The 54,619-nt window shown below is 71.8% G+C and carries 48 protein-coding genes and 2 pseudogenes (1 of these 50 running past the window's edge); 27 read left to right on the forward strand and 23 right to left on the reverse strand.

The features are described 5' to 3' along the window. Positions 1–283, forward strand: the 3' portion of a protein-coding gene (locus ACWD5Q_RS16105) for a hypothetical protein (RefSeq protein WP_451427612.1). The gene continues 185 nt to the left of window position 1, outside the view; only the last 283 of its 468 coding nucleotides appear in the window; its start codon lies beyond the left edge, outside the window; its stop codon occupies positions 281–283. Between the two features lie 101 nt (positions 284–384). On the opposite strand, the gene ACWD5Q_RS16110 is transcribed toward ACWD5Q_RS16105, so the two are convergent. Both ACWD5Q_RS16110 and ACWD5Q_RS16115 read right to left on the reverse strand, forming a co-directional pair. Next, positions 385–600, reverse strand: a complete 216-nt coding sequence (locus ACWD5Q_RS16110; RefSeq protein WP_361664537.1) for a hypothetical protein — start codon at positions 598–600, stop codon at positions 385–387. Between the two features lie 114 nt (positions 601–714). Beyond that, entirely contained in the window at positions 715–1,011 is a 297-nt protein-coding gene (locus tag ACWD5Q_RS16115) for a WhiB family transcriptional regulator (protein ID WP_451427613.1), read from the reverse strand. 284 nt (positions 1,012–1,295) lie between these two features. Here ACWD5Q_RS16115 and ACWD5Q_RS16120 point away from each other — a divergent pair, with 284 nt between their 5' ends. Continuing rightward, positions 1,296–2,090, forward strand: coding sequence for a VOC family protein (locus ACWD5Q_RS16120; RefSeq protein ID WP_451427614.1), 795 nt, complete (start codon positions 1,296–1,298; stop codon positions 2,088–2,090). Positions 2,091–2,137: 47 nt separating this feature from the next. On the opposite strand, the gene ACWD5Q_RS16125 is transcribed toward ACWD5Q_RS16120, so the two are convergent. Further along, positions 2,138–3,076, reverse strand: coding sequence for a multicopper oxidase domain-containing protein (locus tag ACWD5Q_RS16125; protein WP_451427615.1), 939 nt, complete (start codon positions 3,074–3,076; stop codon positions 2,138–2,140). A 132-nt stretch (positions 3,077–3,208) separates the two neighbouring features. Next, entirely contained in the window at positions 3,209–4,234 is a 1,026-nt protein-coding gene (ligD, locus tag ACWD5Q_RS16130) for a non-homologous end-joining DNA ligase (protein ID WP_451427616.1), read from the reverse strand. A gap of 159 nt (positions 4,235–4,393) precedes the next feature. Here ligD and ACWD5Q_RS16135 point away from each other — a divergent pair, with 159 nt between their 5' ends. Continuing rightward, entirely contained in the window at positions 4,394–5,464 is a 1,071-nt protein-coding gene (locus ACWD5Q_RS16135; RefSeq protein ID WP_451427617.1) for an ATP-dependent DNA ligase, read from the forward strand. A gap of 41 nt (positions 5,465–5,505) precedes the next feature. On the opposite strand, the gene ACWD5Q_RS16140 is transcribed toward ACWD5Q_RS16135, so the two are convergent. After that, entirely contained in the window at positions 5,506–5,973 is a 468-nt protein-coding gene (locus ACWD5Q_RS16140) for a MarR family winged helix-turn-helix transcriptional regulator (protein ID WP_451427661.1), read from the reverse strand. Positions 5,974–6,182: 209 nt separating this feature from the next. Here ACWD5Q_RS16140 and ACWD5Q_RS16145 point away from each other — a divergent pair, with 209 nt between their 5' ends. From ACWD5Q_RS16145 to pcaDC, 5 genes are read left to right on the forward strand one after another with little or no spacing between them, the layout of a single operon-like run. Continuing rightward, positions 6,183–6,740 (forward strand): CoA transferase subunit A, encoded by a 558-nt coding sequence (locus tag ACWD5Q_RS16145; protein WP_451427618.1) that lies wholly within the window; start codon positions 6,183–6,185, stop codon positions 6,738–6,740. Positions 6,741–6,748: 8 nt separating this feature from the next. Then, positions 6,749–7,522 (forward strand): protocatechuate 3,4-dioxygenase subunit beta, encoded by a 774-nt coding sequence (pcaH, locus tag ACWD5Q_RS16150; RefSeq protein WP_451427619.1) that lies wholly within the window; start codon positions 6,749–6,751, stop codon positions 7,520–7,522. A 6-nt stretch (positions 7,523–7,528) separates the two neighbouring features. Beyond that, the gene (gene pcaG, locus ACWD5Q_RS16155) at positions 7,529–8,134 is read left to right on the forward strand and encodes a protocatechuate 3,4-dioxygenase subunit alpha (RefSeq protein WP_451427620.1); all 606 of its coding nucleotides are present in this window, start codon (positions 7,529–7,531) and stop codon (positions 8,132–8,134) included. Then, positions 8,131–9,462: a 3-carboxy-cis,cis-muconate cycloisomerase gene (pcaB, locus tag ACWD5Q_RS16160; protein ID WP_451427621.1), complete on the forward strand. Its 1,332-nt coding sequence runs from the start codon at positions 8,131–8,133 to the stop codon at positions 9,460–9,462. The genes pcaG and pcaB overlap by 4 nt, the downstream gene beginning before the upstream one ends. Continuing rightward, positions 9,459–10,586, forward strand: coding sequence for a bifunctional 3-oxoadipate enol-lactonase/4-carboxymuconolactone decarboxylase PcaDC (pcaDC, locus tag ACWD5Q_RS16165; protein WP_451427622.1), 1,128 nt, complete (start codon positions 9,459–9,461; stop codon positions 10,584–10,586). Before pcaB ends, pcaDC begins: the two co-directional genes overlap by 4 nt. A gap of 80 nt (positions 10,587–10,666) precedes the next feature. Here pcaDC and ACWD5Q_RS16170 read toward each other — a convergent pair whose 3' ends face one another. Then, a complete protein-coding gene (locus tag ACWD5Q_RS16170) occupies positions 10,667–13,354 on the reverse strand; it encodes an ATP-binding protein (RefSeq protein WP_451427623.1) in 2,688 nt (895 codons plus the stop codon). Between the two features lie 401 nt (positions 13,355–13,755). Between ACWD5Q_RS16170 and ACWD5Q_RS16175 the strand changes: the two genes are divergently transcribed. Then, positions 13,756–14,796: a DUF2510 domain-containing protein gene (locus ACWD5Q_RS16175; RefSeq protein WP_451427624.1), complete on the forward strand. Its 1,041-nt coding sequence runs from the start codon at positions 13,756–13,758 to the stop codon at positions 14,794–14,796. 155 nt (positions 14,797–14,951) lie between these two features. On the opposite strand, the gene ACWD5Q_RS16180 is transcribed toward ACWD5Q_RS16175, so the two are convergent. After that, positions 14,952–15,566, reverse strand: coding sequence for a TetR/AcrR family transcriptional regulator (locus ACWD5Q_RS16180; protein ID WP_451427625.1), 615 nt, complete (start codon positions 15,564–15,566; stop codon positions 14,952–14,954). A 204-nt stretch (positions 15,567–15,770) separates the two neighbouring features. Between ACWD5Q_RS16180 and ACWD5Q_RS16185 the strand changes: the two genes are divergently transcribed. Then, positions 15,771–16,649: a phosphatase PAP2 family protein gene (locus ACWD5Q_RS16185; protein ID WP_451427626.1), complete on the forward strand. Its 879-nt coding sequence runs from the start codon at positions 15,771–15,773 to the stop codon at positions 16,647–16,649. Continuing rightward, entirely contained in the window at positions 16,646–17,686 is a 1,041-nt protein-coding gene (locus ACWD5Q_RS16190; RefSeq protein ID WP_451427627.1) for a hypothetical protein, read from the forward strand. Before ACWD5Q_RS16185 ends, ACWD5Q_RS16190 begins: the two co-directional genes overlap by 4 nt. Positions 17,687–17,798: 112 nt before the next feature. Here ACWD5Q_RS16190 and ACWD5Q_RS16195 read toward each other — a convergent pair whose 3' ends face one another. The 7 genes from ACWD5Q_RS16195 to ACWD5Q_RS16225 all read right to left on the reverse strand — a co-directional run bounded on the left by ACWD5Q_RS16195 (position 17,799) and on the right by ACWD5Q_RS16225 (position 26,373). Beyond that, complete coding sequence (locus ACWD5Q_RS16195) at positions 17,799–18,665, reverse strand: phospholipid scramblase-related protein (protein ID WP_451427628.1); 867 nt, start codon at positions 18,663–18,665, stop codon at positions 17,799–17,801. 193 nt (positions 18,666–18,858) lie between these two features. Beyond that, positions 18,859–21,003, reverse strand: coding sequence for a discoidin domain-containing protein (locus ACWD5Q_RS16200; protein WP_451427629.1), 2,145 nt, complete (start codon positions 21,001–21,003; stop codon positions 18,859–18,861). A gap of 251 nt (positions 21,004–21,254) precedes the next feature. Further along, entirely contained in the window at positions 21,255–22,253 is a 999-nt protein-coding gene (locus ACWD5Q_RS16205; RefSeq protein WP_451427630.1) for a LacI family DNA-binding transcriptional regulator, read from the reverse strand. 90 nt (positions 22,254–22,343) lie between these two features. Continuing rightward, the gene (locus ACWD5Q_RS16210) at positions 22,344–23,159 is read right to left on the reverse strand and encodes an ABC transporter permease (protein ID WP_451427631.1); all 816 of its coding nucleotides are present in this window, start codon (positions 23,157–23,159) and stop codon (positions 22,344–22,346) included. Between the two features lie 32 nt (positions 23,160–23,191). Then, the gene (locus ACWD5Q_RS16215) at positions 23,192–24,082 is read right to left on the reverse strand and encodes an ABC transporter permease (RefSeq protein WP_451427632.1); all 891 of its coding nucleotides are present in this window, start codon (positions 24,080–24,082) and stop codon (positions 23,192–23,194) included. A 10-nt stretch (positions 24,083–24,092) separates the two neighbouring features. Further along, positions 24,093–25,307, reverse strand: coding sequence for an ABC transporter substrate-binding protein (locus ACWD5Q_RS16220; RefSeq protein ID WP_451427633.1), 1,215 nt, complete (start codon positions 25,305–25,307; stop codon positions 24,093–24,095). A 28-nt stretch (positions 25,308–25,335) separates the two neighbouring features. Beyond that, a complete protein-coding gene (locus tag ACWD5Q_RS16225) occupies positions 25,336–26,373 on the reverse strand; it encodes an ABC transporter ATP-binding protein (protein ID WP_451427634.1) in 1,038 nt (345 codons plus the stop codon). A 123-nt stretch (positions 26,374–26,496) separates the two neighbouring features. On the opposite strand from ACWD5Q_RS16225, the gene ACWD5Q_RS16230 reads away from it, so the two are divergent. Then, the gene (locus ACWD5Q_RS16230) at positions 26,497–27,234 is read left to right on the forward strand and encodes a FadR/GntR family transcriptional regulator (RefSeq protein WP_451427635.1); all 738 of its coding nucleotides are present in this window, start codon (positions 26,497–26,499) and stop codon (positions 27,232–27,234) included. Positions 27,235–27,252: 18 nt separating this feature from the next. Here the strand turns inward: ACWD5Q_RS16230 and ACWD5Q_RS16235 are convergent, their stop codons facing one another. Next, positions 27,253–27,447 carry a hypothetical protein gene (locus ACWD5Q_RS16235; protein ID WP_451427636.1) on the reverse strand — a complete coding sequence of 65 codons (195 nt, stop codon included), beginning with the start codon at positions 27,445–27,447 and terminating at the stop codon, positions 27,253–27,255. A gap of 100 nt (positions 27,448–27,547) precedes the next feature. Continuing rightward, on the reverse strand, positions 27,548–28,213 hold the full coding sequence (locus tag ACWD5Q_RS16240; protein WP_451427637.1) for an MmyB family transcriptional regulator: 666 nt from the start codon (positions 28,211–28,213) through the stop codon (positions 27,548–27,550). Between the two features lie 222 nt (positions 28,214–28,435). Between ACWD5Q_RS16240 and ACWD5Q_RS16245 the strand changes: the two genes are divergently transcribed. From ACWD5Q_RS16245 to ACWD5Q_RS16260, 4 genes are all read left to right on the forward strand, one after another. Continuing rightward, on the forward strand, positions 28,436–29,092 hold the full coding sequence (locus tag ACWD5Q_RS16245) for a helix-turn-helix domain-containing protein (protein WP_451427638.1): 657 nt from the start codon (positions 28,436–28,438) through the stop codon (positions 29,090–29,092). A 32-nt stretch (positions 29,093–29,124) separates the two neighbouring features. After that, a complete protein-coding gene (locus ACWD5Q_RS16250; RefSeq protein ID WP_451427662.1) occupies positions 29,125–29,658 on the forward strand; it encodes a toxin-antitoxin system, toxin component in 534 nt (177 codons plus the stop codon). Between the two features lie 21 nt (positions 29,659–29,679). Beyond that, positions 29,680–30,855, forward strand: a complete 1,176-nt coding sequence (locus ACWD5Q_RS16255; RefSeq protein ID WP_451427639.1) for an MAB_1171c family putative transporter — start codon at positions 29,680–29,682, stop codon at positions 30,853–30,855. Between the two features lie 109 nt (positions 30,856–30,964). Beyond that, the gene (locus ACWD5Q_RS16260) at positions 30,965–31,927 is read left to right on the forward strand and encodes a polyprenyl synthetase family protein (RefSeq protein ID WP_451427640.1); all 963 of its coding nucleotides are present in this window, start codon (positions 30,965–30,967) and stop codon (positions 31,925–31,927) included. 13 nt (positions 31,928–31,940) lie between these two features. On the opposite strand, the gene ACWD5Q_RS16265 is transcribed toward ACWD5Q_RS16260, so the two are convergent. The 3 genes from ACWD5Q_RS16265 to ACWD5Q_RS16275 are packed head-to-tail and all read right to left on the reverse strand — an operon-like array spanning position 31,941 to position 34,986. After that, positions 31,941–33,161 (reverse strand): DUF6545 domain-containing protein, encoded by a 1,221-nt coding sequence (locus tag ACWD5Q_RS16265; RefSeq protein ID WP_451427641.1) that lies wholly within the window; start codon positions 33,159–33,161, stop codon positions 31,941–31,943. A 55-nt stretch (positions 33,162–33,216) separates the two neighbouring features. Next, positions 33,217–34,380, reverse strand: a complete 1,164-nt coding sequence (locus ACWD5Q_RS16270; RefSeq protein WP_451427642.1) for an MAB_1171c family putative transporter — start codon at positions 34,378–34,380, stop codon at positions 33,217–33,219. 3 nt (positions 34,381–34,383) lie between these two features. Then, entirely contained in the window at positions 34,384–34,986 is a 603-nt protein-coding gene (locus tag ACWD5Q_RS16275) for a toxin-antitoxin system, toxin component (protein WP_451427643.1), read from the reverse strand. Between the two features lie 552 nt (positions 34,987–35,538). Here ACWD5Q_RS16275 and ACWD5Q_RS16280 point away from each other — a divergent pair. Next, on the forward strand, positions 35,539–35,760 hold the full coding sequence (locus ACWD5Q_RS16280; protein WP_451427644.1) for a hypothetical protein: 222 nt from the start codon (positions 35,539–35,541) through the stop codon (positions 35,758–35,760). A 79-nt stretch (positions 35,761–35,839) separates the two neighbouring features. Here ACWD5Q_RS16280 and ACWD5Q_RS16285 read toward each other — a convergent pair whose 3' ends face one another. Together ACWD5Q_RS16285 and ACWD5Q_RS16290 are read right to left on the reverse strand one after the other, a co-directional pair. Continuing rightward, a complete protein-coding gene (locus tag ACWD5Q_RS16285; RefSeq protein WP_451427645.1) occupies positions 35,840–36,541 on the reverse strand; it encodes a 4'-phosphopantetheinyl transferase family protein in 702 nt (233 codons plus the stop codon). Then, positions 36,486–37,394: a metallophosphoesterase family protein gene (locus tag ACWD5Q_RS16290; protein WP_451427646.1), complete on the reverse strand. Its 909-nt coding sequence runs from the start codon at positions 37,392–37,394 to the stop codon at positions 36,486–36,488. The genes ACWD5Q_RS16285 and ACWD5Q_RS16290 overlap by 56 nt, the downstream gene beginning before the upstream one ends. A gap of 388 nt (positions 37,395–37,782) precedes the next feature. Here ACWD5Q_RS16290 and ACWD5Q_RS16295 point away from each other — a divergent pair, with 388 nt between their 5' ends. Continuing rightward, a complete protein-coding gene (locus ACWD5Q_RS16295) occupies positions 37,783–38,913 on the forward strand; it encodes an ATP-grasp domain-containing protein (protein ID WP_451427647.1) in 1,131 nt (376 codons plus the stop codon). 188 nt (positions 38,914–39,101) lie between these two features. Beyond that, complete coding sequence (locus tag ACWD5Q_RS16300) at positions 39,102–40,787, forward strand: carbohydrate binding domain-containing protein (protein WP_451427648.1); 1,686 nt, start codon at positions 39,102–39,104, stop codon at positions 40,785–40,787. A 63-nt stretch (positions 40,788–40,850) separates the two neighbouring features. On the opposite strand, the gene ACWD5Q_RS16305 is transcribed toward ACWD5Q_RS16300, so the two are convergent. Further along, positions 40,851–42,191: a 6-phospho-beta-glucosidase gene (locus tag ACWD5Q_RS16305; protein WP_451427649.1), complete on the reverse strand. Its 1,341-nt coding sequence runs from the start codon at positions 42,189–42,191 to the stop codon at positions 40,851–40,853. A gap of 188 nt (positions 42,192–42,379) precedes the next feature. On the opposite strand from ACWD5Q_RS16305, the pseudogene ACWD5Q_RS16310 reads away from it, so the two are divergent. From ACWD5Q_RS16310 to ACWD5Q_RS16320, 3 genes and pseudogenes are all read left to right on the forward strand, one after another. Continuing rightward, positions 42,380–42,964: pseudogene (locus ACWD5Q_RS16310) on the forward strand (beta-galactosidase domain 4-containing protein); the annotation flags it as partial. Positions 42,965–43,129: 165 nt separating this feature from the next. Further along, entirely contained in the window at positions 43,130–44,986 is a 1,857-nt protein-coding gene (locus ACWD5Q_RS16315; RefSeq protein ID WP_451427650.1) for a LamG-like jellyroll fold domain-containing protein, read from the forward strand. 22 nt (positions 44,987–45,008) lie between these two features. After that, positions 45,009–46,679 (forward strand): histidinol-phosphatase, encoded by a 1,671-nt coding sequence (locus ACWD5Q_RS16320; protein WP_451427651.1) that lies wholly within the window; start codon positions 45,009–45,011, stop codon positions 46,677–46,679. A 226-nt stretch (positions 46,680–46,905) separates the two neighbouring features. Here ACWD5Q_RS16320 and ACWD5Q_RS16325 read toward each other — a convergent pair whose 3' ends face one another. Then, positions 46,906–47,793: a helix-turn-helix domain-containing protein gene (locus tag ACWD5Q_RS16325; RefSeq protein WP_451427652.1), complete on the reverse strand. Its 888-nt coding sequence runs from the start codon at positions 47,791–47,793 to the stop codon at positions 46,906–46,908. Positions 47,794–47,939: 146 nt separating this feature from the next. Between ACWD5Q_RS16325 and tkt the strand changes: the two genes are divergently transcribed. The 5 genes and pseudogenes from tkt to ACWD5Q_RS16350 all read left to right on the forward strand — a co-directional run. Continuing rightward, on the forward strand, positions 47,940–50,015 hold the full coding sequence (gene tkt, locus ACWD5Q_RS16330) for a transketolase (protein ID WP_451427653.1): 2,076 nt from the start codon (positions 47,940–47,942) through the stop codon (positions 50,013–50,015). A 19-nt stretch (positions 50,016–50,034) separates the two neighbouring features. Continuing rightward, positions 50,035–51,180, forward strand: a complete 1,146-nt coding sequence (tal, locus tag ACWD5Q_RS16335) for a transaldolase (RefSeq protein WP_451427654.1) — start codon at positions 50,035–50,037, stop codon at positions 51,178–51,180. After that, the gene (gene zwf / locus ACWD5Q_RS16340) at positions 51,177–52,865 is read left to right on the forward strand and encodes a glucose-6-phosphate dehydrogenase (protein ID WP_451427655.1); all 1,689 of its coding nucleotides are present in this window, start codon (positions 51,177–51,179) and stop codon (positions 52,863–52,865) included. The genes tal and zwf overlap by 4 nt, the downstream gene beginning before the upstream one ends. Next, positions 52,862–53,797: a glucose-6-phosphate dehydrogenase assembly protein OpcA gene (opcA, locus tag ACWD5Q_RS16345; RefSeq protein WP_451427656.1), complete on the forward strand. Its 936-nt coding sequence runs from the start codon at positions 52,862–52,864 to the stop codon at positions 53,795–53,797. The genes zwf and opcA overlap by 4 nt, the downstream gene beginning before the upstream one ends. After that, positions 53,790–54,619: pseudogene (locus ACWD5Q_RS16350) on the forward strand (glucose-6-phosphate isomerase); the annotation flags it as partial. The gene opcA and the pseudogene ACWD5Q_RS16350, both read left to right, overlap by 8 nt.

Here is a 54,619-nt window from a genome sequence, read left to right on the forward strand (position 1 = left end):
CCCCGTCCGCGTCCCCGGACCGACGCTGGTGGACTGCGTGGCGCACCGGGTGGGCTTCCTCGTGCCACCGGACCCGGCCGGCCACTGGTCCGGGGACGGGGTCCGTCACGCGAGCACGGGGGCGTGGGTCGCGGTGCCCCCGCCGCACCGGCCGGCCCGCTCTCTGGAGTGGATCGTTCCCCCCGATGCGTGCGGAGCGCTGCATCCGCCGCTCGTGCTGCGGCTGGCGCTGCGCGAGGCCTATGAGACGCTCGCGGTACTGGCGCCGGTCAGCGAGGACTGACGACCGTGGTCCGCGCGGATGTGCGGAGCCGGTCCGCGTACCGCGCGATCGGCGCACGCGGTGCCGCCGCGAGGTCTTCCGCGCGGCCTCGTGGAGGTCTCCTACGCGGCCTCGTAGTGGTGTGCTTCCGCTCCGCGCCACTTCACCCATGCGGGATCGTCGAGCAGGTCCTCGGCGTCGGGCAGGCCCGCCCGGCCCAGAAACTCGATCACGTCCTCATCGGAGAACGCCAGCCCCAGACTCTCCCCGCGCGCGGTCACCCGTCGACCGCCGGTGCCCGACGGTGGATGAACGATGACAGGAGCCCGTCCGGACATGTCTCCAGCATCGTCCCGCGCGCCCGGACGCGCATCCGGACGGACCCCGGACCACGACCCGCGCTCGTATCCCCCGACGCCCCGGCCGTCACACGCCACGGCGCCCGCGGCCGCTCAGCGGGCCGGTCCGGCGTATCCCCCGACGGGACCGGCCGGACCTCGACCGTTCTCCGGTCCCCGCCGCAGATGCAGCCGCTCCTTCTCGGAGAGCCCGCCCCAGACGCCGAACCGTTCGTCGTGGGCGAGCGCGTACTCGAGACAGGCGGAGCGGATCGCGCACAGTTCGCAGATACGCTTCGCCTCCCGTACCGAACTGCCCGGCTCCGGGAAGAAGAAATCGGCCCCCGTCTGCGCGCACAGAGCCTGCTCCTGCCAGGCGATGTCGGGCGCAGTGTTCGCTTCGATGTGCATGGCCGAGAGCGTGCCGCGCCGCGAAAAACGTCCGATCAACGCGGGATCAACGCCTCATCCCGGGGTCTGGCCCACGGCTTTTCATGGTGGCCGCGCCGAGGGGGCGACGCACGGCGGCGCGCGGATCGCGCGCCACGAAGGCCCGCCACACAAACCCACTCCACCGGTCACCGAACGTCACAGGAGCCGAAATCACGACTCCGGCGGCAATTGTCGGTGGCCGGTGGAAGACTCGGCAGTGCAGGCAACGGGAATCCTTGAAGAACCCTCGAAGGAGGGCAGTCATGCTCACCACCCGCTTCGTCGACGGCGCCCCGAACTGGCTGGATGTCGGCACCCCGGACACCGACGGCGCGGTCTCCTTCTACGGCGGCCTCTTCGGCTGGCAGTTCGAGTCGGCGGGCCCCGAGGCCGGGGAGTACGGCTTCTTCCAGCTCTCCGGCAAGACGGCGGCCGGCGGCATGGAGATCACCGAGGAGCAGGGGCCGCCCTCCTGGACCATCTACTTCCAGAGCTCCGACGCGGAGGCCACGGTGAAGGCGGCCGAGCAGGCCGGAGGCAGCGTGCGGGTCCAGCCCATGGACGTCATGGGCGAGGGCCACATGGCGATCCTCGCCGACCCCGCGGGCGTGCCCTTCGGCATCTGGCAGCCGGGCCGGACCAAGGGCATCGAGGTGGCGGGTTCCGCGGGGGCGCTGTGCTGGGTCGAGTTGTACACCCCGGACATCGCCCGCGCCGCCGCGTTCTACCACCGGGTGCTCGGCTGGGAGACCGAGGGTGTGCCCTTCCCCGGCGGCACCTACACCTGCATCAACCCCGAGGGCGCGGGTCAGGACGCCATGTTCGGCGGCCTGGTACCGCTGGCTGACGATCCCCTCGAAGCGCAGTCCGACGCGCACTGGCTGCCGTACTTCGCCGTCACGGACACGGATGTGACGGTGAGCCAGGTCCAGGAGCGCGGCGGCACGGTCCGGATGCCGGCGACGGACCTCGAAGGGGTGGGCCGTGTCGCCAGGCTCGCCGATCCGTACGGAGCACGTTTCGCGGTGCTCAAGAGCGCCCCGCGGCAGCAGGGCTGACCCCCGAGGGGCGGTGGTCGGGCCAACGATGCCTATCGGGGAACCGGCTAGTGCCGATGCGCCTCATAGGCCGGAATCGTTCCGTTCGGGTTCTTCACCAGGAACAGCCCGGCCATGCCCTTGTCCGCATGGTGCTGCACATGGCAGTGGTACATCCACGCCCCCGGCCCGACCCCCTCCCCCGCGATCACCTGGAAGCCGAACGAGTCTCCGGGGCCCACGATCCTGTTGTCGATGATCGGGCTCGGATCATTCGGCCCGCTCAGCAGGCCCGTGCGGTTGTGCGCCCAACGATGGCCGTGCATATGGAAGGTGTGGTAGTCGTCGCCGTGCGTGATCATCACGAATTCGACGCGGTCCCCGAGCGTCGCCGTGAAGTCCGGGCCGGAGTGCGACCTGCGGTTGTTGATCATCGTCTCGTTGAACACGATCGTGTGCGTCCTGACGGGGAGGATGTCGCCCGCGCGGCGCACGATCACCGGCCCGTACAGGCCCCTGCGGATACCGCCGGTGCCGTGGTCCGTGCCGACGATGTGGTCGTGGTAGTGCCAGTAGCCCGCGCTGCCCTCCCGCCAGGTGCCGTCCGCGCGGCGGCCGGGGGCGTGGGTGTGCCAGACGTAGGTGCGGGTGCCGCCCGGCCGTACCGCGCTCCGGCTCCAGCGGGTTCCGTCCTGGGAGATCTGGTAGTCCAGGCCGTGCACATGCAGGCTCGCCGTGACGTCCATCGTGTTCACGAACTGGATGTACAGCGTGTCGCCCTCGGTCAGGTCGATCATCGGACCGGGGATGGTCGCCTTCCCCTGCTGCAGGCCGTAGCCCATCTGCCCGTTGCGGAGTCTCTCGGCGTACAGCTTGATGTGCTTGACCTTGCCCCCGGGAGGCGCCGTGCGCAGTGACGTGCCGGCGGCCTCCGGGGCCACGGACAGCGACGTCGCGACGGCCGCACCACCCAGCATCATCCGGCGGTTGAAGGTGCGTCTGTCCATGCCGGACTCCCCATACTGTACCGAGTTCACAGAGAAGAGCCGCTGGGACGAACCGGTAGCGGTAGCGGCATGGCGTGATCTTATCCTCATTGAGGACAAACACCCCGTATTTACTCCATATCGGAATTTCCCCTATGCCGGCGGGGTGCCGTCCCGACGGGCCCGGCTCGGCTGGACCCGCTTCGGCTCGCCCGGCATCTTCGGATACTCCGGCGGATAGGGCAGGTCACCGAGGCCGTGGTCGCGTTCGTCCCGGCGGGCCAGGTCGAGCAGCGCCTCCAGGGAGAAGGCGTGGTCGTCCATGTCCGCGTGGACGTCGCCGAGCCGGGCGAACCGCCCCGGCATGGTCGCCAGGTCGAAGTCACCGGGCACCGCGTCACCGACCTCCGCCCAGCGCAGCGGCGCGGACACCGGGGCGTGCGGCCGGGGACGTACGGAATAGGCGGAGGCGATGGTGCGGTCGCGTGCCGTCTGGTTGTAGTCGACGAAGATCTTCTCGCCGCGCTCCTCCTTCCACCAGGCGATGGTCACGTGCCGCGGCATCCGGCGCTCCAGCTCGCGCCCGACAGCGATGGCGGCGCGGCGCACCTCGGTGAAGGTCCAGCGCGGCTCGATGGGCACGAAGACGTGCAGTCCCCGGCCGCCGGAGGTCTTGGGCCAGCCGCGCAGCCCGCCGAACTCGTCCAGGACGGCACGCAGTTCACGGGCGGCGCGCACCGCGTCGGCGTAGTCGGTGCCGGGCTGCGGGTCGAGGTCGATGCGGAGTTCGTCGGGGTGGTCGACATCGTCGCGGCGCACCGGCCACGGATGGAAGGTGAGGGTGCCGTACTGCGCGGCCCACACCGCGGCGGCGGCTTCGGTGGGGCACATCTCGTCGGCGCTGCGGCCGCTGGGAAAGGTGATGTGGGCGGTGGGGATCCAGTCGGGCATGTTCTTGGGCGCCCGCTTCTGGAAGAAGAACTCGCCGGTCACGCCGTCCGGGTAGCGCTCCAGGGTGGTGGGCCGGTCGCGCAGGGCGCGCAGGATGCCGGGGCCGACGGCCATGTAGTACTGCGCGATGTCCAGCTTGGTGAAGCCGCGCTCCGGAAAGAAGACCTTGCCCGGGCTGGACAGCCGTACCGTCCGGCCGCCCACCTCCAGCTCCACCGCATCGCCCATGCGAGCCACGGTAGGCGCACGGGACACACCACGCATACCGGGCACTCCGCTCGGCGCGGCGGGCTCGGGGCCGTCGGGAACACGCGCGCCACTCCGGCCCGGCCTGACGGGTGCGTACCCGACAGGCGGGCGCCCGGATCCACTCATAGAGTCAAAGCCATGGATCTGCCGGTGATGCCACCCGTCAAGCCCATGCTCGCCAGACTCGTGGCGAAGATCCCGCCCGGCATGCAGTACGAGGCGAAGTGGGACGGGTTCCGGGCGATCGTCTTCCGCGACGGCCCCGAGGTGGAGCTGGGCAGCCGCACGGGAAAGCCACTGACGAGGTACTTCCCGGAGCTGGTGGAGGCACTGCGGGAGCGATTGCCGGAGCGGTGCGTGCTGGACGGGGAGATCGTGATCGCCCGGGAGGGGCACCTCGACTTCGACGCGCTGACGGAGCGGATCCATCCGGCGGACTCCCGGGTGCGCACCCTGGCGGCGCGGACCCCGGCCTCGTTCGTGGCGTTCGACCTGCTGGCGCTGGAGCACCGGTCGCTGCTCGCCGTCCCGTTGAGCGACCGGCGCCACCTGCTGGAGGAGGCGCTGTCGTCGGTGACGCCACCGGTCCATCTCGCGCCCGCGACCACGGACCGCGCGGTGGCGGAGGACTGGTTCCGGCAGTACGAGGGCGCGGGCCTGGACGGTGTGATCGCCAAGCCGCTCTCCCTGTCCTACCGTCCCGACGAGCGGGCGATGTACAAGATCAAGCACGAACGCACGGCGGACGTGGTGGTCGCGGGCTACCGCTTCCACAAGAGCGGCCCGGTCGTGGGCTCCCTGCTGCTCGGGCTCTACGACGACCGGGGCACCCTCCAGCACGTGGGGGTGTCCGCCGCGTTCTCCATGAAACGGCGCGCGGAACTCGCGCAGGAGCTGGAACCACTGCGGATGGAGGATGTTCGGGGCCATCCGTGGGCGGCCTGGTCGCAGGAGGCGGCGCACGAGACGGCCCGGCTGCCCGGTGCGCCCAGCCGCTGGTCGGGGAAGAAGGACCTGTCCTGGGTGCCGCTGCGGCCCGAGCGGGTGGCGGAGGTGGCGTACGACCACATGGAGAACGGGGTGCGCTTCCGGCACACCGCGCACTTCCGCCGCTGGCGCCCGGACCGCACCCCCGAGAGCTGCACCTACGCCCAGCTCGAGGAGCCTGTGCGGTACGACCTCGCGGAGATCCTCGGCACACCCGGCTGACTCCTGGCCCTCCGGGCTCCGGCCGGCCGCGTCCCTTGGGGTCAGCCCCCGGTCGCCGCGACGGGAGCGGCCGGGTTGCGCAGCCCTTCCGCCGCCGCGGACACGCGCTGGATGAGGTCGAAGAAGAGGGCCTGCTCGTCGGCGGAGAGCGGGGCGAGGAAGACCTGGTTCATCCGGGCCGTGCGCACCGTGAGCTTCCGGTGGGTCCGCAGTCCCTCGTCCGTGAGGTGCAGCAGGAAGCGGCGGCCGTCGTGCGGGTCGCGGACCTTGTCGAGCAGTCCCCGACGGGTGAGCCGGCTGATCACCTCGGCGATGGTGGAGCGGTCCAGGCCCACCCGCTCCCCCACGGTGCGCTGGTCGAGTCCGGGCTCGGCGACGAGCGCGTTGAGCACCGCGAACTGCGGCGAGGTGATCTCCTCGGAGACCATCGTGTTCCAGAGCAGGTAGTGCGCCTGCTGCAGTCGGCGGGCCAGGTGCCCGGGGTGGGTGGAGAGGTCCACCGCGGCCATGAGCGCTCCCGTGGTCATTTTCGTAGGTGTACTGAACGATATCCCTAGTCGGCCGGTCCGTCAGCCAAGCGATGAACCCGAAGAAGCCGCCATCGCCTCGGGTATTGACGCTTTCACACCGGCAGTGACAGCGTGAGGTCATCTCGCGAATTACTCAGTGCCCTGACTAATTCGTTGTCGGGGCGCTTGCCAGAGATGAGGCTTCACGGATGGACAAGGTGGTCGCCACGGCCCTGGAGGCGGTGGCCGATGTGCCCGACGGCGCGTCGCTCGCGGTGGGCGGCTTCGGGCTCAGTGGTGTACCGGACGTGCTGATCCGGGCACTGCACGAGCGCGGGGTCCTCGGCCTCGGCGTGGTGTCGAACAACTGCGGGGCCATGGAGTCGGGTCTCGCGGTGCTGCTGGTGGCCGGGCGGATCGCACGGGTGACCAGCTCCTGCATCGGGGGGAACAAGGAGTTCGCCCGCCAGTATCCGGCCGGCGAACTGGAGGTGGAGCTGATCCCGCAGGGCACGTCGGCCGAACGCCTGCGGGCCAGCGGCGCCCGGTGTGAGCGCCGCGGAGGTCGCGGCCAGGACCGGCGCCGCACGGACCGTCGCGCAGGGCGTCGCGTGAAGGACGCCCCCACCGCCGACGCGGTCCGTCCCCCGCTCGGCCGCCTCGCCCCCGCCCCCGCTCTCGTCCTCACCCTCGCCCCCGCCCCCGCTCTCGTCCTCACCCTCGTCCTCGTCCTCGTCCTCGTCCTCGTCCTCGTCCTCGAACGCTAGGAACCCGCATGGCTCTCACCCAGCACGACATCGACCGGGAGATCGCGGCCGAGCACGCCGCCTACGAGAAGCGGATCGCCGACGGCGCGCCCGTCGAGCACCACCCGCGCCGCGACTACGCCCCCTACCGCTCCTCCGCGCTGCGCCACCCCCGGCAGCCGCCGGTCACCATCGACGTCACCCAGGACCCGGAGCTGGTGGAGCTGTCCTCCCCCGCCTTCGGGGAACGGGACATCACCGAGGTCGACAACGACCTCACCCGGCACCACCGGGGCGAGCCGATCGGCGAGCGGATCACCGTGTCGGGCCGCCTGCTCGACCGCGCCGGCCGCCCGGTGCGCGGCCAGCTCATCGAGATCTGGCAGGCGAACGCGGCCGGCCGCTACGCCCACCAGCGCGAGCAGCACGACGCCCCGCTGGACCCGAACTTCACGGGCGTCGGCCGCACACTCACCGACGGCGACGGCCGCTACCACTTCACCACCGTCCGGCCGGGCCCCTACCCCTGGCGCAACCACGTGGGCGCCTGGCGCCCGGCGCACATCCACTTCTCGGTCTTCGGTGCGGCGTTCACGCAGCGGCTCGTGACCCAGATGTACTTCCCGAACGACCCGCTCTTCCCCTACGACCCGATCCTGCAGTCCGTGACGGACGACGCCGCCCGGCAGCGGCTGGTCGCGACGTACGACCACGGTCTGTCGGTGCCGGAGTTCTCACTCGGCTACCACTGGGACATCGTGCTCGACGGCCCGGGCGCCACCTGGCGCGAGGAAGGACACTGACCCGCCATGACGAAGATCGACACCAGCAGGCCCGAGAGCGTGCTGCCCACCCCGTCACACACCGTGGGCCCCTTCTACGGGTATGCGCTGCCGTTCCCGGGAGGCGGGGACATCGCGCCGCTCGGCCACCCGGACACGATCACCCTCCAGGGATATGTGTACGACGGCGAGGGCGCCCCGTTGCCGGACGCGTTCGTGGAACTGTGGGGGCCCGGCCCGGACGGCAGGATGCCCACCACCGACGGTTCGATCCGGCGCGACCCGGCGACCGGCGGCTATCTCGGCCGCAACGGAGTGGAGTTCACCGGCTGGGGCCGGATCCAGACGGACGCGAACGGCCACTGGTACGCCCGGACACTGCGGCCCGGAGCCCGCGGCCGCAACGCCCCGTACCTCAGCGTCTGTGTCTTCGCCCGGGGCCTGCTCGCCCATCTGTTCACCCGAATCTACCTGCCCGGCGACGAGGCGGCGCTCGCCGCCGACCCGCTGCTCTCCGGGCTGGCCGAGTCGCGCCGGGACACGCTGGTCGGCGTGGCCGAGGACGACGGCACCTACCGTTTCGACATCCGGCTCCAGGGCGAAGGCGAGACGGTCTTCCTGGAGTTCCCGTGACATCGCACCCCCGCGACACCGGGCTGCTCGCCCCCGGGTGGGCCGCCTCGCCGGCCGCGTCCGCGACGAGCGACACCGCGTATCTGCGGGCGCTGCTGGACGCGGAGGCGGCGCTGACCCGGGCCCAGGCCGCGCTCGGCCTCGCTCCCGAGGCGGCGGCGACGGCGGTGACCTCGGCCGCCGGGTCCGGGGACTTCGACGCCGAGGACATCGCCGTACGGGCCCGCGCGGGTGGCAATCCGGTGATCCCGCTGGTCGTGGACCTGACGCGGGCGGTCGGCGACGCGTACGGCCCGTATGTGCACCGGGGCGCGACCAGCCAGGACGTCCTGGACACTGCCTCGATGCTGGTCGCCGTCCGCACACTGGCCCTGGTCCTGGCCGACCTGGACCGCACGCAGCAGGCGCTGGCACGGCTCGCGTCGCACCACCGGGACACGGTCATGCCGGGGCGCACGCTCACCCAGCACGCCGTGCCGACGACCTTCGGGCTGAAGTCGGCGGGCTGGCGGTCGCTGGTGCTGGACGCCCGGGACCGGGTGCGGACGGTGCGGGACGGTCTGCCCGCCCAACTGGGCGGCGCGGCGGGCACGCTGGCCGCGTTCACCGCGTACGGCGCTGTGGACCCGCGGGACCTGGTGACCGCGTACGCCCGTGAACTCGGGCTCATCGCGCCGGAGTTGCCCTGGCACACCCTGCGCACCCCGATCGCCGACCTGGCGGGCTGCCTGGCCTTCACCGCCGGGGCCCTGGGCAAGATCGCCGCGGATGTCCTGACCCTGTCGCGCACCGAGATCGCCGAGGTCACCGAGGGCGCGGGCGGTGGCTCGTCCGCGATGCCGCACAAGGCGAACCCGGTACGGGCGACGCTGATCGCAGCGGCCGCGCGGCGGGCGCCGCAGCTCGCGGCCACGCTGTACGGATCACTGGCCGCCGAGGACGAACGGCCCGCCGGGGCCTGGCACGCCGAATGGGAGCCGTTGCGCGACCTGTTGCGGCTGGTCGGCGGCGCCGCACGCGACGCCGTGGAACTGGCCGAGGGGCTGCGGGTGCACACAGAGGCCATGCGCGAACACCTCGCGGCCACCCATGGGTTGATCGTCTCCGAGCGGCTGGCGGCGGAGCTGGCGCCCGTGCTGGGCCGCGACCGCGTGAAAAGACTCCTCACCGAGGCCGCCCGGCGTACTCTCTCCGAAGGCCGCTCTCTCGCCGAAATCCTCGGCGAGGAAGACGAGTTGAAGGACTTCGACCTCGAAGCCGTCAGCGACCCGGCCCGTTACACCGGCTCCGCCGGGACCCTCACCGACCGTGCTCTGGAGCGTTCGTGACCCACAAGCTGCTGTACCACCGCGCCGAAGGCCCCGCCACCGCTCCCCCGCTGCTCCTCGGCCCCTCGCTGGGCACCTCCCTCGCCCTGTGGGACGAGATCGCGCCCGAACTGTCCGCCACCCACCGGGTCATCCGCTGGGATCTGCCCGGTCACGGCGGTTCGGCGCCGGACCTCATCGGACCGGGCGCGACGGTCGCCGACCTGGCCCGGCTGGTGCTGGCGCTCGCGGACTCACTGGGCGCCGAGCGCTTCGCCTATGCCGGGGTCTCGCTCGGCGGCGCGGTGGGGCTGCACCTCGCCGTGCACCACCCCGAGCGGGTCTCGTCGCTGGCCGTCATCTGCTCGTCCGCGCACTTCAACGGCGCACAGCCGTGGCTGGAACGGGCCGCGCTGGTGCGCCGGGAGGGGCTGGCGCCGGTCGCGGCGACCGCGGAAGAGCGCTGGTTCACGGCTGGGTTCACCGTGCCGCGGCTTGTCCAGGACCACCGGGAGGCGGATCCGGCCGCGTACGCCGCCTGCTGCGACGCTCTCGCCGCGTTCGACATCCGCGACCGGCTGCCGTCGATCACCGTGCCGACGCTGCTGATCGCGGGCCGCGAGGACCGGGCGACCCCGCCGGCGCATCTGCGGGAGATCGCGGACGCGGTGCCCGGCTCCGCGCTGGTCGAGATCCCCGGTGCCTCCCATCTGGCGCCCGCGCAGTGCCCCGAGGCCGTCCTGACGGCGCTGCGGGCGCACTTCTCGGGAACGGCGGGGCGGGGCATGGCGGTGCGCCGCGCAGTCCTCGGCGATGCGTACGTGGACCGGGCGCAGGCGCGGCAGACCCCGTTCACGGCCCGCTTCCAGGACTTCATCTCCCGCTACGCATGGGGCGAGATCTGGACCGATCCGACCCTGTCCCGCCGCGAGCGCAGTCTGGTCACGGTGACGGCACTGGTCGCGCACGGCCACCACGACGAGCTGGCCCTGCACATCCGGGCGGCGCGGCGCAACGGCCTCACCCCGCAGGAGATCGGCGCCCTGCTGGTGCAGACGGCGGTCTACTGCGGGGTGCCTGCGGCGAACGCGGCGTTCGCGGTGGCCCAGCGGGTGCTCGCGGAGGAGGACGCCACCGGAGGGTGACCCCGCCGACCCCGGCTCCGGGGCCGGTCACGGGTCATCTGCGCGCACCGCGGGGGGAGCGTCACGCAAGTCCCAGAGCGTCACGCAAGTCCCAGGCCGCCCTCCAGCGCCTCCTGTGCCCGGTCCGCCAGCCCGTCCGCCCCGCACGACCGCGCCAGCGTCAGCCCCCTGTTCAGCTCGGCCGCCGAGCGGGTGGCCACGCCGTACTCGACGCGGGCCACCGCGTGCTCGTAGGCACAGGGCGACGCCTCCAGACAGGTCACCGCCCGGGCGTGCAGCGCGGCGGCACGCCGGCCCGTCTCCAGGTCGGCGGCCACGCGAAGCGCCTCGCCGATCGCGGTGTCCGTGCCGAACAGCTCGGCCTGCCGGCGGGCGGTCACGGCCAGTTCGGCGGCACGGCGCGGATCGTCGAAGGCCAGCGCGCGGGCGAGGTCGCCGGCCCAGGGAGCCGACACGGTGTTGTGACCGCGCCCGGCGACCGCTTTCTCGGCGGCCTCCAGTTCGGCCACGCCCTCCTCGGTCCGGCCGACGGCGAGCAGCAGCCGGCCGCGGACGCACCGGGTGTCCGGCAGCACGATGGTGGAGGGGTACGGCGGCGCGAAACCGTACCGGTCGGCGATCGACCAGGCCTCCTCGACATGCCCGCGGGCGAGGAGGGTGTCGACGAGTCCGCAGGTCGCGGACCAGTACAGGGGCAGTCCGCGGCCGACGCGCTCCGCGAGACGCAGGGATTCGCGCAGGGAGGCCTCCGCCTCTCTGAGGCGGCCCCGTCTGCGGTGGGCCAGTCCGACGTAGGCGTGGGCCAGGGCGAGATGGCCGCCGCTCCACCGGGCTCTCTCGTAGGCGTGCAGGGCCTCCGTGAACAGGCTCTCGGCCCGGTCGAGACGGTCGGTGTAGGCATAGGTGCTGCCCAGCATCAGCAGCAGTTCGACACCCCACTCGGTGTCGGTCCAGCCGAGTCCGGGGGCGAGTCGGCCGTTGACGAGGGCGCGGTCGCACAGCTCCACGACCTCCTCCGCGTTCTCGCCGTGGGTCATCGCGTCGAAGCCGCGCAGGATGAGCAGGGCGCGCTCGGAGTTGTCCTTCCCGGGGCAGGTGCGGGCGAGTTCGGCCAGCTCCCGCGAGCGGTCCGGGGAGCCCTCCTCGGCCGCGTGGATGCCCTCCCACATGTAGTGCACGGCATGGAGGCGCATCCGGGAGGGCCCGGGTGCGAGGCGGGCGGCCTCCGCGTCGACGGTGCGGACCGCCTCGTCCAGCTGGTCGTTGTGCAACAGGGCCTGGGAGAGGCGGCAGACGGCGTCGACCCGCACCTCGCCCTCCAGTCCGGGCAGGGCCAGGGCCGCCTGGAGGTAGTCGATGGTGGTGGCGGGCGAGGTCAGCAGGGTGGCGCAGCCCAGTTCGTAGAGCACATGCGGGTGGACCTCGGGCAGCGGCGGCTCCAGCAGGGCCCGCTCCAGACAGCGGCGGGCCGCTTCGGGGGCGCCGACGGCTAGGTGTTCGCGTGCCGCCTCGCGCATCTGCTCGACAAGTTCCTCGTCGTCGTCCGGATGGACCTCCAGGAGGTGGCGCGAGGCGGCCGCGGCACCGAGTCCGGAGTCGGTGACGACCTGGGCGGCGATGCCGTGCATCGCGGTGCGCAGCCCGTCGGGGATGGAGCGGTAGACGGCGCTGGCGATCAGCGGGTGGACGAACTCCAGCTCGCCGGAGACCGCCTGACGGTCCGCCGGATCGGGCGCGGCCAGGATGCGGGCGGCGCCGAGGAGTTCGGCGCACCGCACCGCCTCCGCACAGCGCAGGGTGGCGAGCCGGGCCACCAGCTCCACGGTGATGCCGGTGCCGAGGATGGCCGCGGCCCAGGCGAACCGGGTGGCATCGATGCCGAGGCCCTCCAGGCGGGCGACGAGGCCGTGTCCGCGGGCAGAGCGGTTCAGGGCGCGCAGTTCGGCGGCCGACGCCTCGACCGGTTCGAGCTGGCTGTCCTGCACCTTGGCGAGGAGTTCGACGGTCTCGTACGGATTGCCGCCGGTCACGGCCCACACCTCGCGGCAGAACGGGGCGTCGGCGTGCGCGCCGAGGGTGGCACGGGTGAGTCCGGCGGTCGCGTCGGAGGTGAGTTCGCTCAGCGTGCTCACCGGGCGGCGGGAGGCCACGGCGACGGTGTCGAGGTGACGGGCGCTGTCCCCGGTGACCTCGCCGGTGCGCAGGGCCACCACGACCAGGACGCGCAGTTCGTCCAGACGCTCGCTGAAGGCGGCGAGCCAGTGGAGGGTCTCCTGGTCGGCCCACTGCGCGTCGTCGATGAGCAGGACCAGGGGCCACTCCCGTTTGGCGAGCCGGGAGACGGCGACGACCAGACCGTCGCACACACTGCGCGGGTCGGCGTGTCGTTCGCCCGGTTCCGCTATCCCGAGGGCGGGGCCCGCGACGTCGTACCAGTCGCCCAGGTACTCCCGCGCCTCCTGCGGCATCAGGGAGAACAGCGCGGGCTGGAGCAGTTGCCGTACGACGTTGAAGGGGACGGACGTGACGGTCTCGCCCCCGCGCGCCGACCACACCGTGCAGCCGCGCCGCTCGGCGATGCGGCGTGTCTCGGCCAGAAGCGCGGTCTTGCCGAGGCCGGCCTCCCCGCCGATCACCAGCAGGCTCCCCGCAGCGGAGGGCGAGGCGTCGTCGCGTAAGGCGTCCACCGCCTCGGTGACGACGGCGAGTTCCGCGTCGCGTTCCCAGAGGGAAGCCGAAGCGGCCGGTCCGGGCCGTGTCTGCGTCATCCCGGTACCTCCCCAAGTCGCCCATACGACGTACAGATATCGAGCCTAGCCGTCCCCCGGCTCCGGGGGAGGTGGGTCGGGGCACCTGGTGCCGTGATAGGTGACTCGCGATGTGCGGGGACGACGCGACGGGCCACGAACCAGTCAGGGAAAGGTTTCGCCGGTCAATTTCTCGCAAAAACCGCCCCTTGGCGGTCACTGACGGCCCGCCGGAGAACGACGGCGGACCGGGCCGGTACCGTCCCCGGGGTGCGGCCGGCCGTCTGTCCGCCACTTTCCGGCCGGACACCGCCCGCTGGTCACCACGCGGTCCGTCACCCCCGGCCGGATTCCGCCCTGTCGGTCACGGGCCGGCCGGGGGCTCTCATCCCGCTTTCACGCATGCCTCCTACGGTGGTCCCATGACGCAGGTGACTCCTCCCGGGTGGTACCCCGACCCGGGACAGACAAGTGACGCGCCCGCCACCGAGCGCTGGTGGGACGGCAAGGCGTGGACGGACCGGACCCGCCCTGCGGATCAGGCCGCCGCATGGGGTCCGCCGGCCCAGCCGCCGGGCGTCGGCGCTTATCCGGGCGGGCCGTTCGCCGCCGTGCCGTATCCGGCCGTTCCGCCCGCCCCGGCGCGGCGCCGGCTGCGGACCGGGATAGCCGTCACGGCGGCGGTCGCCGTGCTCGCGGGCATAGGCGGCGGTGTCTACGCGCTCACCGCGCACGGCGGCGGCGGGAACTCGGCGCGCTCCCAGGGGCCGGGGGGCCAGGGCGGTTTCGGCGGTCCGGGGGGCCAGGGAGGCCAAGGCGGGCAAGGCGGCCAGGGCGGCCCCTTCGGCGGACCGGGCGGCTCCGGTGGGTCAGGCGGACCGGGCAGCCCCGGTGGGTCAGGCGGACCGGGCGGCTCCGGGGGGACCGAGGACGGGTACGCCACCGACCCGTTCAACGGCATCAGCATCCCCGTACCGGACGGCTGGAGCGGCAACCTCATCGAGGGCGGGGCGGCGATCCAGTCGAAGGACGCGTACAAGTGCCCTGGTGACACATCGAAGACGTGCAACACCGGCGGGGCGTACTCGGCGTCCGCGAAGGCGCAGGGACTGACGGCCACCACGGCTCAGGCCGCGGCCGAGCAGGACATCGCCAAGAACGCCGAGGAGTCCTACGGCGGCGCGAGCTACGGCGGTATCACCTCGCACCAGGTGCTGGCCTCGAAGGCGGTGACGGTGGCCGGGCAGAAGGGCTACCTGGTCCGCTGGAAGGCGGTCACCGGCAAGGGCGCGGACGGCTATGTCGAGTCGCTCGTGTTCCCCTCGCCCGCCGGCTCCGGGCAGCTCGTCGTCGTCCGCTTCGGTATCGACGTCGGCGCGAACGCGCCCAAGCCGTCCGTCCTCGACCAGGTCGCCGCGGGCATCAAGGCCGCGTCCGCGGGCGGCGCCGGACAGAACGCCTGAACCACCGCCCGCCCCGGCCGGACATGATGCGGCCGGGTGGGGCTCCCCTCCGCTCAAGAGGAACCCCACCCGGCCGGGGCGCGCGCCGCCCCCGTCCCCACGGTGCGGCGCGCTGGGGCCGACGTCCGGTCATCCCGCGGACGGCGGCCCGGTCTCTAGATCAGGCCCAGCAACGGAAGCACCGTCGCCTCGACGAAACGCGCGAGGTACTCCTCGTCCGCGTACTGCCCCTCCAGCATGGGCCGGGCGCGGAGCACGCCCAGCAGTTGGGCGGGGATGTATTCGAGGGCCGGGTGGTCGGCGGGCACCTCGCCACGCTCCACCCCACGCCGGAGGATCTCCTGCAGCGCCTTGATCTCGGGTTCGACGAGCGCTTCGCGCAGCGCCTGGGCGAGTTCCTGGTCCTGCATGATGGCCGGCCCGAGGGCCTGGAGCAGCTTGGTGTCACGCCTGGACCACGCGGCCGCGGCCCGCGCGGCGGCGCGCAGGTCCCCGGCGAGGGAACCGGTGTCGACGCCCGCGATCCGTACGCAGCGGTGGGACCTGAGGGCGGCGGCCACGAACTGGGGCTTGGTCTTCCACTGCCGGTACAGCGTCGACTTGCTGCACCGCGTGCTGGCGGCGATGCCCTCCATGGTGACCGCCTCGTAGCCGCATTCGCGAATCTGTTCGAGCACGGCGTCGAAGAACTCCTGTTCACGCTGGGGCGTGAGTTTGGAGCGGCGCGAAGCGGCAACCGTCTCCGGTGCGTCCGCTGCCTGCGACGTCATGGCCGGCTCCTCCTCCGTCGTGATCTCGGCCCGCGGGCCGCTTCACACCAGTGTAGCGATACGCCAGTGTACCGATACGGGAGCGTATCGGTACACTGGCGTGTCGATGAGCCTTGGACAGGGTCCACTCGTGTGTCGAGTGGACCCTGTCCTGGGCTCACCACGCACCACCACACGCAAGACCATCAGCAAAGGGGCCGGGGGATGGATTCCCGAACCGAGCCTGAGAACGACGGGGCGGCCGCGATACGCCGGCCGCCCCTTGTCCGTGAGCTTCTGCTGGTAGCCGGGCTCTTCCTCGTCTACAAGCTCGGCCGGCAACTGGCGAACGGCCACACCGTCGAGGCCTACCGCAACGCGCACCGCGTATGGCACTGGGAGCGCTCCCTCCATCTGCCGGGCGAGGGCGCCGTGCAGTCCGCACTGCTGCACGGCGACACCCTCGTCCGCGCCGCGAACCTCTACTACGTGGCCGTCCACTTCACGGCCACCGCCGCCTTCCTGGTCTGGCTGTACCTACGGCGCCCCGGCCACTACCTGTGGGCCCGGCGGGTCCTCGCCCTGGTCACCGGCGCCGCGCTGGCGCTGCACCTGACGTTTCCGCTCGCCCCGCCGCGCATGCTGGACGTGGCTCATCTGATGGACACCGGGCAGGTCTACGGCCCCACGGTGTACGAGGCCCAGCCGGAGACCGACTCGATGGCGAACCAGTTCGCCGCCATGCCCTCGCTGCACTTCGGCTGGGCCCTGATGGTCGCGATCGGCCTGATCGCGGCCACCCGGTCCCGGCTGCGGTGGCTGTGGCTGCTGCATCCGCTGCTGACCCTGGTCGTGATCGTCGGCACGGCGAACCACTACTGGCTGGACGCGATCGCGGCGAGCGCCCTGCTCGGACTCGCACTGGCGGTGGTCCGCGCGCCGTCGGCGGCGGCGGACGGGTCGCCCACGGCACCCCTCACCGTGCCCGCGCCACGGCCCACCGAGCCCGCACCGGCCGCCCGGCGCTCGGCGTCCTCGCCCGACGCCGCGACCGCCGGGTTCCCGGCGGTCGGGGGCCCCGGCCTGGTGGGAGCGAGCCGATGAACGCCATGCTCCTCGCCGTCGTCCTGTCGCTGTTCTCCGCCGTCGCCTACGCGGCCGCCGCCGTGGCCCAGGAACGACTGGCCGCCCGGTCCTCAGGCACCGGCACGCTGCGCCTGTTCGCCTGCGGCGCCTGGTGGTGGTCGGTGATCCTCAACGCCTCCGCCGCCCTGCTGCATGTCGCCGCCCTCAACTTCGGCCCGCTGACACTGGTCCAGCCGCTCGGCGCGCTCACCCTGGTCGCCGCGGTGCCGCTCGGCGCACGGGCGGCGGGACGCCGGGTCAGCGCGGTGGAGTGGCGGGGCACCGCGCTCACCCTGGTCGGTCTGGCCGCGCTGCTGGTGACGGCGTCCGGGCCCGAACCCGACAACGTACTCAGCCTGCCGGAGGCACTGGCCGTGGCGGGCGCGACCGCCACCCTGATCGGCACGCTGGCCCGCCCCCACGCGCGGCTGCGCTCGACCGGGGGGACTCCTACGGGATCCCGCCCGGGACTGCGGCACGCGACCGCCTCCGGTGTCGCCTCGGGTGTCGCCTCGGCGCTGACGCAGACCGTGACGGTGGCGGCGACGGACCGGTCACAACCGGTGCTCAGTGCGCAGGTCGTCGTGGTGGCGCTGCTGGTGGCGGCGTTCGCTACGGGTGGTCTGCTGCTGTCCCAGACGGCCTATCAGGACGGCCTCGGCGCACCGCTCGCGATGGTGACCCTGGCCAATCCGGTCGCGGCCGGGGTGATCGGCCTGTCGTTCCTGGGCGAGCATCTCCAGGGCGGCGCGCCGGGCCTGCTGCTCACGGCGGCGGGCGCGGCCGTGGCGTCCTGGGGCGTGGTGACGCTGTCGCGGTCGGTCCCCGCCCCGACGGCGGACGAGGGCGACCCGTCGACGCCCGGCGGGGGCGCCGAATGGCCGGTGTCCGGGGCGGACGCCGGCCACCCCGTGGCCGCGGTGCTCGCGCTGAAGCCCGAGCCGGTGTCCGCCGAGCGGTCGTTGCCGCCCCAGCAGACGGCACCCCCGGCGCCGGGGCACCTCACCCCGCTGTGAACGGCGGAGGCCGGCACGTGTGCATACGTGCCGGCCTCCGCCGTTGCCGCCCCCGGGCTCGGTGCGCCGGCCGCCCGCGGGTCGAGGGCTGCGTGCGCCCGTGCCCCTGGGCTCAGCCCAATCCGCGGGAGTCCTGCTTGAGCGCGGTGTCCACGGTCAGTGCCGTCGCCACGACCAGGCTGAGCAGCGGCTCGGGCAGCTGGTAGTGGATCTGCAGGACGTAGTTGTCCGCGGTGGTGAACATCGTCTTCGCCAGGCCCTCCCAGGTCTTGGTGATCCGGGCGACCTCGTTTCCGGCGTGGTCGACGATCGAGAAGTTCCAGGCGCGCCAGTTCTCGGCCTTGATCGCGCCGACCTGCCGGCCGTCCGCGTTCATCGCGAAGTTGATCTTCCCGAACATGTTCTGCTGGACGATCTCGCCCACGGGCTGTCCGTCCGGACGCTGGATCAGCACCCGCGACTTGAAGATCTTCCGGGGCCGGACCAGCATGAGCTGCGGCTGCCCGTGGGCGTCGCGGATCTCCAGCTTGTGCGTCATGAACTGGTCGAGGCTGGAGACGAAGCGCAGGATCTTCTTCAGCGCGCTCTGCCCGACCTCGGTGACCGAGCCCAGCTGGTTGCCGTTCTGATCGAAGACGCTGTACTCGTTCGTCAGCTCGATCAGCTTGGCCTTCTGGTTCACGACCAGCACCGGCTCGCTGAACAGGGTGCCGCCGGCGGCACCGCTCGGCGCCACCCCGGCCTGCTGCTGCACCTGACGCGGGACGCGCGGGTCGGAGGCGGCGGCCGGCTGACCGTATGCCTGGTGCGGCTGCTGCTGCGCCGAGGGCGCCTGGTACGTCGACTGGGCGGCGGTTCCGCCCTGCTGGTCCGTATGGGTGTGCTGGGTCCACTGGGCGCCGTCCCAGTACCGCAGGGTGCCCGGCGCACCGTGCGGATCCGGGTACCACCCTGCAGGTGTGTTCGATTGCGTGCTCACCGGGGCACACTACCCCGAGCCCGGCGGTTTTCGGCCAGCCCCCGATACGGGCACCGCATCCCGGCTCCACCGTCCCCGCCCGGGACCACCGCCCCTGCCCCCGGGGTGAGGTGTGCGCCCGCCGCCCGCCTCACCCGGGGCGGGCAGACGGCGGGACGCGGAGCTCCTCAGGGGGTCAGGTCTCTGTGAGGCGTCACGAGAGGTAGGCCTCCACCTCGCTGAACTGGGCGGCCGGCCAGCCGGTGTTGGCGGTCACGTTCAGCCTCAGATAGCGCAGGTTCGTGCCGCTCGGCAGCGTGACGGTCACCGTGTTGCCGGTCGCCGGGTCGAAGCGGTAGTCCGCCGAGCCGACCACGGTCGTGTACCCGGATCCGTCCGTGCTGCCGAGCACGGAGAGGGTCTGGGTGCGTGCCTGCCAGGCCGTGGGCGGCGGCAGTTTCAGCACCAGTCGGCGCACCGCCTGCGACGATCCGAGGTCGACGGTGAGGGACTGCGGGAAGGCGTTGTTGGTCGACTCCCAGTAGGTGTTCGCGTCCCCGTCGACCGCCTTGCCCGGGGTGTAGACGTCCTGGGAGCCGCTCGCGGTGGCCGAACTGCCCTTGGCGAGGTTGCGGCCCGGGTCCGGGGGCGGGTTGCCCTGGCCCGGCTGCGGCCAGGTCGAGCAGTCCGACCAGGTGCTGTTCCAGCCGGAGTTGCCGCCGCCGTCGGTGAGCGTGAAGGCGCCGGAGCCGGCCGGGTAGGGGCAGTTGTAGACGCCCGCCGAGCCCACGACGGTGGCGGTGACGTTGCGGAAGGTGGCGGCGCCCTGGGCTTCGCCCTGGACGACGACCGTGCCGGTGTTCCGCACGGTGGCGCCGTCCACCGTGATGTTCCGGACCGGATAGCCCTGCCCGCCGCCGGAGACGAACTCGAAGGCGCTGTAGGGGCTGTCGGTGATCGTGGTGTTGGTGATGTTCACGGCGGCATTGATGGCGCTGTCGTAGGAGTCGACGCGCAGCGCGCCCATGGGGTGGTTCCAGTTGGGGTTCATCGCGCCGGTGCGCACCAGTGTGTTGCCGTCGACGGTGATGGTGCCGGCCAGCGGGGAGAACGGGTCCAGGAACTTCTGGTTGGATATCGCGATCCCGCTGCCGAGGGCGTTGGTGTCGGAGATCAGGTTGTTGCGCACCGCGAGGTCCGTACCGCCGTAGATCGCGATGCCGTTGGCGAGGTTGGGCTGCGAGATGGTGTTGTTCTCGAAGCTGCTGTTGGTGTCCGGCGAGTACAGGGACCACATGGCGAGCGCGTCGTCGCCCTGGTTGCGCAGGAAGTTGTTGCGGACGCGGACGCCCTTGGCGGTGCCGTTGAGGTTGATGCCGTCGGCGGTGGTGTCGAGGATGCGGTTGTTCTCGACGACCAGGTTGTCGTTGTTGCCGGTCAGCCACAGGCCGACCTTCACGTGCTGGATCCACATGCCGGAGACGGAGGAGTTCGGGCCCAGTGAGCCGTTGACGAAGTTGTCGGGACTGGAGTCCACGCGCTCGGTGACCTCGCCGATGACGGCGAAGTCCTGGATGTGGACGTTGCCCGAGGAACTGGACTGGTCGATGAAGCGGGAGGTGTGCACCACGGAGTACCAGCTGCCGGCGCCCTGGAGGGTCACGTTCTGCACGCCGCCCAGCGAGGACGTCAGCCGGTAGTCCCCCGGCGGGATCCAGACCACTCCCCCCTGGGCGGAGGCGATGGCGTCGCGGAAGGCCTGGGTGGAGTCGCCCTGGCCGCTGGGGTCGGCGCCCTTGGAGGTGACGGAGACCGATCCGGCGGGCTGGGTCGCGGCAGGGGCGACCTGCTCGAAGTCGGCGACGTCGACGGTGACCTGGGGGCCGGTCGACTCGAAGGCGATCCTGTCGCCCGGCTGCACGTTCTGGCCGAGCAGCAGGCGGGCGTTGTCGAAGAAGTGATGGGTCCTGGAGCCGGGGATCCAGCCGGTGTCGATGTAGGAGTACTTGGAGGTGACGGGCAGGATCTTCGCCAGCCTGGTCCCGTTGACGTACACGTTGAGCGTGCCGGACTGGCCGTCGGGCACGCTGTAGGCGAGGTTCACGGCGTTGGCGGCGCGGGGCACGGTGAACTCGACGCGCTGACCGGAGGTGAGCCGGACGGCCTGGCGGCCGGAGGCCTCGGAGGCGAGGGTGCCCTGGGTGTAGTCGGGGCCGATCTTCGTTCCGGTGGTGGTGGCGGACTCGGCCTCGACCGAGGTGAAGGGCAGGGTGGCGCCCGAGGCCGCGTGGGCGGCGGGTGCGCCGAGGGTGACGAGCATGCCGGCCGCGAGGGCGACGGCCGCCGCGATTGCTGGCATGCGCCTGACAGAGCTGACCGTGCGGGTGCCGTGCATGTGCTGATCCCTTCGGGTGGGGGTGGGATAGCGCGGTGCGGGACGGCGGTCAGGCGCGCGGCCAGACCGCCGCGTCCTGGGAAGGCGGCCCCGTTCGTACTGCCTGCGGGGGTGGGGCGGCAAAGAGCAGTTCGGCTGGGCACACTCAAGCACCGCCGAGATCCCTTCGCAAGATGTCGCGCAGGATATGTAATTATTCGACAGCGCGGTGGATCTCAGTCGCGAGGCGCTTGCGCCGTCGACTCACGGACCACCAGCTCCGGCTCGAAGAGCAGTTCGTCCGCCGGTACGGACCTCCCGCCGATCTGGCCGCTGAGCAACTCGACCACGGCCTTCCCCATCGACTCGATGGGCTGGCGGACGGTGGTGAGCGGCGGTTCCGTGCAGTTCATCAGCGCGGAGTCGTCATAGCCCACGACGGAGATCCGGGAGGGCACGTCGAGCCCCTTGCGGCGGGCCGCCCGCACGACGCCGAGGGCCAGCGGGTCGCTGGCACAGATGAACCCGGTGACCCCGCGGTCGATGAGCTTGGCAGCCGCCGCGTGACCGCCCTCGATCGAGAACATGGCCCGGGCGACGAACGCGTCCGGCAGTTCCCCGGCGATCGCCCGCGCCGCCGCCAGCTTGCGGGCCGAGGGAACGTGGCCGCCCGGACCGAGCACCAGACCGATCCGCTCGTGCCCCAGCGAGGCGAGGTGGCGCCACGCCTGCTCGACGGCCACGGCGTCGTCGCAGGAGACGCCGGGGAAGCCGAGGTGTTCTACGGCCGCGTTGACCAGCACCACGGGGATGTCGCGGTCCGCGAGCAACCGGTAGTGGTCGTGCGGGGCGTCGGTCTGCGCGTACAGCCCGCCGGCGAAGACCACCCCGGAGACCTGCTGGTGCAGCAGCAGCGTCACGTAGTCGGCCTCCGGGACTCCGCCCTTGGTCTGGGTGCACAGCACCGGGGTCAGTCCGAGCTGGGCGAGCGCACCGCCGATCACCTCGGCGAAGGCGGGGAAGATGGGGTTCTGCAACTCCGGCAGAACCAGTCCGACGAGCCGTGCCCGCTCGCCGCGCAACTGCGTGGGCCGCTCGTAGCCGAGGACGTCGAGCGCGGAGAGCACCGCCTGCCGGGTGGCTTCGGAGACCCCGGGCTTGCCGTTGAGTACCCGGCTGACCGTGGCCTCGCTGACTCCGACCTTCTTCGCCACCTCAGCAAGTCGTCGCATCATTGCGCAAGAGTAGCGCAAGAAATGCAAGCGGTTTGCGTGCCGGTCGTCCGGCGGAGAGCGGCTCCCGGCGCTCCGAGGCCCGCTGTGCGGTCAGATCCTGCTCTCCGTGGCCGTGTCCGACGACAGCCGCTGGGCGACGTAGATCGGGACCGCCGACAGCACGACGAGCACGGCCGCCACCACGTTCACGACCGGGGCCTGCTGGGGACGGGTCATGTTGTCGAAGATCCAGATCGGCAGGGTCTCGATGCCGGGACCGGCCGTGAACGTCGTGACCACGATCTCGTCGAAGGAGAGCGCGAACGCGAGCAGCGCGCCCGCGAACAGCGCCGAGCGCACCAGCGGGAACGTGACGTCGACGAAGGCGCGGAAGCTGTCGGCGCCCAGGTCCATCGCCGCCTCCTCGTACGAGCCGGAGGTACGGCGCAGCCGCGCGACGACGTTGTTGAAGACCACGACGATGCAGAAGGTGGCATGGCCGACGATCACCGTGAACAGGCCGAGACCGACCCCGAGCGGTTCCAGGACCGTGCTGAACGCCGAGTTGAGCGCGATTCCGGTGACGATGCCGGGCAGCGCGATCGGCAGCACGACCACGAAGGAGAGGGCGTCGCGGCCGAAGAAGCGGTGCCGGGCCACCGCGAACGCGATCAGCGTGCCGAGCACCAGCGCGATCGCCGTGGCGCCGAGACCCGCCTTCACCGAGACCCACAGCGCGCTGCGGGCCCCCGTGTTCTCCCAGGCCACCGACCACCAGTGGACGGTCCACCCGGGCGGCGGCCAGCTCGCGCTGCGGTCCGGGTTGAAGGAGTTGACCAGGACGAGGGCGAGCGGGACGTAGATCACCGCGAAGCCGAGGCCGGCGGCGACGCGCAGCGCGATGCGCGTGGAGCGGGACAGTTGCATGACGGGGTACCCCTGCTGGAGGCTGCGGAGTTCTAGAGGCTGCTGAGCGCGCCCGTGCGGCGCATCGCCAGCAGGTACAGCACGATGACCAGCACCGGAACCGTGCCCAGCGCGGCGGCCATGGGCAGGTTGAGCTCGATGTTGGAGTAGACGAGATTGCCGATCAGCTGGGTCTTGCCGCCGACGATCTGCACGGTGATGTAGTCGCCGAGGCTGAGCGAGAAGGTGAAGACCGAGCCGGCGGCCACGGACGGGAGCACCATCGGCAGCACGACCGAGCGGAAGGTGCGGCCGGGGCGCGCTCCCAGGTCGGCGGAGGCGTCCAGGAGGCCCGTGGGAAGCTGTTCGAGCGCCGTGTGGATCGGCAGGATCATGTACGGCAGCCAGAGGTAGGTCAGCGTGATGACGGCCGCCGGGAGTCCGAACCCGGGTCCGCTCAGCCCGAACGGCCCGAGCATCCAGTCGGCGAGCCCGCCCTGGGACAGGATCAGCCGCCACGCGTACACCTTGACCAGGTAACTCGCCCACAGCGGGGTGAGGATCGCGACCACCAGCAGCGGGCGGTACCGGGGCCGCGCGACGCGTGCGGTGTAGAAGGCGACGGGAAAGGCGATCAGCGCGCACAGGACGGTGACCGCGAGGGCCACTCCGATGCTGCGCAGGACCACCTGCCGGAAGACGGGCGTGGTCACCAGCGCCTGGAAGTTGTCCGTGGACCAGACCTTCACCACCTCGGAGGTGAAGGAGTCGGTCGTCCAGAAGGCGGAGACGAACAGCACGCCGAGCGAGCCGAGGTAGAGCACGGCCAGCCACAGCAGGGGCGCGGTCAGCAGCAGGGACAGCCGCAGCCGCGGGCGGCGGTGCAGCAGCCCGGCGAGCCGCCGGACGGGGGTCCGTCCGGCGGCCGGCAGGGTGGCGGTCATGGTCGTGTCCTCAGCCCTTGATCTCGGTCCAGGCCTGGACCCACTGGGCGTACGGCACGCACTTGACGTCCGTACGGCCGTCGAGGCACTGCTGGATGGGGGTGTTCCAGAAGGCGACGTTCTTCCAGTAGGCCGTGTCGGCCGCGTGGTAGGTGGTGCAGAAGTTCTTGTCGCTGGTCTCCTCGCACGCCTTGGCGTTGGACGGTGCCTCGCCGAAGTACTCGGCGACCTGGGCGTTGACCTTCGGCGAGATGATCCAGTTCATCCACTGGTAGGCGCAGTTGGGGTGCTTGGCCTTGGCCGAGAGCATCCAGGTGTCGGACCAGCCGGTCGAACCCTCCTTGGGCACGAAGGCCTTGACCTTGGCGCCCTCGCTCTGCGTGAGGTTGGCGATGACCTGCCAGGTGGTGCCGACCACGGAGTCGCCGCTCTTGAAGGCGGACACCTCCTTGAGGTAGTCGCCCCAGTACTCGCCCACGTTCGCGTTCTGCTGCTTGAGCAGGGCGACGGCGGCGTCGAACTGCTTCTGGTCGAGCGCGTACGGGTTCTTGATCTTCAGTTCGGGCTTGGTGGCCTTCAGGTAGAGCGCCGCGTCGGCGATGTAGATCGGGGAGTCGTACGCGGTGACGTGGCCCTTGTACTTCGACGCGTCGTCGAAGACGGCGGACCAGGACGTCGGCGCGGGCTTGACCTTCTCCGTGTTGTACATCAGCAGGTTGGCGCCCCGGCCGTGCGGGATGCCGTAGGCCTTGCCCTGGACGGAGTTCCACGCCTGGAGCTTCAGATCGCCGAAGACGTCCTTGTAGTTCGGTACGAGGTCGGTGTTGACCGGTGCCGCGTCGCCGGAGGCGATCAGCCGCAGGGAGGCGTCGCCGGAGGCGGAGACGGCGTCGTACTCGCCGGTCTTCATCAGCTTGACCATCTCGTCGGAGCTGGCCGCGACCTTCGAGTGAACCTGACAGCCCGTCTGCTTCTCGAAGTCGCTGACCCAGTTCACCTTGGGGTCGTTGGAACCGTCCTCGACATAGCCGGCCCAGGCGACGAGGTTGACCTGCCCCTCGGACGTGCCCAGCTTCGACTGCGCCTTCAGGTCGGGCGGGTTGAGGCCGGTGGACGAGGAGGAGCCACCCGAGCCGGACGAGCCGCAGGCGGTGGCCGCGAGCAGCACCGCGGCAGCGGCGGTGGCTTTCAGGGTGGCGACGGTGAGACGCACGACGTTCTCCATACGTGACGGTGGGGACTGGTGCGGGGGGTCAGCGGGCGTCGGGGACCTGGACGGCGTGGCGGCGGTGCCACTGGAGGCGCACCCGGGTGCCGCGGTAGGCGGCGACGTCCTCGGAGGAGGTCTCCAGGTTCTGCTGGAGCGCGGTGAGACGGCCGCCCGCGTCGAGGTCGACGAGGAAGCGGGTGGCGTCTCCCAGGTAGACCACTTCGGCGACGGTGCCGGTGGCGGTGGCGTGCTCCGGCTCGTCCGCGTCGGCGGACTCCTTCAGGACCCGGATCTTCTCGGGCCTGATGCTGTACGTGCCCGCGGTGCCGACGACCCGCTCGGCCGCCGCGCCCTGGAGCAGGTTCGAGGTGCCGACGAACGCGGCGACGAACGCGGTGGCGGGGCGCTCGTAGATCTCGGCGGGGGCGCCGACCTGTTCGATGCGGCCCTGGTTGAAGACGGCGATGCGGTCGCTCATCGTCAGGGCCTCCTCCTGGTCGTGGGTGACGAACACGAAGGTGATCCCGACCTCGCGCTGGATCGCCTTGAGTTCGACCTGCATCTGCTCGCGCAGCTTGAGGTCGAGGGCGCCGAGCGGCTCGTCGAGGAGCAGCAGACGGGGGCGGCCGACGAGGGCGCGGGCGAGGGCGACCCGCTGCCGCTGGCCTCCGGAGAGCTGTCCGGGCCGCCGCTCGCCGAAGGCTTCGAGGCGTACGCCGGCGAGCGCCTCGCGGGCCCGGGCGAGCCGCTCGGCCTTGGGCACCTTGCGGACCTTGAGGCCGTAGGCGACGTTCTGCTCGACGGTCATGTGCGGGAAGAGCGCGTAGTCCTGGAAGACGGTGTGCACGTCCCGCTCGAAGGGCGCGAGGCCGGTGACGTCCTGGCCCGCCAGCTCGATGGCGCCGGACGTGGGGCTCTCGAAGCCCGCGATCATGCGCAGGACGGTGGTCTTGCCGGAGCCGGACGGGCCGAGCATCGAGAAGAACTCCCCGTCGGCTATCTCGAGGTCGACCCCGGCCACCGCGGTCGCGTCACCGAACTCCTTCCGCAGCGCGTGCAGCCGGATCGCACTTCCCTCCATGGACGGGAACCTTTCTGGTGCGCTCTTCCGTTCTTGTCTCTGGATCGAAAAGATATGAACTCATAGTTCAAATCTCAAGACCCCCTTAAGGTAAAGGTTGAGTCAACACACAAGGTGGTGGCCGTGAAGCACAACTGGGGCGGCGGGGCCCGGAGAGCCGTCTTCTCTCCGGTGGACACCCGCGCGCGCGTGGAGACGGTCGTCCGCCGCCTCGGCGACGCCATCGAACTGGGGCTGCTCGCCGACGGGGAGCAACTGCCCGGCGAGAGCGAGCTGGCCGGACAGCTCGGTGTGTCCACCGTGACCCTGCGGGAGGCGCTCATGGCGCTGCGGCAGCAGGGTCTGGTCACCACCCGGCGGGGACGCGGCGGCGGCAGCTTCGTCTCGCTGCCCGCGGACCCGGCCGAGGAGCGGATCAGACAGCGGCTGGCCGACTGGAGCACGGAGCAGCTGCGCGATCTCGGCGACCACTGGGCGGCCGTCTCCGGCGCCGCCGCCCGGCTCGCCGCCCAGCGCACCGGGCCGGACGACCTCCAGCCGCTGCGGCGCACCCTGGAGGAGTTCGCGGCGGCCGAGGACGCGGCGGCGCGCAGCCGGGTCTACGGCCGGTTCCATGTGGAGCTGGCGGCGGCGGCCCAGTCCGCCCGGCTCACCCGGGAGCAGGTCGCGCTGCAGACGGAGGTCGGGGCGCTGCTGTGCCTCGTCCTCGGGGACGACACCTATCGCGAAGAGGTGGCGGACCGTCACCGCTCGGTGATCTCCGCGGTGCAGGACGGGGCGCACGATGCGGCCGGGGAACTGGCCGAGCGGTGTGTCCGGGAATCGACGGCACGGCTCATCGCGCTGCGCCTCGCCCTGTGAGGACGCGCCGGTATCCGGTCATGCGCGCGGGAGGGCGCCGATGAGCACGAACCCCGCTCCGCTCGCCCTGCCGGACGCGAAGACGACGGCCTCGGCCGACCCGGCGCCTCCGGCCGGATCGCCCACCGAGGGGCCCGACGCCGCCGCGGCGCCGGGGCGGGCACGACCGGACGCCTGGCGGGGGCTGCCGCCGGTCCCGTGCTGCGGGATCACGCTCGTCCTCGTCGTGGACCGCCGAGCCGGGCGGGGCGCGGCGGGCCCCGGCGCCGTCGGTGACCTGAACACCGACGGAGCCGGGGCGATGGGGAGGGGCTTAGAGCTCCGCGGGCACCACGCTGAGGTGGCCCGCCGTGCGCCGGGGGCGGTGCGGCCCCCGTCCGACGGGCGCCGGACGGCGCGCCTCGCGCAGCACCAGCGTCAGTTTCGAGTAGCCCATGGCCTGCAGGGTCCTGGGCGCCTCCCCCACCACCCGGCAGTCGCCGCCCCAGCGCGGGTCGGGGTGCAGCAGCGGGCGCACGGCCCCGTCGAGCTCCACGGCGTGCGGGCCGGCCGTGCGGATCCAGTGCGGCAGGCCCTGCCGGTAGGCGGCGTCCATGATCGGGTCCTGGGCGATGTCCCGGCGGATGGCCTGGAGCCCGTGGTCGTGGCCGTGCCGCTCCATCGCTGCCGCGAAGTGCGCCAGCATCGGCAGGCACCAACTCGACTCGTGCTCACCGAGGATCGTGGCCGCGTCCGGGTGGAACAGCACGAACCGCAGGAAGTTGTCACCGGGCATGGCCGTCGGGTGCGGTCCCACTCCGCCGAAGAGGGTCTCGAACGCGGTGTTGGCGAGGACGACGTCCCAGCGGTGGTCGAAGACGACGGACGGAAAGGGGACGGCTTCCAGGAGCACGTCGTAGTCCCGCAGATACGCCCGTGCTTCCGGACTCTCGGGGACGGGCCGCGGCTGCGGCCGCTGCCCTCCTGCCTGAAACGCCATCGGGAGGTCACCCCTCTTGCCCTTGCGGCCTTCGCGCGGCGTCCCGATCCTGCTGCCCCGGATCCAGGTGTGTCAACTATCGTGGCATTCGAGGTCGGTTGACGGCCGAATCTCGCCACAGTTGTGGCGAGACCTGGATGTGAGTTCGAGGAAACAGCTAATCTCCGGTTGGTTCCGGACGACCATGAGAACGCTGTGCGAAGAGACGTAGGAGATCTGTCGGTGACGGATGGCTTCGAGGTTCCGGGCGCCACGGCGACGGGTCTGCTGCCGGCCGTCGTGTCCCGTGTCACCGCCCTCGCCGACCGGGTGGGTGTGCCGCACGAGGAGATCTTCGACGCCGCGCGCCTGTCGGTCGCCTCCGGCGTCCCGGAGCCGGTGGTGAAGGCCCTGCTGAGCGGCGTGCCCGCCAGGGAGCCGGATCTTCAGACACGCTTTCTGCAACGGCTCGACCTGCTGCGCCGCACCCGGCTCAAGCCCAACGGCCGCAAGTACACCCAGCAGGAGATCGCCGACGGCGCGGGTATGTCCCGCCAGCAGGCGGGCGCCCTCATCAACGGCGACCGGCGCCCCACCATGGAGCACTGCGACGCCATTCAGCGCTTCTTCAGAGTGCACGCCGGGTTCCTCACGGCCGAGGACCCCGAGGCACTCGCGAACGCCCTCCAGCGCTCGGAGCAGGAGCTCCTCCAGCAACTCGCCGACCGCGAGCGCGCGGCGGCCGACACCGCCGACGATCCGCTGGAGCGCCTGCTGCAGGACCACGGCGTCCGCGGCATCGCCTGGCGGGCGGCCCAGCTGCCCACCGACCAGCACCGCGACAAGGTCGCCGAGTGGCTGGACATGCTCCTGGAGAGCGTCAAGCGGCCTGAGTCCTGATCCGGGGGAGAACCGTGGGCATCGGAAGGAAAATGCGCCGCCTGTGCGGCGAGTTGGTGGCGGAGCTCTCGCTCCCGGCACCGGCGGCACCCGCCGACCTCTACACCGCGCTGTGCGCGGGCATGAGCAGGCGCCGGGGCCGTCCCGTCCAGTTCCGCATGGCCGCCTTCCCGCCCGGCACCGCGAGCGGTCTCTGGCTCGACATGGCCGACCAGGACCTCGTGGTCGTCGAGGAACGCACCGCACCCGACCACCAGTTGGTGATCCTCGGCCACGAACTGTGGCACATGAACGCCGGCCACCAGGGCCACCCCGTGGAGGGGGCCACGGTCGCGGCGCGCCTGCTGAGCGACAGCATCGATCTCCAGGCGACCGTCCGCAACGTCGCCGCCCGTACGCACTTCGACCTCGCGGACGAGCAAGCGGCCGAGAGCTTCGGCCTGCTGCTGGCCAGCAAGTGCCGTACGTGGCTGGCCGGTTCGTCGCTGCGCGCACCCGTCCAGCGGGACGGCCTGGCGGGCCGGATCGAGGCGTCGCTCGGCTACCGCGGACCTCAGGTCCGCTGAGCGGCCCGGGACACCGACACGATGGACGGACCGAGCTACTACATACCCGCCACCGCGACGGCGGTCGCCCTGGCGTTCAAGTCGCCGTCGCTCCTGCGCTCCTGGCGCGACCCGCTGGTGCGCTCCGTGTGCACGCTGCTCGCCCTGGCGGGGGCCGTGTTCTTCTTCGCGGCGCCGCCGACGATCGTGAAGGTCAACGGCCTCACCGGCCTCACCAATGTCTCGGCCCCCCTGGTGTACTCCCTGCTGAGCGCGTTCAGCGCGGCCTGCCTGGTGCTCGCCGTCAACTGGCGGGGCGGGCCGCCCGCCGTCACCCGCGGCCTCACCCGGCGGATCACCGCCGCATACGGCGTGGTGACCGCCGCCCTGGTCGTGCTGTTCGCCCTGGGCGACACGCCGGTGGAGCGGCTGCGCGACTTCGACACCTACTACGCCCGGACCCCGTTCATCCGCGAGATGATCGTGCTCTACCTGGCGGCCATGGCCGTGGGGGGCCTCGCGATGACCGTGCTGTGCTGGCGGTGGGCGCTGCAGGTCCACGGCTGGCTCCGGGCCGGGCTGCTGATCATCGTGACCGGCTATATGTTCAACCTGGCTTATCTGGCGGCCAAGTTCACGGCCGTGATCGCCCGCTGGAACGGCGGGAACCTCGACGACCTCAGCACCTATGCCGCACCCACGCTCGCCTCCATCGGCGGACAGATCAGCGCCGTGGGCTTCTGTCTGCCGCTCGCCTGCCGACGCGTCGGGGACCAGTGGACCACCTGGTCGACCTATCGCCGGCTGGGACCGCTGTGGCGCGAGCTGAGGCCGGTGTCGGCCCATACCGGCCGCGAGGGGCGCATCGCCTGGTGGTCGTCGGTGGAACTCCAGGTCACCCGGCGGGAGTCCGACATCCACGACGGCATGCTGAGCCTGTCCCCCTACTTCGATCCCGATGTCCGCGCACACGCCTACGACGCTGCCGTGGCCGCGGGTTCCGACCCGGTCCAGGCCCGGGCGGAGGCCGACGCGGCGATGGTCGCGGCGGCGGTACGGGCCAGGACCGAGGACCCGGAGGGCCGGGTCCTCAGCGCGGCCAAGACCCCCGCCGGGCCCCACGACGGCCCGCGTGACCTCGTGCGCACGTCCCTGGCGCTGCGCAGGTCGCCGGTCGTCGCGGCCGTCCGGGGCACGGCCGGAGTGCGGCTTTCATGACCGACACGCCGACCGGCCGAGAACGCATCAGCCGTGCCCGGAACCTGACCGGGCCCGCTCTCCGCGGAGAGTACGCATCAGGCCGACCGCAGACGCATGGGGGTGCCACGTGAAGACGTACCTGGATCTGCACCGCGAGTTCTCCGCCGGTATCGAGGCGGAGCTCAAGGCCGCGCTCGACCGGAATGGCGGGGCCGCGCCCGCCGTGAGCGACGCGGTCGACCGGCTTCTGCGCCACCAGCCGATGAAATACCCGCTGTCGGTGCTGCCGCTGCTGGTGCACGGCGCCGAGACCGGTTCCCCGGCACCGGCCCTGCCGCTGTCCGCCGTGCACATCCTGTGGTGGACGTCGGCCTGCTACCTCGACGACCTGGCCGACGGACAGGGCACGGCCCCTCCCGCCGGCCTCGGACCGCACGAGGCGCTGCTGGCGGCCATCGTCACCGGGCAACTGCTCCCGCTCCGGGTCCTGGAGTCGCCCGGGGTCCCGGCCGCCGTCCGGCCCGCGTTGACGGCCGAACTGCTGGCGGGCGGGATGACGGCCGCCGAAGGACAGATGGACGACATGCGCAAGAGCACCGGGGCGGCGAGCCGGAGCACGGTCCTCGCGGCCTACCGGGGAAAGTCCGGCGCTCCCTTTGCCATGATCACGGCGATGGCCGCGACACTGTCCGGGGCGCGGGAGGAACGCACCGCCCGCTGGCGGGAGTTCGGCGATGTCTTCGGCATTCTGTGGCAGATCTTCAACGACTACGAGGACCTCGCCTCGGGCCGCCACGAGGACCTGCTGAACGGCACGCTGACCTATACGCTGGCCTGCGCCCTGGAGGAGGAGACCCCCGAAGCGCGGCAGCGGATCCTGGACCTGCGCGCCGGCGCCCGGACGTCCGCCGAGGCCCGGTCGGACCTCGCCGCTCTGCTCCTTGGCCCGTCCGTCCTGGCCTCCTGCGAGAAGGACATCGGGGAGTTCCGCGACACGGCGTACCGGATCCTGGACGAGCTGGGGGGCGACGAGGCGTACGTGTCCGTCCTGCACGGGCTCGTGGACCAGACGTCCCGCCTGCGCCCGTGAGCGGACCGCACCGTCACCGCCCATCCGGCGGGCGCGCCCGGGGGCCTGATTCCGGCCGGGCCTGTTCGCGGCGGACCCGGCGCCGGCGGCGGATGTCCTTGACGACGCGGGTCCGCAGGGCGCGGGAGAGCCGGGCCAGGTCACCCGTCGTGGGCGGCGGCCCCGGGGGCTCCTGGCCGGTCCCGGGCTCGTCGCCGACGACGCCGTACGCGTCGACGGCGGCGACGAGCATCGCCGCCTCGGCGATGATGTCGGCGTCCTGCGCGCCCGCTCCCTGGGCGAGGGCGGCGGCGTGCGCCTCGTCCCATATCCGGTGGTCGAAGTGGCCCCGGCAGGCCACGATGCGGTCGGAGATATAGGTCTGACGCTGCGTCAGACGTAGCCGGAACTCGGGAGTCCACCAGGGCAGGGGCAGCAGGGCGAGGCCGGGGGCGCCGGGGACCGCGCTCAGAGTGCGGGCGAGCGGGCCGAGCTGCCAGTACCGGACGGCGTCCTCGCTGCGGCGTCCGACGAGCGGGAGGATGAAACCGACGGCGACGAGGACGGCGCTGGGCTGGCCCATGCTGGGCGCGACCCCGGTGGCCAGGACGTCCCCGTCGTACCCCGTCCAGCGAGCGCCGATCGCCACGAGCTTGGCCGCGTCGTAGCCGGCGTAGTGCATCAGATAGCCCAGAGCGAGGGCGCGCAGGCCGATCCGCATGGTGCCGTGCACATCCCGCGACCAGCGCCAGCACAGTCGGCTGCAGACGTAGGAGGCCAGGCCGTGGGCGACGAGGTACAGCAGGATCATCTCGCGGATGTAGGGCGTGCGGGCGTAGTACACATCGAAGTCGGTGCGCCGTTCCACGGGTGCGTCGCCGAGCACGTACAGGGTGATGATCAGTGTCCATACGAGCAGGTGCAGCGCGATGATCCACCGGGACAGGCGCCGGGTGTGGGCCTTGTCGGGGCCGCCGCGCCAGTTCAGGACGAGCACGACCGACGCCCCGGAGAAGCCCGTGAGCGCGCAGTAGACCAGCGGGGCGGAGAAGTTGGACACCCCGGTGGTCCGGTTGACCAGGATGATCGTCTGAGGGGCGGAGGTGAACAGGACCCCGGCTCCGACCAGGAGCAGGGCGCAGATCGAGGACAGCAGCCAGTCCCGGCCACGGGCGCGGACCAGGGCGGGCAACTTGAGCAGGCAGGCCAGGAGCAGCAGCCCGCCGGCGACGTAGAAGCCGAGGTTGGCCTTCATCCTGCGGCGACCCCGGCTGGTGGGGTCGGACCGGGTGCCGCCTGGGTGCGCGAGGTCATGTCCGCCGGCTCTCCGGCCTGCCGCCCGCGGGGAGCGTGCCGGCGGCGATGAGGGTGTGGACGGCCTGGGAGATCCGCACGAGGTCGCCCAGGTCGCCGTCGAGTGCGGTGGGGACGGACGCGCCGGGCCGGGGATCGTCCGAAGTGCCGGACCGGGTGGCGGCGACCACCATGGCGGCGGCACCGACGGCCTCGGCCTCCGGGGCGCTCGCGCCGGCCGAGATCGCCCTGTGGTAGGCCTGCTTGCGGACACGGTCGTCGAAGCGGGGTACGAGGCGGGTGATGCCGTCGCGGATCCCGGTCTCCCGCTGGGTGAGCCGGAGGTCGATGTCGCCCAGCGACCGCCAGGACAGCGGCACCCAGTACCGCTTGTCGGCGGGGTCGACCAGGAGTGTGAACAGCGGTCGGAGCCGGGCGTAGGCGGTGACGCTCTCGACACGCGGACCGATCAGCGGCAGGGCGTAGCCGACGGTGACGAGGACCGCCGCGACGGCGGCCACCCAGGGAGCGAGGTCGGTGCTCAGGCTGTCCCAGTGCCGTCCTGTCCAACGGCCGGCCACGGCGGCCAGTTTGACCACCCCGAAGACACCGTTGAGCAGCCAGCCCAGCACGAGGACGGAGAGGCCCCGGCGGGTCCAGCCGGTCACCTTCCGCGACCAGCGCCAGCACAGCGTCGTCGTGGCGAACGCCGCGATCAGGTGGGCCAGCAGATACAGGGTGATCATCTCGGCGAGGCCGGGGGTGGTGGCGTAGTAGGTGTCCAGGTCGGTCCGGCGTTCCACGGGGGCGTCGCCCACCGCGAACAGCACCCACAGGGCGACGATGGCGGCGGCGTAGCCGGTCAGCCACCGGCGGGCCACCCGGCGTACGTACTCCGGCTCGCCGCCGCGCCAGTAGACGATCACGACGAGGCAGGCGGCGCTGAAGGCGGTCAGCACGGTGTAGACCAGCGGTGCGGCGATGTTCGGGATCCCCGTCGCGTGGTTGACGGCGGCGACGCTGGCCGGAGCGGAGAGGGTGAAGGAGACACCGGCCGCGAGCACGACCGCGCACAGCGACACGAGCGCGGGGTCGCGCCGGCTGTGCAGCAGCCTGGGAATCCGGATGGCGAGGCCGCTCCACAGGAGCAGGGCCGTCAGGTAGTAGATCCGACCGTCCACGGCTCAGCCCCAGAGACCTCTGCCCAGCGAGTCCTCGATGCGTCCGGCCACCTGGCCGAGGTCGGCGCGCCAATGCGTCCTGCGGAAGGTGCGCAGGTCGGTGCCCAGCCGCAGACCGAACATCTCGGCCTCCGCCTCGTGCCGGTCGTCGAAGCCGGTGCGGGCGGCGACGCCGAGCTGGGACGCGCCGAGCCCGCCGAGCTGTGCGTCGTGGGAGGCGAGGAGCCGGCGGACGACGTCGTCGACCGCCCCGGCGTGGAAGCTGTGCGCCCGCGCGGCGGCCCGGCCCGCCGGGGTGTGGGCTCCGCAGTGTCCCTCGAACATGTGCCAGATCTCATGGCCCAGGATGACGTGCTCGTGCTCGCTGTTGGTCGTGTCGTCCCGGACGGCGACGATGTCCATGTCCTCGAGGTCGAGCCACAGTCCGCTCGCCGTGCCGGGCGGGAAGGCGGTCCGCTTCAGCACCACGGGACGACCGCGCAGACCGGTGAGGATGCCGCCGAGCGCCGTGAATATCTCGTCGTCGTCACCCGGCGAGGCCCGGCCGAGGCGGGTGAGCAGTCCGGCGCTGAGTTCCTTCATCCTCTTCTCGCGCCTGGTCTTCACGTCGTCACTCCCCGTCCTTCGACGTCGGTGCCCGAAGCCGCCCGGCGGTGACCGGTCCGCACAGCCGGTGGAACATCCAGATCGCCACAGTAGTCACTTCTCCGTGGTCCTCGACGGGCCTCTGGCACAGAGGCCTGAAGACAACGGTGAGCATGCCGGACAAACCACGATCTGCCGCCCCGTCATGGCGCGCCGGTCAACTCGGCCGCGTCCGGCCGAGATCGGTGTCCGGCAGCCGCATCAGACAGACGAACCGGCCGACTTGCGGACGCGTCCACGGCCCGCCTCCCCTGCTCCGGCCACCGACACGAGGGACGCCCGGATGTCCCCGCCCCTCAGCGGAGAACCGCTGCCCCCAAAGGATTTCGGAACGTTCCGGCTCCGCTGAGCGGGCGAACTCTCGGCTTCGGCCGCGGGATTGTCAGTGGTGGACGGCAAGCTGGGGGTGCGCCACCGCTGCGCGCGGCGACCGCCCGCGTACGGGGCGCGCACCGTGCGTGTACCGCCGCGCGCCCTGCCGGGCCGCGCGGCCGACCCGGGGAGAGCCGACCGATGCCGACCGCCGTACTGACCGACCGCCAACGCGCCGCCGTGCAGGCCTATCTGCGCCTCCTGAACACCGTACGAGCGGCGTTCGACGGGCCGCCGGATCCCCGCCGACCACCCGTGGTCCCGACCGCCGCCCTGGCCGAGGCGGACCGGGCCCTGGCGGAGGCGGGACTCACGGGCACCGAGGAGGAGTTCTTCCGCCTGTGCGGGCGATGGTGTCCGTGAGCGGGGCCCTCCGGGCCACCACCAGGGCCGGGGCCGGTCCGCCAGGCCCTGGACCGCGCCCCCGCCCCGCCCCCGTCCTTCAGGAGCGCTCCCCGCTCTGGGGTCGGGGTACGGCGATGGCCGTCGCGGCCAGCCCCCGCTGTGCCGTCCACCGGCCGTCGAAGGTCTCGATGCGGTGGCCGTCGACCACCGGCCCCGGGACCAGCAGCCGCGCCCGGAAGCGGCCGGAGACACCGGGCGCGGCACCCGGGTCGATCTCTATCTCGGCCTGGTGGAAATCCAGCCACTTTCCGGTCAGGGGGAACCACGCCTTGTAGACGGACTCCTTGGCGCTGAACAGCAGCCGGTCCCAGTGGACGGACGGGTGGCTGCGGGCGAGGGCCCGCAGCCACGTCTGCTCGGTGGGCAGCGCCACCACCTCCAGGACCCCCTCCGGCAGCCGCTCGTGCGGTTCCGCGTCGATACCGACCGAGACCAGCTCGCCGACGTGCACCAACGCGGCGGCGCAGTAGCCCTCGCAGTGGGTCATGCTGCCGATCAGCCCGTCCGGCCAGCGCGGGGCGCCGCGCTCGCCGGGCAGAATGGGCCCGGGCGGCACACCGAGCTTCTCCATGGCCTGTCGCGCACAACCCCGCGCGGCCCGGAACTCCCGCCGCCGCTTCTCGACGGCCCGCGTCACGACCGCCTCTTCCTCCGGGTAGAGGAGGACGCCGTCGCCGAGCGCGTCACGTCCGTGTGCCTCCACGACCGCGACCGAACCCGGGAGCAGCTCCTCGATCACCTGCTGGGACCTCCATCGGCAGAATACGGCGCAGCCGTCCGGGCGGTGTCGCGCGCGGGCGCCATTCGCGGGGATAGCCCACCGACACCTCTTCGAAGCGCACGCCCTCGTGGTGGGTGGTGCGTGGAATGTGCAGATGACCGTAGACCATGCAGGCGACCCGGAACCGGCGGTGCCAGTCGGCGGTCAGCCCGGTGCCGCACCACATGGCGAACTCGGGGTGGCGCAGGATGTCGATGGGGTGCCGGTCCAGGGGGTAGTGGTTCACCAGCACGGTGGGAAGGTCGTCGGGGATCTCCTGGAGCCTGCGCTCGGTCTCGGCCACCCTGACCCGGCACCACGCCTCGCGGCTCGGGTAGGGGTCGGGGTGCAGCAGATACTCGTCGGTGCACACGATCCCGGTGCTGTGGGCGTACGCGAGCCCCTGCTCCTTGGTCGTACAGCCCTGCGGCAGGAACGAGTAGTCGTAGAGCAGGAAGAGCGGCGCCACGGCCACCGGGCCGCCCGGTCCCCGCCAGACCGGGTAGGGGTCCTCGGGTGTGGTCACCCCCAGCTCCCGGCACATGGCGATCAGGTGGTCGTAGCGCTCGACGCCGCGCAGGGTGACGGTGTCCCGCTGGTGGGTCCACAGCTCGTGGTTGCCCGGCGCCCAGATCACCTTGCGGAAGCGGCCGGCGAGCAGTTCCAGGGCCCAGCGGATGTCGGCGACGGTTTCGGCCACGTCGCCGGCGACGAGGAGCCAGTCCTCGTCCGTCGTGGGCTGCATGCGCTCGACGAGGGCGCGGTTCTCGGCGTATCCGATGTGCAGGTCGCTGATGGCGAGCAGCTGTCCACGGCCGTCCGTCGACTCCACCCTCGCCCCTTTCGAGAACCGAACAGGAACACAAGACCACATCGGCCCGCCGGGGGACAAGAGCGACCCGCGCAGGATGCCGGTACGGGCCGGGAAACGGCCGGATTTCCCCTGTCCACAGGCCCACGAGCCGTCGTTGCCCACCGCCCCGCACACCGACGTCGCCAGGCGCCGGCGCACACGCCGAACCGCCCCTGCCGCACGGCCGGGAGAGGGGAGGAATCCGTAACACGGACGTAAGCGCTGGGAGGGTCCGGGAGGGCCTATGATCGCCCCAACACCTCCGCCACGAACGCGTTCACGCATACGGCGGTTCGGTGCATCTCCCCCTCCCCTGGCCGGGCACGGCCTGCTCCGCCCTGCCCGCGCACCGTGAAAGGCGGCCCGCATGGTCTCTCGCGTACGCGTCTGGCTCAACCGCACGTACGCGGAGAACGTGTTCTTCATGGATCAGCTGCGGAGAAACCCCGGCGACCGGGCCGTCGAGATCCATGCCACGCACGGCGACCCCGACTCGCCCGTCCTGGCCGCCGCGGACACCGCCGACCTGGAGCCGGAGGGCCTGTCCCCGGCCGGGTATGTGGAGTACGCGCTCGACCAGTGCGTGCGCCGCGGCATCGACGTGTTCGTGCCGCGTCTGCACCAGGAGGCGATCGTCGCGCATCGCGCCGAGTTCAAGGCGGTCGGTACGGCGCTGCTGGCGCCGCCCGCCGAGGCGGTCGCGGTCTTCCGGGACAAGGTGACGGCGTATCAGGCCGTGCAGTCGATCGGGATTCCGGTGCCGCCGTGGTGGCGGGTGACGAACGAAAGCGAACTCCTCACTGCTGTCGAGAAGTTGGAGGCCGACGGCCACAAGGCGTGCTTCAAGCCGGCGGTGGGCGCGGGCGGGGTGGGCTTCCGTGTCATCACACGTGCCCCGTTCTCGATGGTGCACCTGAGCGGGTTCCCGGGCCCCCACGTGCCGCTGGACCTGGTCGTCCGGGCGGTACGCGAGGCCGAGGAGCCCGTCGACTGGCTGGTGATGCCGCGTCTGGAGCAGCCGGAGGTGTCGGTCGACTGCCTGACCGGGCCCGACAACCTGATCCGCATGGCGGTGGCCCGCACCAAGCACGGGCGCCGCCGGGGCTTCACGCTGCACGAGCGGTGGCTGGAGCCGGCCACGCTGCTCGCGGAGGGGTTCGGGCTGCACTACCTGTCCAACATCCAGTTCCGGATGTACGGCGGGGAGCCGGTGCTCCTGGACGTCAACACCCGCCCGGCGGGCGGGCTGCACCAACTGTCGCTGTGCGGCGTCAACGCCCCTTGGGCGGCCGTGCAGTTGGCGCTCGGCGAGGACCCGGGCCGGGTGGTGCCGCCGTTCCTGGGCACGGACTACACGGTGGTGTCGGGGCCACGGCCGGTCCGCTCGGTCTCGCTGCCGCAGCAGCGGGTGGACGAGTCGGCGCACACGCCGGTGCCGCCCGCCGCCGTACCGGTCGACTCGGTCGAGGTCGGCACGGCGCAGGCCCTGCCTCTGTAGCCGCCTGGCGCGCGTTTCCCCCACGCCGGGTCCGGCGTGGGGTGCGTCCGCCCCCGTACCGGCTCAGGTTTCGTCCGCCCCGGTACTCCCCAGCCCCTTGACACCAGGATTGGTCCATACCAACTTGGTGGCGCACCCTTCTGCACTTCCTGCCCTCCCGAACCCCCCATCGCCTTCAGGGAGATCGCGTGCGCACACTCCTCAGACGCTCCAGACGCGCCTTCTTCGCTCTCATCGGCTCCGCCGCCCTGGCGCTGGGCGGGGCGGTCGCCCTCCCCGGAACCGCCCAGGCGGCCAACATCCTGCCCAACCCCGGCTTCGAGTCGGGCCTGTCCCCCTGGTCCTGCACCGGCAACCTCGGCTCGGTCGTCTCCAGCCCCGTCCACGGCGGCGCCAACGCGCTTGCGGGCGCGGCGAGTTCGAGCGACAACGCACAGTGCGGCCAGACCGTCTCGGTCCAGCCCAACACGACGTACACCCTCAGCGGCTGGGTCCGCGGCAGCTACGTCTACCTCGGCGTGGACGGCGGCGCCTCGACCTGGACCACGTCCCCGTCGGCGTACAGCCAGCTGTCCGTCTCCTTCACCACGGGCACCTCGCAGACCAGCGCCATGATCTACGTCCACGGCTGGTACGGGCAGGGCACGTACTACGCCGACGACATCAGCCTGGACGGACCCGGCGGCGGCGGTGGCGGCTCCGACACCCAGGCACCGACCACACCCACCGGCCTGGCCTCCACCGGCAAGACCTCCTCCAGCGTGTCGCTGAAGTGGAACGCCTCGACGGACAACGTCGGTGTGACGGCGTACGACATCTACCGCGGCGCCAGCCAGGTGCTGAGTGTCTCCGATACGTCCGCGACGGTCAGCGGTCTGTCGCCCAGCACGAGCTACACCTTCAGCGTGAAGGCGCGGGACGCGGCCGGGAACACCTCCGCGGCCTCCGGCTCCGTGACGGTCACCACGGACGCGGGCAGCGGCGGCGGCACCGGCTTCAAGCAGGCCGCGCCGTATCTGTACGAGGGCTGGGGCGACCCGCCGAACCCGAGCACGGTGATGAGCGCGACCGGCATCAAGTGGTTCACGATGGCGTTCGTGCTCGACTCGGGCGGCTGCACCCCCGCCTGGGACGGCAGCCGCCCGCTGACCGGCAGCGCCGACCAGACCGCCATCAACCAGATCCGCTCCGCGGGCGGTGACATCGTGCCGTCCTTCGGCGGCTGGTCGGGCAGCAAGCTCGGGGCCAACTGCTCCTCCGCGAGCGCGCTCGCCGGAGCCCTGCAGAAGGTGATCGACGCCTACTCCCTGAAGGCGATCGACATGGACATCGAGAACACGGACGAGTTCGAGAACGAGGCCGTGCAGGCGAGGATCCTGACCGCCCTGAAGACGGTCAAGGCCAACAACCCCGGCCTGAGGACCATCGTCACCTTCGGCACCTCGACGACCGGCCCGACCTACTACGGCAACCGGCTCATCGAGCAGGCCCAGTCGATCGGCGCCGACATCGACGTCTTCACCATCATGCCGTTCGACTTCGGCGGCGGCTCGGACATGTACGGCAACACGGTGAACGCGGCCGAGGGCCTGAAGGCCAAGCTGAAGTCGACCTTCGGCTGGGACGACGCGACGGCCTACGCGCACATCGGCATCTCCGGTATGAACGGCCTGTCCGACCAGCAGGAGAACACCACCCCGGCGATCTGGACCCAGATCCGCGACTGGTCGAACTCCCACCACATCGCGCGGCTCGCCTACTGGGCGGTCAACCGCGACCGGCCGTGCGCGGGCGGCGGCGTGGTGAGCAACTGCTCCGGTATCAGCCAGAGCAACTGGCAGTTCACGTCCATCACCGCCGGGTTCACCGGCTGAGCACGCGGGTGGGGTGGGGGCGCCCGAGCGCGGGGCACCCCCTCCCTTCCTCTTCTGGCGGGATCACATGAGGTAGCCGAGGCCGGGGTGGACCGCGGTGTAGCCGTCGACGAGCCGCCGGGCGACGTTGACGGAGTCGACGAGCGGGTGGAGTGCGAACGCCTTCACCGCCGTCGCGCGGGAGCCGGACTCGGCGGCGGACAGCACCTCGCGCTCGACCGCCTTGACCGAACAGACCAGGCCGGTGGCGTGGCCGGGCAGCGGGCCGACCGCGACGGGGTGCGCTCCGTTCGCGTCCACCAGGCAGGGGACCTCGATGACCGCCTCGGCGTCCAGCACGGACAGGGTGCCGCGGTTGCGCACATTGAGGATCAGGGTGGTGCGCTCGTCGCGGGCGATGCCCCGCATCAGGGCGAGGGCCACCTTCTCGTAGCCGCCGGAGAGGTCGTCCGCCTCGCGTTCGCCCGCGCCCGCCGTCTCCCGGTTCTCGGCCATGTACGTGGCCTCGCGCTCGGCCCGGGTGCGATCCCAGGTCTCGAGGGCCGCGGCGTCCGGGCGCCTCATCTCCTCGTAGAAGCGGGCCTGCTGGTCGCGCAGGAAGGCGCCGCGGGTCTGCTCGGCCTGGCGGTACGCGCGGACGGCCTCACGGTTGAAGTAGTAGTAGTGCAGATACTCGTTCGGGATCGCGCCCAGCGACCGCAGCCACTCGGCGCCGAACAGCCTGCCCTCCTCGAACGAGCCGAGCAGGCCGGGGTCGGCGAGCAGCCGCGGCAGGTGGTCACGGCCCGCGACGCGCAGCCCGCGAACCCAGCCGAGGTGGTTGAGGCCGACGTAGTCGACGAAGGTCTCGCGCGGGTTCGCGACGCCGAGCACGCGGGCGATACGGCGGCCGAGCCCGACCGGCGAGTCGCAGATGCCGATGACGCGGTCGCCGAGGTGGCGGGACATGGCCTCGGTGACCAGGCCCGCCGGGTTGGTGAAGTTGACGACCCAGGCGTCGGGCGCGAGCCGGGCCACCCGCCGCGCGATGTCGACGGCGACGGGCACGGTCCGCAGACCGTAGGCGATGCCGCCCGCGCCGACCGTCTCCTGGCCGAGCACGCCCTCCGCGAGCGCCACCCGCTCGTCGTTCGCACGTCCCTCCAGGCCGCCGACGCGGATCGCGGAGAAGACGAAGTCGGCGCCGCGCAGCGCCTCGTCGAGGTCGGTCGTGGCGGTCACCTCGGGCGCGTCCGGCACGCCCGCGGCCTGCTCGGCCAGCACCCGTGTCACCGCGGACAGCCGCCCGGCGTCGAGGTCGTGCAGCACCACACGGGTGACCCGGCCCTCGGCGCGGTCCCCGAGGAGCGCCCCGTACACGAGCGGCACCCGGAACCCGCCACCGCCCAGAATCGTCAGCCTCACGCCTCCGCCTCTCCCACCGCGACCACCTCGACGCCCGCCCACCCGAGGGATGACGGGGTCGCCGGATCGGCCGGTGCGTTCGTCACCACTCGTCATCTTCGATCATTTCTCTGCGTGGTGCTGCACGACTACGGCCCCATCGCACTGGGCGGCGCACCATCGCACCCGCCGTTTCCGTACGAGGGCGCACACACGCCCACCACTGGGCCGCCATCGAGTGCACCCCGGGCCTTCAGGGCGGCTTCATCCGGGAGTTCTGGGACCACGGCAGTATCCAGCGCGTGAGCAACGGAAGACCCGCCGGGCGCGCTGGTGCCGGGCTGTACGGCAACGGTGTCGCCGCGCCCGGCCACCGCTGGGCGTACGGCGGTGACTTCGGGGACCTCCCGGACGACGGCGCGTTCCGCGCGGACGGCATGGTCGTTGCGGACCGCACGCCCCCTCCGGCGAGGTACGAGCACCAGGAGACCGCGGCACCGGTCCGTCTGGAGTGCTTCCGGCACGAGGGCGTCGTCCTGCGCAATCACCAGTGCTTCCGGGGCCTGGACTGGCTGACCGCCGCATGGGAGCTGTCGCTCGCCGACGGCCCCACGCTCACGGCTCCGGCCGAGCTGCCGCGCCTCGTCCCGGGCGAGTCGGCGGCCGTACGGCTGCCGTTCGCGCTGCCCAAGCGGGGCGGCGAGGCCTGGCTGACCCTGCGCGTGCGCACGGCGCACGACGAGCCGTGGGCACCCCGCGGCACCGTGGTGTGCGTGCCGCGGGTGCGGCTGCGCGGACCCGCGGCGGAGGACATCGACACCGCCCGCCGGGGCCTCGACACGGCCTCCTGCGGCCCTGACACCTCTGCCTCCTCACTGATCCCGCCGGGTGTCCATCACTGGAGCTGGACCCTGCGCACCCTCTGACCCACCGACCTTCACGGATCCCACGGAGTAGATGTGTGCACTTCGCACGAGCCGGGGCAGACCCCTGCCCAGGAAACCCCGCAGGCCGGGGCCGGCCGACGCAGCTTCCTGCGCGCCACCGCGCTGCTGGGCGCGGCGGCCACCACCAGTGTCGCCCTGCCGACGGCCGCCGAGGCGGCCCCCGCGAGCGGCGGGCGGTGGCGGCCCGATCCGGACAGCCGCCGCTTCACGCTCGCGGTCATGCCGGACACCCAGTACCTCTTCGACGGACCGAGCATCGACCCGGCGCCCGTCGAGGCCTCGCTCCGGTACCTCCTGGAGCACGGCCGGGACGAGAACGTCGTGTTCCTGTCCCACCTCGGCGACCTCACGCAGAACGGCGCCAAGGAGGAGTGCGCGGCGATCGGTGACGCGTTCCGGCTGCTCGACCGGCGGGGCGTCGGCTACAGCGTCCTCGCGGGCAACCACGATGTGCGGTCGTCGACCGACGACCAGCGCGGCCCGACGCCGTACCTCGACACCTTCGGACCGGACCGCTTCCGGAGCCACTCCACGTTCGGGGGCGCGTCCCCCGACGGCTACAACACCTTCCATCTGTTCCGGGCCGCCGGGCGGGAGTGGATGGTGCTGGCCCTGGACTGGCGGCTGTCGACGAACGGGTACGCCTGGGCCGAGGACGTCCTCGCCCGGCACCCGCGGACACCGGTGATCCTCACCACGCACGAGCTGGTCGTCGAGGACGACACGCTGTCCTCGTACGGCCGGCAGCTGTGGGACCGGCTGATCGAGGACCACGACCAGATCTTCCTGACCCTCAACGGCCACTACTGGCCGGCCGGCCGCGCCACGCGCAAGAACGCGGCGGGCCACGATGTCCACCTCCACCTGACGAACTATCAGAACCGCTACTTCGGCGGCGCGGCGATGATCCGCCTGTACCACTTCGACCTCGACCGGAACGTCATCGACGTGGAGACGGTCTCCCCGTGGATCCTCGGCCGGGCCGCCCAGGGCCTGAACCTGCTGGAGCGGGAGGAGATGGAGCTGAGCGGTGACGCCGACCGGTTCTCGGTCGCCCTCGACTTCGAGGAGCGGTTCGCGGGCTTCGCCCCCGTCCCGGCGCGTCCGTCGCGGCCGGTGTCGAAGATGCTCGTCCCCGGCACGGTGGCGTACTGGCGCTTCGACGGACACGACGACCGGGCCGCCGTCACCGGCACGGTCCGCGACCTGTCCGGGCGCGGCAACGACCTCACGCCGGTCACGGTGAACGGCGGCTCGCTGACCTGGTCGTCGGACCACCACCCCGACCAGCCGGGCCACGGCAGCCTGGAGTTCCAGGGCTACAAGTCGCCGCTGACGGGCGCGTACCTGCGTACGGTCGACCGGGCGCCGCTCAACTCCGAGACGTTCACCTCCGGTTACACCATCGAGGCCTTCTACCGCCTCCCCGCGGACTGGGACGCCGCGCACCACGCCTGGTCCGGGCTCGTCAGCCGCACCGGCACGGGCGGCGCGGCGGGCAAGACCGCCGACGACCCCGACGAGCCGCTGGCCACGCTGTCGCTGTCCGACGGCCCCGGACCGCAGTGGGCGGTACGGCCGCTCAACCAGGAGGGCATCGCCACCAACTGGGGCGATGAGACGGCACGCGAGAGGTGGTGGCATGTGGCCGTGGTCAACGACGGCCGGCACACCACGCTCTACGTCGAGGGCTGCCCGGTGGCCCGCAACCCGAAGGCCGCCGCCGTCGGCCTGAGCACGGTCGGACTGCCGTGGCTCCTGGGCGGCTACGAGTACGCGGGAAGGATCGACCAGATCCTGCACGGCCGCCTCGGCGACGTGCGGATCGTCGCCCGCGCGCTGCCCGTCACCTCCTTCATGAACCACTGAGCCGAAGGGCCTCCCACCCACCATGACCGAGCAGCAACTGCCCGCCTGGGCCGACCCGTCCGTCTCCCCCGACCGCCTGGACGCCCAGGGCCTCTCCCGCCGCGGCCTGCTGCGCCGTGCCGGGCTGTTCGGCGCCGCGTTCGCCGTCGGTTCCCTCGCCACGCCCGCGGCAGCGGACGACCGGCGCCTCGGCGGCGACGACCCCCGCCTCGCGTACCTGGTCGGCGACCACCATGTGCACTCCGTGTACAGCCACGACGCGAAGTACACGTTCTCCCAGCAGGCCCGGGCCGGCGCCCGGTACGGCCTGGACTGGATGGTGTTCAACGAGCACTCCAACGTCGGGCACGCCTCGTACGGCGCGCAGATGGAGCACCAGGAGATCCTCAAGGCGCGCGCCGAGAACCCGCGCCAGCTGATCTTCCAGGGCCTGGAGTGGTACATCCCGGCCGCCGAGCACGCCACCGTGTTCGCGGCCCCCGGCCCGCACGAGGCCGATCTGCTCACCCGGTTCGAGCTGGCCTACGACGGCAAGCTGCTGGGCTACACCGAGGGGTCCGCCGGCGCCGCGGACACCACGCGCAACGAGGCCCACGCCGTCAAGGCCCTGCAGTGGCTGGCCGAGCAGCGCCGCTCGGGATACGTGGACGACGTACTGGTCCTCGCCAACCACCCGCTGCGGCTCGGGATCGACTCCCCGCACGAGATCCGCGGCTGGCGGGACGCCGCGCCCGAGATCATGATCGGTATGGAGGGCGCGCCCGGTGCCCAGGGCGCGGCGATCCCCGGCTGGCGTTCCTCCACCACCTCGATCCGCGGCGAGTACGAGAACAAGCCGTCCGCGCAGTCGTGGTCCGGCTACCCGGCGGGCGCCTATGTCACCTACGGCGGCTTCGACTGGGCGACGGCGACCGTCGGCGGACTGTGGGACGCGCTGCTCTCCGAGGGCAGGCTGTTCTCGATCACCAGCAACTCCGACGCCCACCGCGTGGTCTTCGACACCTGGAAGAACGGCGACTGGCTGCCGGGCCAGAACTTCGACAACACCGGCAGGCTGCCCGACCCGGTGAACACGGACACCCCGCAGCCGGGCAGCGACTTCTGGCCCGGCCAGTTCAGCCGCACCCACGTCGGGGTGACCCGTTACGGCTACCGGGCGGTGATGGCGGGTCTGCGCGCGGGCCGGGTCTGGGTCGACCACGGGCATCTGCTCGACGGGCTCGACGTACGGCTGAAGCGGGACGGCGACTCGGGGCGCGGGGTCACGCTGGGCGGCCGGCTGCGGGTCCGCAAGGGCGAGAAGCTCACGCTGGACGTGACCGTGACGGCCGCCTCGCGCCCCAACCCCCAGGGGATCCTGCCGCGCCTCGCGCAGGTGGACGTGATCCGGGGCGCGGTGCGCGGGCCGGTCGCCGACCGCGACACCTGGCAGGCGCCCGACACCAAGGTCGTCCAGACCAGGGATGTCAGCGGCCGCACGGGCACGTACACCCTGCGCTTCCCGCTCACCGCCGGGAGCGAGTCCTTCTACGTCCGGCTGCGCGGCAGCGACGGCAACCGTCACGGTGCCGGATTCCTCGGCGCCGTTGTCGACCCGCACGGGCCGGTCCCGCACACGCCGGGCGACGGCGATCCGTGGGCCGACACGTGGTTCTACGCCAACCCCGTCTTCGTGGAGGTGGCGGGCTCCTGACGGGACGCCGGTGCGTGAGGGCGGCGGGGCCGGGCATGGCGACGCGTCCGGCTCAAAGGGACGGCGGCGGGTCTCCCGCCGCTGCCCGCCGTCCTGTGCGGCCGACCGCGAGCCGGGGCGGCGTCCCTTCCGCCACGCGCGTCGGCGGCTCGCCTCGGGTCACGCGCCGAGCGGCGGGCCGCGGACCCGACCGTCCCGGGGGCGGGCCCCGTGCCCGCCTCTCGTGTCATCGCAAGTCCGCCCGGAACGCAGCCGGTGCCGTGTCGGTGTGCTGATGGAAGAACTTGGAGAAGTTCGCCGGGTCGGGGAAGCCGACGGCGACGCCCACGCGGCCGATCGGCAGGTCCGTGTGCGCGAGGAGGCGTTTGGCCTCCAGGACGACCCGCTTGTCGATGAATCCCTTGGGCGTCTCGCCGGTGGCGGCGCGCACGGCGCGCACCAGGGTGCGGCGGGAGTAGCCGAGGGCGTCGGCGTAGGCGCTGACGCTGTGGTTCGTGGCGAAGCCCCGCTCGACGGCGTCCCGGAACCGGGTGAAGGTGGTGTCGGCCTGACCGCGCGCCGCCTCGGCGGAGCTGGCCGCGAGGTGCCCGAGGCGGAGCAGGAACGCGGTCAGGGAGTGGCGCAGCACCGCCGTGTGCAGACTCCGCGGCAGGGTGGTCGCGTCCTCGTACTCGCGTTGCACCTGCTCCAGGGACGCGCGGAGCCCGGCCAGCTCCGCCGGGCCGGGGTGCAGCAGCGGCGGCAGGTCGTAGCGGTAGAGGCCCGTGGCCTCCACGGTGGCGCGTGGCAGGAAACCGGGCTGCATGGTCAGCACCATGCCGCGGTACTCGCTCGTCCGGGAGAAGCGGTGGATCTGGCCGGGGCGTATCCACAGCACGTCGCCGGCGCTCGCCCGGTGCTCGGCGAAGTCCACCATGTGCGACACGGGGCCGTCGTTGAAGAACATCACCACGTGGAAGTCGATGCGGTGGACGCGGTCCAGCGGCGCGTCCTGGTGCCAGATGCGGCCGGGCTCCATCGGGCCCACCTGGATGCCGACGCCGCGGACGCTCAGGTCGACCGGAAACGGGTACGTCCTGATCCCGTCACCGTCTTGGGTGGTTCTGTCCGCCATGTCGTTCTCGTGCCGCCTCGGTCCTGTTGCCGATGTCCCACTTTCACCGAAGGCTGACACAGGCGCACCTTCCCCCGCAAAAGTCAGACTTTTATGGTTGACGGTGTTCCGCCAGAGATGATGCATCCCGTGAGGACTTCTTGAAGATGAGTACGCAGAGCGCAGACGGATTCGAATGGACCGACCTCGACCGGCGAGCCGTCGACACGGCCCGCATTCTGGCCGCTGACGCCGTACAGAAGACCGGCAACGGCCACCCGGGCACGGCGATGAGCCTGGCGCCCGCCGCGTACACGATCTTTCAGAAGGTGATGAGCCACGACCCGGCCGACCCCGAGTGGACCGGCCGTGACCGCTTCGTCCTCTCCCCCGGCCACACCTCGCTGACCCTCTACACCCAGCTCTTCCTCTCCGGCTACGAGCTGGAGCTGGACGATCTGAAGGCGTTCCGCACCCACGGTTCCAAGACGCCCGGTCACCCCGAGTACGGCCACACCGCCGGTGTCGAGACCACCACGGGCCCCCTGGGCCAGGGCGTCGCCAACGCGGTCGGCATGGCGATGGCCGCCCGCTACGAGCGCGGCCTGTTCGACCCCGACGCCCCCGAGGGCACCTCCCCCTTCGACCACATGATCTGGGCGATCGTCTCCGACGGCGACCTGGAGGAGGGCATCTCCGCCGAGGCGTCCTCGCTCGCCGGCCACCAGAAGCTCGGCAACCTGGTCTTCGTCTACGACGACAACCACATCTCCATCGAGGGCGACACCGCGACGGCCTTCTCCGAGGACGTGCTGGGGCGCTACGAGGCCTACGGCTGGCATGTGCAGCGCATCGAGCCCGGGGAGAACGGCGACATCGACGTCCACGCGCTGTACACGGCGCTCAAGGCGGCGCAGGCCGAGACCGAGCGCCCCTCGATCATCGCGATGCGCACGATCATCGCCTGGCCCGCCCCGAACGCCCGGAACACCGAGGCCTCGCACGGCTCGGCGCTGGGTGAGGACGAGGTCGCGGCCACCAAGCGCGTCCTCGGCTTCGACCCCGAGAAGACCTTCGAGGTGTCCGACGAGGTCCTCGCCCACGCGCGCCGGGCCCTCGACCGCGGAGCCGAGGCGCACGCCGCCTGGGACAAGCGGATCGCCGAGTGGCGGGACGCCCAGCCGGAGCGCGCGAAGCTGTTCGACCGCGTCGTGGCGGGTCAGCTCCCGGAGGGCTGGGAGGACGCGCTGCCGGTGTTCGAGGAGGGCAAGGCGCTGGCCACCCGGGCCGCCTCCGGCAAGGTGCTCCAGGCCCTCGGCGCGGTCATCCCCGAGCTGTGGGGCGGCTCCGCCGACCTGGCCGGCTCCAACAACACCACCATCGACAAGAACAGCTCCTTCCTGCCCAAGGGCAACCCGCTGCCGGGAGCGAACCCGTACGGGCGCACGATCCACTTCGGCATCCGCGAGCACTCCATGGCCGCGGAGATGAACGGCATCGCCCTGCACGGCAACACCCGTATCTACGGCGGCACCTTCCTCGTCTTCTCCGACTACATGCGCAACGCGGTGCGTCTGTCGGCCCTCATGCAGCTCCCCGTCACCTATGTGTGGACGCACGACTCCATCGGCCTGGGCGAGGACGGCCCGACCCACCAGCCCGTCGAGCACCTGGCCAGCCTGCGCGCCATCCCGGGACTGAACATCGTCCGCCCGGCCGACGCCAACGAGACCGCGATCGCCTGGGCCGAGATCCTCCGGCGGCACTCCACCGACCCGGCCCCGCACGGTCTCGCGCTCACCCGCCAGGGCGTGCCGACGTACGCCCCCAACCCCGAGGCGGCCAAGGGCGGTTACATCCTGCGGGAGTCCTCCACCGGCACCCCGGACGTGATCCTGATCGCCACCGGCTCCGAGGTGCAGCTCGCCGTCGCCGCGCGCGAACAGCTGGAGGCCGAGGGCGTGGGCACCCGGGTGGTGTCGATGCCGTCCGTGGAGTGGTTCGAGGAGCAGTCCGCCGAGTACCGCGAGCACGTCCTTCCGTCGTCCGTGAAGGCACGCGTGGCGGTCGAGGCAGGCATCGCCCTGACCTGGTACCGCTATATGGGTGAGAGTGGACGCATCGTCTCCCTGGAGCACTTCGGTGCCTCCGCCGACGCCAAGACCCTGTTCGCCGAGTACGGCTTCACAGCCGAGCACGTGGCCACCGCCGCGCGGGAATCCCTCGCCGCCGTCCGTGGTTGATCCGACCGCACGAAAGAAGATGATCACAGTGTCCGAAGCAACCCCAGCCGCGGAGCCCCTCGAGCGTCTGTCCGACGCGGGCGTGTCGATCTGGCTGGACGACCTGTCCCGCAAGCGGATCGCCTCCGGCAACCTCGCCGAACTCCTCGCCACGAAGCACGTGGTGGGCGTCACCACCAATCCCTCCATCTTCCAGGCGGCCATCGGCTCCGGAGAGGGCTACGAGGAGCAGTTGGCGGACCTGGCGGAGCGCGGCGTGACGGTCGACGAGGCCGTCCGCATGATGACCACCGCCGACGTCCGGGCCGCCGCCGACATCCTGCGGCCCGTGTACGACGCGACGCACGGCCGGGACGGCCGGGTCTCCATCGAGGTCGACCCGCGACTCGCCCACCGCACCCGGGCGACCGTCGCGGAGGCCAGGCAGCTCGCGTGGCTCGTCGACCGCCCCAACGTGATGATCAAGATACCGGCGACCGAGGCCGGCCTGCCGGCCATCACCGAGGTCATCGGAGCGGGCATCAGCGTCAATGTGACGCTGATCTTCTCGCTGGATCGCTACCGCCAGGTCATGGACGCCTATCTGGCCGGCCTGGAGAAGGCCCGGGCCGCCGGGCTCGATCTGTCCGCCATCCACTCCGTGGCCTCCTTCTTCGTCTCCCGCGTCGACAGCGAGATCGACAAGCGTCTGACGAAGCTGGGCACGGACGAGGCGCTCGCGCTCAAGGGCCGGGCGGCGCTGGCGAACGCGCGGCTCGCCTACGAGGCCTACGAGGAGGTCTTCGCCGGTGAGCGCTGGCTCGCCCTCGCCGGGGCCGGGGCCAACAAGCAGCGCCCGCTGTGGGCCTCGACCGGGGTGAAGGACCCGGCGTACAAGGACACGCTGTACGTCGACGAACTGGTCGCGCCGGGCACGGTGAACACCATGCCGGAGGCGACCCTCGACGCCACCGCCGACCACGGCGACATCCGGGGCGATACGGTGACTGACGGCTACACGCAGGCCCGCGCCGACCTCGCGGCCGTGGAGCGGCTCGGGATCTCGTACGACGAGGTCGTCAAGCAGCTCGAGGACGAGGGCGTCGCCAAGTTCGAGGTGGCCTGGCAAGACCTGCTGGACGCCGTGACGACATCGCTGAACAGCAAGGGGGTTGACGCAGCATGAGCAAGGAGCGTCCCGACACGAAGGCATCTTCGGCCGGGGACAAGGCCGAGGGGACCGTGGTGACGGCGGCCGAGGAGACCGGAACTCCCGTGGCAGGGGCCTTCGACGCGGCCTCGGCCATCGGCGCCGCGGCCGAGAAGGCCGGCGGCCCGCTCCCGGTCGCCGACTGGGCCAACCCCCTGCGCGACGCCCGCGACCGCCGGCTCCCGCGCATCGCCGGTCCCTCCGGTCTGGTCATCTTCGGCGTCACCGGTGACCTGTCCCGCAAGAAGCTGATGCCGGCGGTCTACGACCTGGCCAACCGGGGCCTGCTGCCGCCGGGCTTCTCGCTGGTCGGGTTCGCCCGTCGCGACTGGGCCGACCAGGACTTCGCCCAGGTGGTGCACGACGCGGTCAAGGAGTACGCCCGTACCCCCTTCCGCGAGGAGGTGTGGCAGCAGCTCGCCGAGGGGATGCGGTTCATCCCCGGCGACTTCGACGACGACACCGCGTTCAAGCAACTGCGGGCCGCCGTGGACGAGCTGGACGCCTCCCGGGGCACCAGCGGCAACTACGCGTTCTACCTCTCGGTGCCGCCGAGGTTCTTCCCGAAGGTCGTCCAGCAGCTGAAGAAGCACGGGCTGGCGGACGCGCCGAAGGGCTCCTGGCGGCGCGCGGTCATCGAGAAGCCGTTCGGCCACGATCTGACGAGCGCCCGTGAGCTGAACGCGATCGTGCACGACGTGTTCGAGCCGGACCAGGTCTTCCGCATCGACCACTACCTGGGCAAGGAGACCGTCCAGAACATCCTGGCGCTGCGCTTCGCCAACCAGATGTACGAGCCGATCTGGAACCGGTCGTACGTCGACCACGTCCAGATCACGATGGCGGAGGACATCGGCATCGGCGGCCGGGCCGGCTACTACGACGGCATCGGCGCCGCCCGCGACGTCATCCAGAACCATCTGCTCCAGCTGCTGGCGCTGACGGCCATGGAGGAGCCCATCGCGTTCGACGCGGAGGCTCTGGTCACCGAGAAGCTGAAGGTCCTGAAGTCGGTGAGGCTGCCGGAGGACCTCGGCCCGCACACCGTGCGCGGGCAGTACGCGGAGGGCTGGCAGGGCGGCGAGAAGGTCGTCGGGTACCTCCAGGAGGAGGGCATAGACCCGCGGTCGAAGACCGACACCTACGCGGCGATCAAGCTGGAGGTGAACAACCGCCGCTGGGCGGGCGTCCCCTTCTATCTGCGCGCCGGCAAGCGGCTGGGCCGCCGGGTCACCGAGATCGCGGTCGTCTTCCAGCGCGCCCCGCACTCCCCCTTCGACGCCACCGCCACCGAGGAACTCGGCGAGAACGCGATCGTCATCCGGGTCCAGCCGGACGAGGGCATGACCGTGCGCTTCGGTTCGAAGGTGCCGGGTACCTCGATGGAGATCCGGGACGTCACGATGGACTTCGCCTACGGCGAGTCGTTCACCGAGTCCAGCCCGGAGGCGTACGAGCGGCTGATCCTGGACGTACTGCTCGGCGACGCCAACCTGTTCCCCCGCACCGAGGAGGTGCAGGAGTCCTGGCGGATCCTCGACCCGATCGAGGAGTACTGGGACAAGCACGGCAAGCCCGCGCAGTACTCCTCGGGCACCTGGGGTCCGAAGGAAGCCGACGAGATGCTCGCACGAGACGGACGGAGCTGGCGCAGGCCATGAAGATCGACCTGACCGACACCACGGCAAGCAAGATCAACAAGGCGCTGGTGCAGGGCCGCCGCGCCATCGGCACTCCCGCTGTGGGCATGGTCCTGACCATGGTCATCGTGACCGACGAGGAGAACGCCTACGACTCGGTCAAGGCGGCCGAGGACGCCTCGCGCGAGCACCCCTCGCGCACCCTGGTGGTCATCAAGCGGCACGCCCGCACCCCCTGGGAACGCACCCCCTCCCGGCTCGACGCCGAGATCCGGGTGGGCTCGGAGGCCGGCACCGGGGAGACCGTCGTACTACGGCTGTACGGCGAGGTGTCCGATCACGCCGACTCGGTCGTCCTGCCCCTGCTCCTGCCCGACGCGCCGGTCGTCGTGTGGTGGCCGGTGGACGCGCCGGCGAACCCCATCCAGGACCCGCTGGGCGCCCTCGCGCAGCGCCGGATCACCGACATGTACGCCGTCGAGCACCCGCTCGACGCCCTGAAGACCCGGGTCGCCTCCTACTCCCCCGGCGACACCGACCTGGCCTGGACCCGGCTCACACCCTGGCGGTCGATGCTGGCCGCGGCGCTGGACCAGGCGCGTACGAAGGTGACCTACGCGGCGATCGAGAGCGAGGCCGAGAACCCCAGCGCCGAGCTGCTGGCCCGCTGGCTGGGCACCCGGCTCAGCGTGCCGGTGGAGCGCATCGTCACCGGCGGACCGGTCATCACGGCCGTGCGGCTGGGCACCGACAAGGGCGAGATCGTCATCGACCGCCCCGAGGGCCCGCTGGCCACGCTGACCCTGCCGGGCCAGCCCCCGCGCACCCTCGCGCTGAAGGTGCGCCCCACCTCCGAACTGATCGCCGAGGAACTGCGCCGCCTCGACGCGGACGAGATGTACGCCATCGCCCTGCGCGGCGAGGGCGCCGAGGAGAACGCCAGTCATGTCTGACAGCCCCAGGCTCACCCGGCGCCCCGAGTGGACGGCCCTGGAGGACCACCGTGCGGGTCCGATGCTCCACCCCGACCTGCGCGGGTTCTTCGAGCGGGACCCCGGGCGGGCCGAGCGCCACACCGTCCGCGTCGGCGACCTGCTGATCGACTACTCCAAGCACCTGATCACCGACGAGACCCTCGCCCTGCTCCAGGAGCTGGCCACCGCCACCGACGTGTTCGGCCGCAGGGACGCCATGTTCCGCGGCGAGAAGATCAACGTCACCGAGAACCGGGCCGTTCTGCACACCGCGCTGCGCGCCCCGCGGGACACGGTGATCGAGGTCGACGGCGAGAACGTGGTGCCCCAGGTCCACGCGGTCCTCGACACGATGGCCGACTTCGCGGACCGGGTCCGCTCGGGCGAGTGGACGGGCCACACCGGCAAGCGGATCAGGAACATCGTCAACATCGGCATCGGCGGCTCGGACCTGGGCCCGGCGATGGCCTACGAGACGCTGCGCCCGTACACCGCACGAGAGTTGACGTTCCGCTTCGTCTCCAATGTCGACGGCGCCGATCTGCACGAGGCGGTGCGGGACCTGGCCCCGGCGGAGACGCTGTTCATCGTCGCGTCCAAGACGTTCACCACGATCGAGACGATCACCAACGCGACCTCGGCCCGGTCGTGGCTGCTCGACGCGTTCGACGGCGACGACAAGGCGGTCGCCCGGCACTTCGTCGCGCTGTCGACGAACGCCGGGAAGGTCACCGAGTTCGGTATCGACCCCGACAACATGTTCGAGTTCTGGGACTGGGTCGGCGGCCGCTACTCCTACGA

This window comes from Streptomyces sp. NPDC002513, from assembly GCF_053595355.1.

Bases quoted from the DNA above. Each gene is read 5' to 3' on its own strand.
- ACWD5Q_RS16265 (WP_451427641.1), bottom strand. From the start codon at position 33,161: ATGAAGGCCAACCTCGGCTTCTACGTCGCCGGCGGGCTGCTGCTCCTG.
- ACWD5Q_RS16110 (WP_361664537.1), bottom strand. From the start codon at position 600: ATGTCCGGACGGGCTCCTGTCATCGTTCATCCACCGTCGGGCACCGGC.
- ACWD5Q_RS16140 (WP_451427661.1), bottom strand. From the start codon at position 5,973: ATGGCCGCGGTGGACCTCTCCACCCACCCCGGGCACCTGGCCCGCCGA.
- ACWD5Q_RS16210 (WP_451427631.1), bottom strand. From the start codon at position 23,159: ATGCAACTGTCCCGCTCCACGCGCATCGCGCTGCGCGTCGCCGCCGGC.
- pcaG (WP_451427620.1), top strand. From the start codon at position 7,529: ATGACGAAGATCGACACCAGCAGGCCCGAGAGCGTGCTGCCCACCCCG.
- ACWD5Q_RS16280 (WP_451427644.1), top strand. From the start codon at position 35,539: ATGCCGACCGCCGTACTGACCGACCGCCAACGCGCCGCCGTGCAGGCC.
- opcA (WP_451427656.1), top strand. From the start codon at position 52,862: ATGAAGATCGACCTGACCGACACCACGGCAAGCAAGATCAACAAGGCG.
- ACWD5Q_RS16220 (WP_451427633.1), bottom strand. From the start codon at position 25,307: ATGGAGAACGTCGTGCGTCTCACCGTCGCCACCCTGAAAGCCACCGCC.
- ACWD5Q_RS16135 (WP_451427617.1), top strand. From the start codon at position 4,394: ATGGATCTGCCGGTGATGCCACCCGTCAAGCCCATGCTCGCCAGACTC.
- ligD (WP_451427616.1), bottom strand. From the start codon at position 4,234: ATGGGCGATGCGGTGGAGCTGGAGGTGGGCGGCCGGACGGTACGGCTG.
- ACWD5Q_RS16255 (WP_451427639.1), top strand. From the start codon at position 29,680: ATGGACGGACCGAGCTACTACATACCCGCCACCGCGACGGCGGTCGCC.
- ACWD5Q_RS16115 (WP_451427613.1), bottom strand. From the start codon at position 1,011: ATGCACATCGAAGCGAACACTGCGCCCGACATCGCCTGGCAGGAGCAG.
- ACWD5Q_RS16320 (WP_451427651.1), top strand. From the start codon at position 45,009: ATGACCGAGCAGCAACTGCCCGCCTGGGCCGACCCGTCCGTCTCCCCC.
- tal (WP_451427654.1), top strand. From the start codon at position 50,035: ATGATCACAGTGTCCGAAGCAACCCCAGCCGCGGAGCCCCTCGAGCGT.
- ACWD5Q_RS16225 (WP_451427634.1), bottom strand. From the start codon at position 26,373: ATGGAGGGAAGTGCGATCCGGCTGCACGCGCTGCGGAAGGAGTTCGGT.
- zwf (WP_451427655.1), top strand. From the start codon at position 51,177: ATGAGCAAGGAGCGTCCCGACACGAAGGCATCTTCGGCCGGGGACAAG.
- ACWD5Q_RS16185 (WP_451427626.1), top strand. From the start codon at position 15,771: ATGGATTCCCGAACCGAGCCTGAGAACGACGGGGCGGCCGCGATACGC.
- ACWD5Q_RS16125 (WP_451427615.1), bottom strand. From the start codon at position 3,076: ATGGACAGACGCACCTTCAACCGCCGGATGATGCTGGGTGGTGCGGCC.
- ACWD5Q_RS16215 (WP_451427632.1), bottom strand. From the start codon at position 24,082: ATGACCGCCACCCTGCCGGCCGCCGGACGGACCCCCGTCCGGCGGCTC.
- ACWD5Q_RS16190 (WP_451427627.1), top strand. From the start codon at position 16,646: ATGAACGCCATGCTCCTCGCCGTCGTCCTGTCGCTGTTCTCCGCCGTC.
- ACWD5Q_RS16205 (WP_451427630.1), bottom strand. From the start codon at position 22,253: ATGATGCGACGACTTGCTGAGGTGGCGAAGAAGGTCGGAGTCAGCGAG.
- tkt (WP_451427653.1), top strand. From the start codon at position 47,940: ATGAGTACGCAGAGCGCAGACGGATTCGAATGGACCGACCTCGACCGG.
- ACWD5Q_RS16120 (WP_451427614.1), top strand. From the start codon at position 1,296: ATGCTCACCACCCGCTTCGTCGACGGCGCCCCGAACTGGCTGGATGTC.
- ACWD5Q_RS16175 (WP_451427624.1), top strand. From the start codon at position 13,756: ATGACGCAGGTGACTCCTCCCGGGTGGTACCCCGACCCGGGACAGACA.
- ACWD5Q_RS16200 (WP_451427629.1), bottom strand. From the start codon at position 21,003: ATGCCAGCAATCGCGGCGGCCGTCGCCCTCGCGGCCGGCATGCTCGTC.
- ACWD5Q_RS16240 (WP_451427637.1), bottom strand. From the start codon at position 28,213: ATGGCGTTTCAGGCAGGAGGGCAGCGGCCGCAGCCGCGGCCCGTCCCC.
- ACWD5Q_RS16170 (WP_451427623.1), bottom strand. From the start codon at position 13,354: ATGACGCAGACACGGCCCGGACCGGCCGCTTCGGCTTCCCTCTGGGAA.
- ACWD5Q_RS16325 (WP_451427652.1), bottom strand. From the start codon at position 47,793: ATGGCGGACAGAACCACCCAAGACGGTGACGGGATCAGGACGTACCCG.
- pcaH (WP_451427619.1), top strand. From the start codon at position 6,749: ATGGCTCTCACCCAGCACGACATCGACCGGGAGATCGCGGCCGAGCAC.
- ACWD5Q_RS16180 (WP_451427625.1), bottom strand. From the start codon at position 15,566: ATGACGTCGCAGGCAGCGGACGCACCGGAGACGGTTGCCGCTTCGCGC.
- ACWD5Q_RS16250 (WP_451427662.1), top strand. From the start codon at position 29,125: ATGCGCCGCCTGTGCGGCGAGTTGGTGGCGGAGCTCTCGCTCCCGGCA.
- ACWD5Q_RS16295 (WP_451427647.1), top strand. From the start codon at position 37,783: ATGGTCTCTCGCGTACGCGTCTGGCTCAACCGCACGTACGCGGAGAAC.
- ACWD5Q_RS16145 (WP_451427618.1), top strand. From the start codon at position 6,183: ATGGACAAGGTGGTCGCCACGGCCCTGGAGGCGGTGGCCGATGTGCCC.